At 71.0% G+C, this 57,671-nt stretch carries 46 protein-coding genes and 3 rRNA genes (2 of these 49 only partly in view); 41 read left to right on the plus strand and 8 right to left on the minus strand.

What is annotated here, in order from left to right; genetic code table 11:
- The 4 genes from FHU40_RS21070 to FHU40_RS21085 all read left to right on the plus strand — a co-directional run.
- Positions 1-1,178 carry the 3' portion of an MFS transporter gene (locus FHU40_RS21070; protein ID WP_183594311.1) on the plus strand. The gene continues 67 nt to the left of window position 1, outside the view, so only the last 1,178 of its 1,245 coding nucleotides appear in the window; the start codon falls outside the window, past its left edge; it ends in the stop codon at positions 1,176-1,178.
- 4 nt (positions 1,179-1,182) lie between these two features.
- Positions 1,183-1,710, plus strand: coding sequence for an RNA polymerase sigma factor (locus tag FHU40_RS21075; RefSeq protein WP_183594312.1), 528 nt, complete (start codon positions 1,183-1,185; stop codon positions 1,708-1,710).
- On the plus strand, positions 1,707-2,609 hold the full coding sequence (locus FHU40_RS21080; protein ID WP_183594313.1) for a hypothetical protein: 903 nt from the start codon (positions 1,707-1,709) through the stop codon (positions 2,607-2,609). The genes FHU40_RS21075 and FHU40_RS21080 overlap by 4 nt, the downstream gene beginning before the upstream one ends.
- A 70-nt stretch (positions 2,610-2,679) precedes the next feature.
- Positions 2,680-3,720 (plus strand): sensor histidine kinase, encoded by a 1,041-nt coding sequence (locus FHU40_RS21085; RefSeq protein WP_343057969.1) that lies wholly within the window; start codon positions 2,680-2,682, stop codon positions 3,718-3,720.
- Here the strand turns inward: FHU40_RS21085 and FHU40_RS21090 are convergent.
- Positions 3,717-4,970 (minus strand): MFS transporter, encoded by a 1,254-nt coding sequence (locus FHU40_RS21090; RefSeq protein ID WP_221200090.1) that lies wholly within the window; start codon positions 4,968-4,970, stop codon positions 3,717-3,719. The genes FHU40_RS21085 and FHU40_RS21090 overlap by 4 nt on opposite strands.
- A 12-nt stretch (positions 4,971-4,982) precedes the next feature.
- Complete coding sequence (locus FHU40_RS21095) at positions 4,983-6,443, minus strand: NAD(P)-binding domain-containing protein (RefSeq protein ID WP_183594315.1); 1,461 nt, start codon at positions 6,441-6,443, stop codon at positions 4,983-4,985.
- 137 nt (positions 6,444-6,580) lie between these two features.
- Here FHU40_RS21095 and FHU40_RS21100 point away from each other — a divergent pair, with 137 nt between their 5' ends.
- The 9 genes from FHU40_RS21100 to FHU40_RS21140 all read left to right on the plus strand — a co-directional run bounded on the left by FHU40_RS21100 (position 6,581) and on the right by FHU40_RS21140 (position 18,105).
- Positions 6,581-7,513, plus strand: a complete 933-nt coding sequence (locus FHU40_RS21100) for a helix-turn-helix domain-containing GNAT family N-acetyltransferase (protein WP_246391242.1) — start codon at positions 6,581-6,583, stop codon at positions 7,511-7,513.
- 169 nt (positions 7,514-7,682) lie between these two features.
- Positions 7,683-8,663, plus strand: a complete 981-nt coding sequence (locus FHU40_RS21105) for a DMT family transporter (protein WP_183594316.1) — start codon at positions 7,683-7,685, stop codon at positions 8,661-8,663.
- A gap of 79 nt (positions 8,664-8,742) precedes the next feature.
- The gene (locus FHU40_RS21110; protein WP_183594317.1) at positions 8,743-9,474 is read left to right on the plus strand and encodes an arsenate reductase/protein-tyrosine-phosphatase family protein; all 732 of its coding nucleotides are present in this window, start codon (positions 8,743-8,745) and stop codon (positions 9,472-9,474) included.
- The gene (locus FHU40_RS21115) at positions 9,471-10,244 is read left to right on the plus strand and encodes an aquaporin (protein ID WP_183594318.1); all 774 of its coding nucleotides are present in this window, start codon (positions 9,471-9,473) and stop codon (positions 10,242-10,244) included. The genes FHU40_RS21110 and FHU40_RS21115 overlap by 4 nt, the downstream gene beginning before the upstream one ends.
- The gene (locus tag FHU40_RS21120) at positions 10,241-10,720 is read left to right on the plus strand and encodes an arsenate-mycothiol transferase ArsC (protein WP_183594319.1); all 480 of its coding nucleotides are present in this window, start codon (positions 10,241-10,243) and stop codon (positions 10,718-10,720) included. Before FHU40_RS21115 ends, FHU40_RS21120 begins: the two co-directional genes overlap by 4 nt.
- 96 nt (positions 10,721-10,816) lie before the next feature.
- A complete protein-coding gene (gene pheS, locus FHU40_RS21125) occupies positions 10,817-11,923 on the plus strand; it encodes a phenylalanine--tRNA ligase subunit alpha (protein ID WP_183594320.1) in 1,107 nt (368 codons plus the stop codon).
- A complete protein-coding gene (gene pheT, locus FHU40_RS21130; RefSeq protein WP_183594321.1) occupies positions 11,923-14,418 on the plus strand; it encodes a phenylalanine--tRNA ligase subunit beta in 2,496 nt (831 codons plus the stop codon). Before pheS ends, pheT begins: the two co-directional genes overlap by 1 nt.
- A gap of 95 nt (positions 14,419-14,513) precedes the next feature.
- Positions 14,514-15,095 (plus strand): dihydrofolate reductase family protein, encoded by a 582-nt coding sequence (locus tag FHU40_RS21135; RefSeq protein WP_183594322.1) that lies wholly within the window; start codon positions 14,514-14,516, stop codon positions 15,093-15,095.
- Between the two features lie 40 nt (positions 15,096-15,135).
- On the plus strand, positions 15,136-18,105 hold the full coding sequence (locus FHU40_RS21140; protein ID WP_183594323.1) for an ATP-binding protein: 2,970 nt from the start codon (positions 15,136-15,138) through the stop codon (positions 18,103-18,105).
- A 526-nt stretch (positions 18,106-18,631) separates the two neighbouring features.
- Here FHU40_RS21140 and FHU40_RS21145 read toward each other — a convergent pair.
- From FHU40_RS21145 to FHU40_RS21155, 3 genes are all read right to left on the minus strand, one after another.
- Positions 18,632-19,462, minus strand: a complete 831-nt coding sequence (locus FHU40_RS21145) for an ABC transporter permease (protein WP_183594324.1) — start codon at positions 19,460-19,462, stop codon at positions 18,632-18,634.
- Positions 19,459-20,460 carry an ATP-binding cassette domain-containing protein gene (locus FHU40_RS21150; protein ID WP_183594325.1) on the minus strand — a complete coding sequence of 334 codons (1,002 nt, stop codon included), beginning with the start codon at positions 20,458-20,460 and terminating at the stop codon, positions 19,459-19,461. Before FHU40_RS21150 ends, FHU40_RS21145 begins: the two co-directional genes overlap by 4 nt.
- Positions 20,461-20,726: 266 nt before the next feature.
- Positions 20,727-21,521 (minus strand): maleylpyruvate isomerase family mycothiol-dependent enzyme, encoded by a 795-nt coding sequence (locus tag FHU40_RS21155; RefSeq protein ID WP_183594326.1) that lies wholly within the window; start codon positions 21,519-21,521, stop codon positions 20,727-20,729.
- Between the two features lie 77 nt (positions 21,522-21,598).
- On the opposite strand from FHU40_RS21155, the gene argC reads away from it, so the two are divergent.
- The 13 genes from argC (at position 21,599) to FHU40_RS21220 (ending at position 37,302) form a co-directional block, all read left to right on the plus strand.
- Complete coding sequence (gene argC / locus FHU40_RS21160; protein ID WP_183594327.1) at positions 21,599-22,627, plus strand: N-acetyl-gamma-glutamyl-phosphate reductase; 1,029 nt, start codon at positions 21,599-21,601, stop codon at positions 22,625-22,627.
- Positions 22,624-23,775 (plus strand): bifunctional glutamate N-acetyltransferase/amino-acid acetyltransferase ArgJ, encoded by a 1,152-nt coding sequence (gene argJ, locus FHU40_RS21165; protein WP_183594328.1) that lies wholly within the window; start codon positions 22,624-22,626, stop codon positions 23,773-23,775. Before argC ends, argJ begins: the two co-directional genes overlap by 4 nt.
- The gene (gene argB, locus FHU40_RS21170; RefSeq protein ID WP_183594329.1) at positions 23,772-24,728 is read left to right on the plus strand and encodes an acetylglutamate kinase; all 957 of its coding nucleotides are present in this window, start codon (positions 23,772-23,774) and stop codon (positions 24,726-24,728) included. Before argJ ends, argB begins: the two co-directional genes overlap by 4 nt.
- Entirely contained in the window at positions 24,725-25,936 is a 1,212-nt protein-coding gene (locus FHU40_RS21175; protein WP_343057970.1) for an acetylornithine transaminase, read from the plus strand. Before argB ends, FHU40_RS21175 begins: the two co-directional genes overlap by 4 nt.
- Positions 25,933-26,868: an ornithine carbamoyltransferase gene (gene argF, locus FHU40_RS21180; RefSeq protein ID WP_183594330.1), complete on the plus strand. Its 936-nt coding sequence runs from the start codon at positions 25,933-25,935 to the stop codon at positions 26,866-26,868. The genes FHU40_RS21175 and argF overlap by 4 nt, the downstream gene beginning before the upstream one ends.
- On the plus strand, positions 26,865-27,404 hold the full coding sequence (locus FHU40_RS21185) for an arginine repressor (protein WP_183594331.1): 540 nt from the start codon (positions 26,865-26,867) through the stop codon (positions 27,402-27,404). The genes argF and FHU40_RS21185 overlap by 4 nt, the downstream gene beginning before the upstream one ends.
- A complete protein-coding gene (argG, locus tag FHU40_RS21190) occupies positions 27,401-28,834 on the plus strand; it encodes an argininosuccinate synthase (protein WP_183594332.1) in 1,434 nt (477 codons plus the stop codon). The genes FHU40_RS21185 and argG overlap by 4 nt, the downstream gene beginning before the upstream one ends.
- Positions 28,834-30,282: an argininosuccinate lyase gene (gene argH / locus FHU40_RS21195; RefSeq protein WP_183594333.1), complete on the plus strand. Its 1,449-nt coding sequence runs from the start codon at positions 28,834-28,836 to the stop codon at positions 30,280-30,282. Before argG ends, argH begins: the two co-directional genes overlap by 1 nt.
- A 16-nt stretch (positions 30,283-30,298) precedes the next feature.
- Positions 30,299-30,904 (plus strand): DNA-3-methyladenine glycosylase, encoded by a 606-nt coding sequence (locus FHU40_RS21200; protein WP_183594334.1) that lies wholly within the window; start codon positions 30,299-30,301, stop codon positions 30,902-30,904.
- Between the two features lie 354 nt (positions 30,905-31,258).
- Positions 31,259-32,785, plus strand: a 16S ribosomal RNA gene (locus FHU40_RS21205).
- Positions 32,786-33,295: 510 nt separating this feature from the next.
- Positions 33,296-36,452 (plus strand): 23S ribosomal RNA (locus FHU40_RS21210).
- Positions 36,453-36,613: 161 nt separating this feature from the next.
- Positions 36,614-36,730: ribosomal RNA gene (gene rrf / locus FHU40_RS21215) — 5S ribosomal RNA — on the plus strand.
- Together the 16S, 23S and 5S rRNA genes form the textbook arrangement of a ribosomal RNA operon.
- A gap of 200 nt (positions 36,731-36,930) precedes the next feature.
- Complete coding sequence (locus FHU40_RS21220) at positions 36,931-37,302, plus strand: single-stranded DNA-binding protein (RefSeq protein ID WP_183594335.1); 372 nt, start codon at positions 36,931-36,933, stop codon at positions 37,300-37,302.
- Here FHU40_RS21220 and FHU40_RS21225 read toward each other — a convergent pair.
- Positions 37,277-38,398 carry a DUF1015 family protein gene (locus tag FHU40_RS21225; RefSeq protein WP_183594336.1) on the minus strand — a complete coding sequence of 374 codons (1,122 nt, stop codon included), beginning with the start codon at positions 38,396-38,398 and terminating at the stop codon, positions 37,277-37,279. The two genes, FHU40_RS21220 and FHU40_RS21225, sit on opposite strands and share 26 nt — an antisense overlap.
- 48 nt (positions 38,399-38,446) lie before the next feature.
- On the opposite strand from FHU40_RS21225, the gene FHU40_RS21230 reads away from it, so the two are divergent.
- From FHU40_RS21230 to FHU40_RS21260, 7 genes are all read left to right on the plus strand, one after another.
- Positions 38,447-39,454, plus strand: coding sequence for an HAD-IIA family hydrolase (locus FHU40_RS21230; RefSeq protein WP_252274531.1), 1,008 nt, complete (start codon positions 38,447-38,449; stop codon positions 39,452-39,454).
- Positions 39,455-39,463: 9 nt separating this feature from the next.
- Positions 39,464-39,685, plus strand: coding sequence for a hypothetical protein (locus FHU40_RS21235; protein ID WP_183594337.1), 222 nt, complete (start codon positions 39,464-39,466; stop codon positions 39,683-39,685).
- A 2-nt stretch (positions 39,686-39,687) separates the two neighbouring features.
- Positions 39,688-40,527 carry a TlyA family rRNA (cytidine-2'-O)-methyltransferase gene (locus FHU40_RS21240; RefSeq protein WP_183594338.1) on the plus strand — a complete coding sequence of 280 codons (840 nt, stop codon included), beginning with the start codon at positions 39,688-39,690 and terminating at the stop codon, positions 40,525-40,527.
- Entirely contained in the window at positions 40,524-41,519 is a 996-nt protein-coding gene (locus FHU40_RS21245; protein ID WP_343057971.1) for an NAD kinase, read from the plus strand. The genes FHU40_RS21240 and FHU40_RS21245 overlap by 4 nt, the downstream gene beginning before the upstream one ends.
- A complete protein-coding gene (gene recN, locus FHU40_RS21250) occupies positions 41,512-43,260 on the plus strand; it encodes a DNA repair protein RecN (protein WP_183594339.1) in 1,749 nt (582 codons plus the stop codon). Before FHU40_RS21245 ends, recN begins: the two co-directional genes overlap by 8 nt.
- Before the next feature lie 89 nt (positions 43,261-43,349).
- A complete protein-coding gene (gene steA / locus FHU40_RS21255; RefSeq protein WP_281374800.1) occupies positions 43,350-44,501 on the plus strand; it encodes a putative cytokinetic ring protein SteA in 1,152 nt (383 codons plus the stop codon).
- Positions 44,498-45,364, plus strand: a complete 867-nt coding sequence (locus tag FHU40_RS21260; protein ID WP_183594341.1) for a copper transporter — start codon at positions 44,498-44,500, stop codon at positions 45,362-45,364. Before steA ends, FHU40_RS21260 begins: the two co-directional genes overlap by 4 nt.
- 32 nt (positions 45,365-45,396) lie before the next feature.
- Here FHU40_RS21260 and FHU40_RS21265 read toward each other — a convergent pair whose 3' ends face one another.
- A complete protein-coding gene (locus FHU40_RS21265; protein WP_183594342.1) occupies positions 45,397-46,062 on the minus strand; it encodes a hypothetical protein in 666 nt (221 codons plus the stop codon).
- Between the two features lie 47 nt (positions 46,063-46,109).
- Complete coding sequence (locus FHU40_RS21270) at positions 46,110-46,760, minus strand: zinc metalloprotease (protein WP_183594343.1); 651 nt, start codon at positions 46,758-46,760, stop codon at positions 46,110-46,112.
- 334 nt (positions 46,761-47,094) lie between these two features.
- Between FHU40_RS21270 and pyrG the strand changes: the two genes are divergently transcribed.
- The 8 genes from pyrG to FHU40_RS21310 form a co-directional block, all read left to right on the plus strand.
- Positions 47,095-48,786 carry a CTP synthase gene (gene pyrG, locus FHU40_RS21275; protein WP_183594344.1) on the plus strand — a complete coding sequence of 564 codons (1,692 nt, stop codon included), beginning with the start codon at positions 47,095-47,097 and terminating at the stop codon, positions 48,784-48,786.
- Between the two features lie 7 nt (positions 48,787-48,793).
- Complete coding sequence (locus FHU40_RS21280) at positions 48,794-49,399, plus strand: NUDIX domain-containing protein (protein ID WP_183594345.1); 606 nt, start codon at positions 48,794-48,796, stop codon at positions 49,397-49,399.
- A gap of 28 nt (positions 49,400-49,427) precedes the next feature.
- Positions 49,428-50,543, plus strand: coding sequence for an alanine dehydrogenase (gene ald / locus FHU40_RS21285; protein WP_183594346.1), 1,116 nt, complete (start codon positions 49,428-49,430; stop codon positions 50,541-50,543).
- Between the two features lie 12 nt (positions 50,544-50,555).
- Positions 50,556-51,491: a site-specific tyrosine recombinase XerD gene (xerD, locus tag FHU40_RS21290; RefSeq protein WP_183594347.1), complete on the plus strand. Its 936-nt coding sequence runs from the start codon at positions 50,556-50,558 to the stop codon at positions 51,489-51,491.
- A gap of 4 nt (positions 51,492-51,495) precedes the next feature.
- Positions 51,496-54,006: a DUF3516 domain-containing protein gene (locus FHU40_RS21295; protein WP_183594348.1), complete on the plus strand. Its 2,511-nt coding sequence runs from the start codon at positions 51,496-51,498 to the stop codon at positions 54,004-54,006.
- Positions 54,007-54,221: 215 nt separating this feature from the next.
- Positions 54,222-54,986, plus strand: a complete 765-nt coding sequence (locus tag FHU40_RS21300; RefSeq protein ID WP_183594349.1) for a hypothetical protein — start codon at positions 54,222-54,224, stop codon at positions 54,984-54,986.
- 42 nt (positions 54,987-55,028) lie between these two features.
- Positions 55,029-56,450, plus strand: a complete 1,422-nt coding sequence (locus FHU40_RS21305; RefSeq protein WP_183594350.1) for a hypothetical protein — start codon at positions 55,029-55,031, stop codon at positions 56,448-56,450.
- 6 nt (positions 56,451-56,456) lie between these two features.
- Positions 56,457-57,671 carry the 5' portion of an SIR2 family protein gene (locus tag FHU40_RS21310; RefSeq protein WP_183594351.1) on the plus strand. The gene runs 906 nt beyond the window's last position, so only the first 1,215 of its 2,121 coding nucleotides appear in the window; the start codon lies at positions 56,457-56,459; its stop codon lies off the right edge, out of view.

Genomic DNA, 57,671 nt, shown 5'->3' on the forward strand with positions numbered 1-57,671 from the left:
TCTCGTTCTTCGTGCTCGGCTGGGTGGCCGCCGCCCACGGCCTCGGTGCGGCGTCGCTCGTGCTGACCGTGGAGAGCGTGCCGCTGTGCCTGCTGATCCTGTTCGGCGGTGCGCTCGCCGACCGGTTCGGCGTACGCCGGGTGATGGTCGGCTGCGACGCCGCGATGCTGCTCGTGATGGCTGCGCTCGCGGTCGGCGCCACCCGGAGCGTGCCGCTGTGGGCGCTGGTGGCCGTCGCCACGCTCTCCGGGACGGCCGCGGCGTTGCGCCGGCCCGCGGAGGGCGTCTTCCCGCGGCTGTTCTTCGACGGCGACCTGCTCGCGAAGCGGATGGCGCTGGTGGGCGGCTGCCTCCAGGTCGCGCGGGTGACCGGACCGCTGCTCGGCGGGATCCTGATGGCGACCGGTGGGCTCCCGGCGGCCGCCGGCATCGACGCGGCGACCTTCGCGGTCGTGCTGGTGGTCCTGATCGTGGTGCGGCCGCCCCGGGAGGCCGAGCACCTCGTCACCGCGCCGGGCCGCGGCTGGCGGGCGATCGCCGACGGCGTTCGCGCCGCGTCCGCGACGCCCGGTGTGCCGCGCACCGTGGTCGGCGTGATGGCGCTCGCCGGGGCGGTGCTGCCGCTCGTGATGCTCTGCGTGCCTGTCGCCGGCCGGGCGCGTGGCTGGTCGGCCGGCGAGGTCGGCGTCGTGGCGGCCGCGTGGGTCGCGGGCGGGCTCCTGGTGACCGTGGTCGTCGCCCGTCGTGGCGCGCCGAGCCGGCGCGCGGCGACCGCCGGTCCGCTGCTGGCCGCGCTCGCGGTGGGCGTCCTCGCGGTCGCCGGCGACTGGCGCCTCGCGGCGGGCTCGCTGCTGGTCGTCGGCGTGGGCTCGGTGCTCTTCACCGCACACATGCTGCCCGTGTTCGTGGCCCGGACGCCTCCGGACATGCTCGCGCGCTTCCAGTCGCTGCTGGGACTGGCCCAGACCGGGCCGGTGCTGGTCGCGACGCCGTTGCTCGGTGCCCTCGCGACCCAGCTGGGGCTCGGCTGGGCGCTCGCCGTGGTCGCCGTGCTGCTCGCCGGTGCGGCGCTGCCGATCGCGAGCGCGGCGAGCATGCCGTCGGGCGAAACCCCTCAGCGGCCCGCCGAGATCGTCGGCGTGGCGTGCGAACCTCAGGGCCGACCGACGGCGTACTAGTGGTGTGAGCGGTGGGCGGGAGCGGGAGTTCAGCGAGTTCTTCGTCGCGTGTGCCCCAGGCCTGAGGCGGACGGCGTACGTCGTCGTCGGGGACTGGCAGCACGCGGAGGATCTGACGCAGCAGGGGCTGGCCAAGCTGTACGTCGCGTGGCGGCGGGTGCGGCCGGAGACGCGGCTCGCCTACGCGCGGCGGATCGTCGTGAACGAGTGCCTCACCCACCTGCGCCGGAAGCGGCCGGAGCTGCTGTACGACGTCACCCCCGATCGCGTCGACCGTGCGACCGGGCCCGGAGATTCCGTGCTCGACCTGGAGGCCGCGCTCGCACTACTGCCGCCTCGGCAGCGCGCGATCGTGGCGCTCCGGTTCCTTGACGACCTGCCGGTGGCCGAGGTGGCGCGTCTGCTCGATGTCGCCGAAGGAACCGTGAAGAGCCAGACCTCGCGTGCGTTGGACACCTTTCGACAGCATCTGCCTCAGCTCATCTCGGCGTTGGCCGAGCCCGAGACCCCGAACGCGGAGGAGCACCGATGACCCAGCACGAGTTGAGCACGCTGCTCCGCGAGCACGTCGCGCGCGACGAGCCCCCCGCTCCGCTGCCCGGACCGACCCTGCAGGCCGGGCGTCGCAGGCTGCGAACCCGACGCGTGACCGAATGGGCGGCCGCGCTCGCGGTGCTCGCCGTCGCAGGCGCCTCGCTGGTGACGTGGACCCAGCTCGACGACGGCGGTCGGGCGGCCACCGCCATGGACCCCGCGTCGGCCCAGGCGCTCGAGGACTACGACGCCCTCCGTATGCCCGCGCTCATGGACGAGCAGGTGCGGGGCGTGCTCGAGCGGACCGCGCCCGAGCTCGGCGAGTCGCGGTTCGCGGCATACGACGACCAGCGGAGGGACCTCCCGGAGCGGTACTGGAGCAAGGCGAGCGCGCTGGAGGTCAGCTACGGTCCCGACGAGCATCGGTACTCGGTCTCGATCAGCCACGCGCGAAGCGAGGCCGAGGGCGACCCCGAGGCGTACTGCCGCGACGGGCTCGACGGCGGTTACTACCTCGAGTGCACCGTCTCCCGCACCGATGACGGCGACGTCGTGATCAGCATGCTCGAGGCCACCCGGCCCATGTGGGGCGGGCGGTCTCACATGGTCGTGCAGAGGAAGGACCTCGACACGGTCGATGTCGACCGGTTGTGGTTCTCCCGCACGGTCAAGGTGATCAAGTCCGAGACGCTGCTCACCTACGTCACCGAGCGCGTCAAGGCGACCGATCCCGACCCGGGCTCGGCCCCCTTCACCACGCCGTACGCCGACCTGGCGGCCATCGGCACGGACCCGTTGCTCGTGATGCCGGTGCCGCCGCCGGGCGACAACGGCTGCCCGGCCTGGTCGATGCCACGCCCGCGCCACAGCGTCAGCTGCGGCAGCACGGCGGACTGACCCGAGCGAGACGCGGGCCGAGGCGCGCGACGCGGAAGCGCACCGGCGGCGGGGCCGTAGGGTGAGCGGCGTGGATGTCGCGCTCGACCTGCTCGCGGACGGCGTGGTGCTCGCCGACGCAGAGGGGCTGGTCACCGCGGTGAACGTCGCGGCCGGACGGCGGCTGGGCGTCGACCCGGGGGCGGCCGTGGGCCGGCCGCTCGCCGAGGTGCTCGCGCTCCAGGACCACGAGGGCCGGGACTGGTGCTCGGTCAACAGCCCCTACGACGGGCTGTCGACCCGCACCGCGGTGCCGGAGCAGCCGTGGCTGCTGCCCGACGGCACCGAGGCGCTCGTGGTCGCCCGGATCCACCGCCCGGCGCTGACGGCACCGGTCAGCGCGGTGGCGGTCAGTCTCCGGTCCGGCCGCGGCCGGGCCCGGCTGGACCGGGAGCGGTCCGACCTGGTGGCGACCGTCGCCCACGAGCTGCGCTCGCCGCTGACGGGCGTGAAGGGCTTCGTCCAGGCGCTGCTGAACCGCTGGGACAAGCTCAACGACGAGCAGAAGAAGCTGATGCTCACCACGGTCGCCGCCGACTCCGACCGGCTCAGCCGCCTGATCGCCGAGCTGCTCGACGTGGCCCGCATCGACACCGGCCGGCTGCAGCTCTACCCGCGACCCTCCGACGCGGGCCTGCTCGCCCGCCGGGTCGTGGACTCGGTCGCCGCCGGCACCAGTCGCTCCGTGGGGATCGAGGTCGCCGAGGGGCTGCCGGAGGTCGACGTCGACCCGGACAAGTTCACCCAGGTCGTGACCAACCTGGTCGAGAACGCCGTGCGGCACGGCGAGGGCGACGTCCGGGTGGCGCTGGAGCACGCCGACCACGCCCCGGACGGTCCCGGCATCTCCCTCGCGGTCACGGACGAGGGCGACGGGATCTCGCCCGAGCTGCGCCGCCGGGTCTTCACGAAGTTCTGGACCAGCGGGCAGCGGGGCGGCTCCGGCCTCGGCCTCTACCTGGTCAACGGCCTGGTGCGGGCCCACGGCGGCACGGTGACGATCGGGGACGCCGCGGGCGGCGGCGCCCGGATCGTCGTGCTGCTGCCTGCGTCGGTCGCCGACGCGGTCTAGATGACCGGTCCCACTGCATCGATCCGGGTCGGGACCACCGCGAGGGAGGCGGCGGCGAGGAGCGCGAGGACGACCAGGGTGGCGGCGTGGCTGCCGAGACCGGCGGCGAGCGCGGTGGCGAGCCATGGGGCGAACGCCGCGGATGCCGTGAGGGGCAGCGCCAGGGTGGCATTGAGCCGCGCGTAGTCGGTCGTGCCCCATCGGTCGGTGACGGCGGTGGCCTGCAGGAGTGTGTAGATGCCGCGGGCCATGCCGGCCAGGAACGACAGCATGACCAATGCGGCGTACGGCCCGGGGGTGACGGCGAGTGCGAGGGTCGTGACGGCGACGCCGGCGAACACGAGCCGGGTGCGGGTCGCGGTGCTGGTGGCCGCGTCGAGGCGGCGGTAGCCGAGCCGGCCACAGACCTGGCCGATCCCACCGATGCCGAGTGCGGTCGCGGCTGCCTCGGTGCTGAACCCGCGGGCGGTCAGCAGGGGCACGAAGACGATGATCACCGACCACATGCACGTCGCGGCGAGGGTGAACGCCGTCGCGGTTCGGGCGAATCCCGGCATCCGCCAGGGCGAGCTGCCCGGATGGTCGGCGGCAGAGCCATCGACAGATGGGCCGGCGGCGACATCGGTGGTCGTGGGCCACGGCGCGCGGAGTCCCCAGGCGTGCAGGACGACGGTGATGACGAGCAGACCGGCGAGGACGGTGTAGGCGTCGCGCCACCCGAGACGCTCGTCGAGGACCGCGGTAAGTGGCGCGAACACGGTGCTGGCGAGGCCGGCGACCAGGGTGAGCGCGGTGAGGGCCTGGAGCCGGCGCGGACCGGCCCAGATGGTCAGCGCCGCGAACGCGGGCTGGTAGAGGGTGGCGGCCATGGCCGCTCCGGCGACGCACCAGGCGGCGACGAACCACCACCACGATCCGGCCTGGGCGACCAGCAGCACCGCGGCGACGGCGACGACCGAGCCGAGGGTCATCACGCCGTGGGGGCCTCGGTGGTGGATGCGCCTGCCCACGAGGAGCCCGATGCCGGCCGCGACCAGTTGGGCCACGGTGAACGCAGCGACCACGGCGGGCGAGGACCAGCCGGTGTCGTCGCTGATGGACGGCGCGAGCACCGGGAAGGCGTAGTACAGGATGCCCCAGGAGACGATCTCGGTCGCGCACAGCACGACGGTGACGCGCCTGAGGGCGGTACGCGGGAGCCCGCGGTCCAGGGTGACCGCGGGCTCCGCGCTGTCGGTCGTCGGCTCCACCGAGTCGGCAGGCTAGCCGCAGCCTCCGGCGGGTGCGGCCGACCGGGCCGGTGCCGGGCCACCGATGATGATCAGGTCCGGCTCCGCGGCGGTCTGGCCGCAGCAGCCGCCGCTCTCGGCGGTGGACTCGCCGTCGAAGAGTCCGGAGCCGCCGCAGACGCCGGTCTCGGGCAGGACGAGCTCGACCCGGGCCGCGGCCTCGTGGTCGCCCGCGATCTCGGCGACGATGCTGCGGACCTGCTCGAACCCGGTCATGGCCAGGAACGACGGTGCGCGGCCGTAGGACTTCATGCCGGCCAGGTAGAGGCCGGTCTCGGGCTGGCGGAGCCGGTCGGCACCGTGCGGGCTGACCGAGCCGCAGGAGTGCCAGGCCGGGTGGATCTCGCCGGCCAGCTGCGCGGGAGCGTCGAGCTCCGCGTCGAGGTCGAGCTGGACCTGTCGCAGCCAGGTGTGGTCCGGGGCGAAGCCGGTGACCACGATGATCTCGTCGACGCCGCCGACGACCTTCCCGCCGCCGCTCACCGTGTCCGGGAAGGAGGCCAGGCGCAGCTGGCCGGACGTGCCGTCGGGGTCGGGGCTGACGTCGCTGGTGCGGAAGGAGGTGACCACGGAGACCGGGCCGGTGGCGACGGCATCCTTGGCGCGTACGCCGAGTGCGCCGCGCTCGGCGAGCTGGTCGTTGTCGCCGCCGCCGAAGGCGTCGTCGGTGCCAGGGCGCCGCACCAGCCAGGTCACCCGGGTGCCGGGGTGCTGCTTCGCGAGCCCGCCGAGGCCGACCAGGACGTTCTGTGCGGATGCGCCGGCGCCGGCGACCGCGACGTGCTTGCCGGCGTAGCGGGCCGCGACCTCGAGGTCGGCGAAGTCGGGGATGCCGTAGTCGATGCGGTCGGCGTGCGCGACCTCGCCCGCGGCGGGGTAGCCGTCGCCACCGAGCGGGTTCGGGCCGGTCCAGGTGCCCGAGGCGTCGATGACCGCCGCCGCGGCGAGGCGGGTCCGGCTGCCGTCGGCGTGCTCGACGTGGACGGTGAACGGCAGCCGTTCCCGGTCGGCAGCGACCAGGCGGTCGCGGCCGAACCGGGCCACCCCGATCACGCGGCTCCCGAACCGGAGGTCGACCTCGTCGGTCGCGTTCACAGCGGCCGCGAGCGGGGCGAGGTAGCGCTCGACCCAGTCTCCGCCGGTCGGATAACCCTGCGGGTCAGGGGCCACCCATCCCGTCGGCGCGAGGAGCTTCGCCGCGGCCGGATCGACGAGCTCGCTCCAGGCGGAGAAGAGCCGGACGTGGGCCCACTCGAGGATCGAGGCGCCGGCGGAGTCGCCGGCCTCGAGGACCACGGTCGGCAGGCCTCGCGACCGGGCGTGCGCGGCGGCCGCGAGGCCGATCGGGCCGGCGCCGACGATCACCAGCGGAAGCTCCGCGGTCGGCGTCGGCACGGACGGGGGAGTAGCGGTGGTCGGACCGGTCGTGCTCATCGGTGTCTCCTCGTCGGATGCTGCAGCAGCGGCCAATCCATCGACAGCGATCGATGAAGGGGCTGGCGAGACTGTATCGACCAGCATCGATGTACGCAACCATCGATCTTCTTCGATGAAGTCGCTAGGCTGCTGGCATGACCGCGAGGACGACCGAGCTTCCGAGCGCCGCCACCCATGCGGTCGAGGCGTCCTGCCCGGATCCCGCTTGCGGTCCGGGCGTGTCCGCCGGGCCGATGGTCCTCGACCCGGGAGCCGCCGAGACGTACGCCGAGTGGTTCGCGACGCTCGCGGATGCCACCCGCGTGCGGCTGCTCCACGCGGTCTCGACTTCCCCGACCGGCAAGCTGCGCGTCGGCGACCTGGCAGCCGAGCTCGGCATCAGCCAGTCCACCGCCTCCCATCACGTGCGCAAGCTCGCCGAGGTCGGGTTCGTCGCGGTCGACAAGGTCGGCACCTCCTCCGTGGTGTCCGTGAACCCGGCCTGCTGCACCGGGTTGCCGCACGCCGCCGACGTGGTCATGGGCACGCTCGCCGCCGCACCGTGCTGCCCGGCGGACCTGCCGGCCGACGTGTCGACCCGCGCCATGACCGACGCCGATCTCGCGATCGTGCGCGAGATCTACGCCGAGGGCATCGCGACCCGCAACGCCACCTTCGAGACCGAGGTCCCCAGCCCGAACGACCTCGCCGCCCAGTGGCTGCCGGGACACCGGTGGGTCGCCGAACGCGGCGGTGCGGTGGTCGGGTGGACGGCCGTGAGCCCGGTCTCGGCGCGCGAGTGCTACGCCGGCGTGGGTGAGACCAGCGTCTACGTCACCGAGCGTGAACGCGGCACCGGAGTCGGGAAGGCGCTGCTGTTCCGCCAGGTCACCGAGGCCGACGTCGGCGGGCTGTGGACCCTGCAGACCTCGGTCTTCCCCGAGAACCGGTCCTCCATCGCACTCCACCACTCCGCTGGCTACCAGACGTTGGCGGTCCGCTCCCGGATCGGGCAGCTCGACGGGGTCTGGCGTGACACCGTCCTCCTCGAGCGCCGCCGCGCGGAGGACCAGGCGGGGGACCAGTAGGAGCACGACATGACGGGGCAGGTGCGTTCACGCCGACCGGTGCAGCCGTGCCGGGTGCCTGCCTACGACTGCTGCGACGGCGAGGACGTCGCGAACTGACCGCCCTGGCGCCCTCGGAGGCGCCGGCACTCAGTCGCGCCCGTCTCACTCTCACATCGGAGTCGCCGCCATGCCCGAACCCTCCTCGTCCCGCCCTGCTCCCGTCCCGCCGGCAGGCTCCGTCTCCGGCCGGGAAGCCGGGCCTCGTCGCCATGCGCGCGCCGCGATCGTCGCGCTGGTCGCGGCCGCCGCTTGCTGGGGTCTCGGCACGGTCGTGTCGAAGCAGGTCGTCGACGACGTCACGCCGCTGACCCTGCTGCCCGTCCAGCTGGCGGCCAGCTGCGCCCTGCTCGCCGGCGCCGCCGTCCTCCGGCGGGCACCCTTCGCGTGGACGGCACCGATGCGACGCCTGGCCCTGCTCGGCGTCCTCAATCCCGGTGCCGCGTACGCGCTCGGTCTGATCGGCCTGACGAGCATCACGGCGAGCATGTACGTGCTCCTGTGGGCGCTCGAACCGGTACTCATCCTGCTGCTGGCCGCGCTCGTGCTGCGCGAACGTATTCCACCTGGCCTCGCTGTGCTGGTCGCGGTCGCCGTGCTCGGCGTGCTGGTGGTCGTCTACCGTCCCGGCGCCGCGGGCGACCCGGTCGGAATCGCGCTGACCGTCGCCTCGGTCGGCTTCTGCGCCGCGTACGCGGTGCTCACCCGACGTCTTCTCCTCGACGACTCGGCGCTCGCCGTGGTGCTGGTCCAACAGGCTGCCGCCCTCGGGTTCGCCGCCGTCCTGGCCACCGTGGTCACCCTCGCCGGTGGTACGGGCTGGAGCCTGGCCGGCCCGGACGTCGTGACCTGGCTGGTCGCTGCGGCGTCCGGGGTCGTGTACTACGGCCTCGGCTTCTGGTTCTTCATCACGGCCCTGCGCCTGGTGCCCGCCTCGTATGCGGGAGCGTTCCTGCCGCTCATCCCCGTCTTCGGACTCGCGGCCGGGTACCTGGCCGGTGAGCGGCTCGCGCTTACGCAGTGGGTCGGAGCCGCGGGCATCGTCGCCGCGACGGTCGCTATCGCGCTCCGCGGCCGCGCAGCCGACCCCGTGGAGGCGAGTCGCGGCTGAGTCGGCGCGGCTCGGACTTGCCGTCCGGACTCTACTCAGCAAGTATTGAGTCAATATCAGTTGACAGATAGGTGGAATCATGGACCTGGAGGCCCGGGCGGGCGTGCTCGCCGCACTGGCCGATCCCGCGCGACTGCGCATCGTCGACCTGCTCGACGCCGGCGACGCCTCGCCGGGCGAGCTGCGCGACCGGCTCGGGATGCCGTCGAACCTGATGGCGCACCACCTCGGCGTCCTCGAGGCTCGCGGCGTCGTCAGCCGACATCGCTCGCACGCCGACCGGCGCCGCACCTACCTGCGCCTGCACCCGGAGGCGCTCGCCGGTCTCCTGCCGGGCATCGGCGGGCCCGCCGTCCGGACCGTCACGCGGGTGGTGTTCGTGTGCACCGCGAACTCCGCCCGCTCCCAGCTCGCGAGCGCTCTGTGGCGGCGGGCCAGTGCCATCCCATCCACCTCCGCCGGCACCCACCCGGGAGACGCCATCGCGTCCGGTGCGATCGCGGTCGCCCGACGACGGGGCCTGAGGCTGGTCCAGGACCGACCGCAGGCCCTGGACGACCTGCTGCGCGCCGGTGACCTCGTCGTCACGGTGTGCGACGGTGCCCACGAGCAGCTCGCCTCGGCGAGCACCGACGGCCTGGCCGGGGTCGTCCACTGGTCCGTCCCCGACCCCGCGCAGGCCGGCACCGCCGCCGCGTTCGACGACGCGTACGTCGACATCGCCGAGCGCGTGTCGCGGCTCGCACTCCGGCTCGCCGACGACCACCCGCCGGCCGACGGCCTCGGCGTCCGTGCGGGAGGCGGCGCGTGAGCGCACCGTCGGCACCACTGCCGAGGCGGCTCCTCGCCGAGCTCCTCGGCAGCGCCCTCCTGGTCACCGTCGTCGTCGGCTCCGGCATCGCCGCCGAGCGACTCTCGCCCGACGACGTCGGCCTGCAGCTGCTGCAGAACTCGACCGCGACGTTCCTGGGTCTGTCCGTGCTGATCCTGCTGTTCGGGCCGGTCTCCGGTGCGCACTTCAACCCGGTGGTCTCCGCCGCCGACTGGCTCCTCGGCCGGCGGATGGGCACGGGCCTGACGGGCGTCGAGGTCGGTGCCTACACGGTCGCCCAGGTCGCCGGCGCTGTCGTCGGCGCTCTCCTGGCCAACCTCATGTACGACGTCGACCTGACCGAGCTGTCCACGAAGGACCGCACCGGTGACGGCCTCTTCGCTGCCGAGGTCGTCGCCACCGCCGGCCTGGTCGCGCTCATCTTCGCGCTCGCGCGCAGCGGCCGCGGCGTGCTCGCCGCGCCGGCGGTCGGCGCCTACATCGGCGCGGCGTACTGGTTCACCTCGTCGACGTCGTTCGCCAACCCGGCCGTCACGGTCGGCCGGATGTTCTCGAACACCTTCGCGGGCATCGACCCGGCCTCGGTGCCGGCGTTCGTCGGGGCGCAGCTGGTGGGGGCGGCCGTCGGGGTGGTCGCCGTCCGCTGCCTCTACCCGGACGTCGCAACCGTGGCCGACGACGTCGTCGTGCCGCACGCCACGGCCCACCGCACCGCCTCTGCCCACGACAGCCACAGGAGCTCTCGATGACCCAGCCCGCCGCGAGCGACGACAGTGCCAGGGGTGGTCTCGGGCGGGTCCCGACGGTGGTCTTCGCCTGCCGCGCCAACGGCGGACGATCCGTCGCGGCGCGCCTGTTGACCGAGCACTACGCGCGAGGTCGCGTCACGGCCCTCTCGGCCGGTACCGAGCCCGGCGAGCACATCCACCCCGAGGTCGCCCAGGTGCTCGGGACCCTGGGGCTGGACACCTCGCAGGAGCAGCCGACGCTGCTGACCGCGGAGACGATCGCCGCCAGCGACCTGACGATCACGATGGGCTGCGGAGAGAGCTGCCCGTTCGTTCCGGGAGCCACCTACCGGGACTGGCCGCTGGACGACCCCCGGGACCAGGACGACGCCACCGTGCGACGCATCGTCGGCGACATCGACGCCCGCGTGCGCGACCTCGTCACCGAGCTGGTCCCCGACCTGGAGCTCCCGCCCGCGCTCGTCGGGCCGCGCTGATCGATGGCGTGACCCGGCGCTCCCGGGATGGCGCCGTCACGTCACGATCGTGAACCGGTTCGCGCGGGTCCGGCCCGTCTTCCTAGACTCGTCCCTGTGTCCGGACCCAACACCGACTACGACCCCGTGGAGGTCACTCCGTTGAAGGCCGAGGAGGTCGAGGCCGCGCGCGACGCTGCGCTCGCCGCGATCACAGCCGCCGCCGACCTCGCCGAGCTGAAGCAGGTCCGGATCGACCACACGGGCGACCGCTCGCCGCTCGCCCTGGCCAACCGCGAGATCGGTGCCCTGCCGCCGCAGGCCCGCAAGGAGGCCGGGCAGCGCATCGGCCAGGCCCGCGGCGCGGTCGCCAAGGAGCTGGGGGAGCGGCAGACCGTGCTCGAGGCCGAGCACGAGGAGCGGATGCTGGTCGAGGAGACCGTCGACGTCACGCTCCCGACCGACCGGGTCCCGGCCGGTGCCCGGCACCCGCTGACCACCGGTGCCGAGCTGATCGCCGACATCTTCGTCGCGATGGGCTGGGAGGTCGCCGAGGGCCCGGTGATCGAGGCGGAGTGGCTGAACTTCGACGCGCTCAACCTCGGGCCCGACCACCCGGCCCGCACCATGCAGGACACCTTCTGGACCGACCCCGGTACGGACCACCTGGTGCTGCGCACCCACACCTCCCCGGTGCAGGCGCGCACCATGCTGTCCCGCACGCCGCCGATCTACGTCGTCTGCCCGGGCCGTGTCTTCCGCACCGACGAGTACGACGCGACGCATAGCCCGGTCTTCCACCAGGTCGAGGGCCTGGCCATCGACGAGGGCATCACGATGGCCCACCTGAAGGGCACGCTCGACCACTTCGCCACCCAGATGTTCGGCGACGGCATCACCACGCGGTTCCGCCCGTCGTACTTCCCCTTCACCGAGCCCAGCGCCGAGGTCGACCTGGTCTGCTTCGTGTGCCGCGGTGTCGGCGAGCACGACGGCGCGCCGTGCCGCACGTGCCGCGGCGAGGGCTGGATCGAGTGGGGCGGCTGCGGCGTCGTCAACCCGCGGGTGCTGGCCGCCTGCGGTGTCGACGCGGAGCGCTACACCGGCTTCGCGTTCGGCATGGGCATCGACCGGACCCTGATGTTCCGGCACGGCATCGAGGACCTGCGGGAGCTCTTCGAGGGTGACGTCCGCTTCACGACCGCTTTCGGAACGGAACTCTGATGAAGGCCCCTGTCTCCTGGATCCGCGAGTACGTCGACCTGCCGGCCGGCGTCACCACCGACGAGCTCGCCGCGCGGCTGACCGCGCTCGGGCTCAAGCTCGAGGCCATCGAGCGGCCCGGCGACCAGATCACCGGCCCGCTCGTCGTCGGCAAGGTGCTCACGATGGAGCCCGAGCCGCAGAAGAACGGCAAGACCATCAACTGGTGCACCGTCGACGTGGGCGCCGCCAACGGCACCGGCGAGCCCCAGGGCATCGTCTGCGGTGCGCACAACTTCAAGCCCGGCGACCTCGTCGTCACGGTGCTGCCCGGCGGCGTGCTGCCCGGCAACTTCGAGATCTCCGCGCGCAAGACCTACGGCCACGTGTCGGCGGGCATGATCTGCTCGGCCCGCGAGCTCGGACTCGGCGAGGACCACGACGGCATCATCGTGCTGTCTGAGGGCGCCGGTGCGCCCGGCGACAGCGCCTTCCCGCTGCTCGGGCTCGACGACGAGGTCATCGAGTTCGAGATCAACCCCGACCGCGCCTACGCGCTCTCGCTGCGCGGCGTCGCCCGCGAGGCGGCGCTGGCCTACGGCGCGCCGTACCGCGACCCGGCCGAGCGTCGCCTGCCGGAGCCGAACGCCGGCGGCTACCCGGTCGAGATCGACGACCCGGCCGGCTGCCCGGTCTTCGTCGCGCGGCTGGTCACCGGCTTCGACCCGGCCGCGCCCTCGCCGGACTGGATGGTCCGCCGGATCACCCAGGCCGGGATGCGCCCGATCTCGCTGGCCGTCGACGTCACCAACTACGTGATGCTCGAGATCGGCCGGCCGATCCACGGCTACGACGCCGACCGGCTCCAGGGCCCGATCCGGGTCCGGCGGGCCCGCGAGGGCGAGCGGATGACCACGCTCGACGGCGCCGAGCGCACCCTCTCGGTCGAGGACCTCGTCGTCACCGACGACTCGGGGATCATCGGGCTCGGCGGCGTCATGGGCGGCGAGACCACCGAGATGTCCGACACGACCACGAACATCCTCGTCGAGGCCGCCCACTGGGACGCCACGTCGATGTTCCGCACCGGCAGGCGGCACAAGATCACCTCCGAGGCCGGCAAGCGCAACGAGCGGGGTGTCGACCCGGTCGTCACCCAGGCCGCCGCCGACCGGGTGGTCGAGCTGCTCACGACGTACGGCGGGGGCACGGCCGACCCGGGCGTCACCGTCGTCGGCCTCCCGCCCGAGCAGCCGACGATCACGATCTCCTACGACCTGCCCGCGCGGGTGACCGGCATGCCGATCGACGCGGCCACGACGGTGGCCAACCTCGAGGCGGTCGGCTGCGTGCTGGAGAAGGGCGACACCACGCTGACGGCGACGACGCCGCCGTGGCGTCCCGACCTGACCGACCCGTTCGACCTGGTCGAGGAGGTCGCGCGGATCGTCGGCTACGACCAGGTGCCCTCGGTGCTCCCGCGCGAGGCCACCGGCCGCGGCCTGACCCGTGAGCAGCGGCTGCGGCGCCGGGTCGGTCGCACGCTGGCGGGCGCCGGCTGCGTCGAGGTGATCAGCTTCCCGTTCGTCGGCGACGCCACCTTCGACGCGCTCGGGCTGCCGGCCGACGACGAGCTGCGGCACACCGTGCGCCTGGCCAACCCGCTCTCGAGCGAGGAGCCGGCGTACACGACCACCCTGCTGCCCGGACTGCTCAAGGCCGCCGCCCGCAACGTCGGCCGCGGCGCCCCGGGCGTGGCGCTCTTCGAGACCGGCACCGTGGCGTTCCCGGCCGACCGCGGCCCGGCGCCGATCTACGGCGTCGACTGGCGGCCGAGCGACGACGAGCTCGCCAAGCTCTTCGAGGCGATCCCCGACCAGCCGCTCCACCTCGCCGTCGTCCTCGCGGGCGAGCGCGAGCGCGGCGGCTGGTGGGGCGAGGGCCGCGACGCCGGCTGGGCCGACGCGGTCGGCCTGGTGCGCCGGCTGGCCGCCGAGCTCGGCGTGGAGACCGACGTGGCCGCCGCGCAGCGGATGCCGTGGCACCCGGGTCGCTGCGCCCAGGTGCGCCTGGCCGGCCCCGGGGACGGTCTGGCCATCGGGTACGCCGGCGAGCTGCACCCCAAGGTGTGCCAGGCGTTCGGCCTCCCGCCGCGCAGCGCCGCACTCGAGATCGACCTCGACGCCCTGATGCGACACGCACGCGACGTCACGCCGGGCCCCGACTTCTCGGCGTACCCGGTCGCGAAGGAGGACGTCGCGCTGGTCGTCGACACCGAGGTCACCTCGGCGGACGTCGAGTCCGCGCTCCGTGAGGGCGCCGGCGACCTGCTGGAGGCGGTGCGGCTCTTCGACGTCTACACCGGTGAGCAGCTCGGCGCGGGCAAGAAGTCGCTCGCGTTCGCGCTGCGGTTCCGGGCCGCCGACCGCACGCTGACCGAGGAGGAGACGGCAGCCGCACGCGACGCGGCGGTCGCCCTCGCCGCCCAGCGGACCGGTGCGGTGCAGCGAGCCTGATCCGCGGAGGTGATTCCGGCGCGACTGTCGTTTTCCGGTGATCCCGTTCGTGGACAGGGTGAGTACCCCTCCCGACCACGAAAGTGAGCACCGACATGCGCACGCTCATCTCCTCCGCCTTCGTCTCGCTCGACGGGGTCGTCGACTCGCCCGGCGGCGGCACCCCCTCCGAGAGCCACCGCAGCGGCGGCTGGACCTTCAAGGACATCGACTTCCTCCCCGAGGTCTACGAGCTCAAGGGCCGCGAGATGGAGGAGGCCGCGGCGATGTTGTTCGGGCGGGTCAGCTACGAGGCGTTCGCGCCCGTCTGGCCGGGCATGACCGAGTTCGCCGTGGTCAAGGACATCCCGAAGTACGTCGTCTCGTCGACGATGGCCGACGACGATCTCGTCGACGACTGGGGCCCGACGACCATCCTCCGGTCGACCGACGACGTCCGCGCACTCAAGGACTCCGACGGGGGCCCGATCCTGATGGCCGGCAGCGCCGAGCTGAACCGGTCGCTCTCGGACGCCGGTCTGATCGATCGCTACCACCTGCTCGTCTTCCCGGTGCTGCTCGGCGCCGGCAAGCGGCTGTTCAGCGACAGCGACCGCGAGAGGCAGCGGCTGCGGCTGGTCGAGCACGAGGTCTACGCCAACGGGGTCCAGAAGAACGTCTTCGACGTCGTGCGGTAGCCGAGCCCGGCGGTCGCGCCTCGGTCATGGTGGCGCTGGCATGATCGCGGACGTGATCCGGCTCCGCGTGCTCGACGAGGTCACCTGGGACGGTGCGCCGGTCCCGGGCGAACGGACCCACGCCCTCCTGCGCGGCCTCGTCGAGGCCGGGCGCCGCGGTCTCAGCGACGCCGCGCTCGTCGACGAGGTGTGGATGGACGAGCCGCCGGCCAACCCTGCCAAGGCGCTGCACGTCGTGGTCTCGCGTGCCCGCGCCGCCACGGCCGTCGACGCGATCGAGCGGACCGCGCGGGGCTACCGGCTCACCCTCGCCGTCGAGGAGGTCGACGCCTGGGCGGCGCGACCGGAGGGTCTGAGGCTCGCCGCCGCGGGGGAGTACGCCGCCGCGCTGCCGCTCCTCGAGCGTGCCCAGCCCGACGACGAGGTGGTCGCGGCGCTGCTGCGCTCGGTCGCGGGCGTGCACGGCGTCCCGGCGGCGCTGGACCGCTACGAGGCCTACCGCACGGAGCTCGCGGACCGGCTCGGCGTCGACCCCGCCCCCGAGCTCCGGGCCCTGCACGTCGAGCTGCTCGCACGCGATCGTCCGGTCCGCGCGGGCCTGCTCTACGAGGCGTCCCGGCTGATCGGACGCGAGGACGACGCCGCCGCACTCGAGGCGATGATCCGCTCCTCGCGGGTCACCTCGATCGTCGGCCCGGGCGGCCTCGGGAAGACCCGGCTGGCACACCTGATGGGCCGGCTGGCCGAGCAGCCCGTGGTGCACTTCGTCGAGCTCGCCGGCGTCACCTCGCCCGAGGGCGTGGCGGTCGAGGTCGGCGACGTGCTCGGCGTCCGTGAGTCGGTCGCGGGCCGGCTCATGTCGGCGGCGGCGCGGCGTACCGATCTGGTGAGCCGCATCGTCGACCAGATCGGCACTGCCCCGGCGCTGCTGATCCTCGACAACTGCGAGCACCTCGTCGAGGCGGTCGCCGACCTCGTCTCCGTGCTGGTGCAGCGCACCCCGTCGCTGCGCGTGCTGACCACCAGCCGGGCGCCGCTCGGCATCGCCGCCGAGCGCGTCTACCAGCTGCCCCAGCTCGGGCTCGACGACGCCGTGGAGCTCTTCGCCGAACGGGCCACGGCCGCCCGGCCCGGCGTACGCCTTGACGACGAGGAGGTGCGCTCGCTGGTCGCCCGCCTCGACGGCCTCCCGCTGGCCGTCGAGCTGGCGGCCGCCAAGGTGCGGGTCATGTCCGTCGCCGAGATCGAGCGGCGCATCGACGACCGGTTCGCACTGCTCCGCGGCGGGTCGCGCGACGCGCCGGCTCGCCATCAGACCCTGCTGGCGGTGATCGACTGGAGCTGGAACCTCCTCCACGACGAGGAGCGGGTCGCGCTGCGCCGGCTCTCGATCTTCCGCGACGGCTTCGCGCTCGACGGGGCCGACGCGGTCGTCGACGGCGACGCGCTCACCGCGCTGGCCAACCTCGTCGACCAGTCGCTGGTCACCGTCGTCGAGGGCGCGAGCGGACTGCGCTATCGGCTGCTCGAGACGGTCCGCGAGTTCGGCCAGATGCGACTGGCGGAGTCGGGGGACGAGCCCGCGACACGGGACCGCCTCCGCGGGTGGGCGGTCGGGTTCGCCCGCGACGTCGAGCGCCGGCTCTTCGGGCCGGAGCAGGTCGACATGATGACGGCAGCCCGTGCCGAGGAGGGCAACCTCGTCGACGTACTCCGTGCGGCGCTGCGCGACCAGGACGCTCCCGCCGTGGTCGCTCTGATGGCGTGCCTCTCCGACTTCTGGACGATCGAGGGCAGTCACCTCAAGGTGGTCAACCTCGCCGGCGACGTCGACGACGTCGTCTCCTCGGCCGAGGTCGAGGAAGAGCTGATGCCGCTGCTGCGCACGACCCTGGCCGCCATCACCTTCAACTCGATGATCTTCTCCGAGTCGCCGACCGAACGCGCTCAGGCTCGTCTCGACGAGCTCGGCCCGGGTGCGCCCGGTACCCGCGCCTCCGCCCAGATCAAGGTCCTCCAGCGGGCGCGGCTGATGGAGAACGACGGCGACGCCGATCGCTTCGAGGAGCTCGTCGAGGACCCCGACCCGCGGGTGCGCCAGCTCGCCCTCCAGTGGGCCAGCCAGTTCTACGAGAACCAGGGCGACCTCGCCCGGGCCCAGCTGGCCGCGCTGCAGTCGCTCGACATCCTCGACGACCGCGACGGTCCGTGGACTCGCGCGCTGGTGAGGTCCCAGCTCTCGGGGCTCCTCCAGCAGGGAGGTGACATCGACGGCGCGCTCGAGTACGCCGAGGGTGCCCTCCCGACCATGGAGGCGCTGGGCGCCCTCGAGGACGTGGCCCAGCTCAAGGCGGTGCTGGCCGTGGCCGCGATGGAGGACGGGCGGGTCGAGGACGCCGGCCGGATCTTTGACGAGATCGCGGCCGCCGACTCCGGGGTCGGCGTCTTCGGCGCCTCGATCATCGTCCTCTGCGGACGCCCCGAGCTCGACCTGGTAGCCGGTCGGATCGAGGACGGGCTGCGCGGCTACCGGCACGCGGTCTCGACGCTGGAGCAACGCTCCTTCCCCGCCTTCGGCGACGGGATCACCGTCGCGCCCTGGGTGCTCTTCCCGACCGCCGCAGCCGTCTCTGCCCATCTCCGCCACGGTGCCGCCGACGAGGTTGCCGGCCTTCGTCGTGAGCTGCGCGCGCGGACTCCCCACATCCTGGAGAACCGGCATGGGTTCCTGGACTACCCGGTGGCCGGCTCGGTGCTGTTCGCCCTCGCCGAGTGGGAGCTGGTCCACGACCCGGACGACGAGACCGCCCGCCGCGCGATCCGGATGATCGCGATCGCCGACCGCTTCGGCTACAACCGCCAGCTGCCGAGCCTCTCCTGGGACTGGGCCCAGGAGCTCGCCGACACCCACCTGCCCGGCGCGCTCACCGCCGCCCGCGCCGAGCTCGACGGCCGCAACGGCCCCGAGCTCCGCCAGGAGGCTCACGGCCTCGTGACGGAGCTCGAATAGCGTGCTGGTGGTCTCGGCGGTTGAGGTGTGAGGAGCGCCAGCGACGAGCCTTGAAACCACGCCCGTCTCGGTGGTTGAGGAAGGCGCCCTGGCGCCTGTCTCGAAACCACGTCGGTGGTCACGGTGGTTGAGGAAGGTGCTCTGGCGCCTGTCTCGAAACCACGCCCTGCCGGACACGGTGGTTGAGGTGTGAGGAGCGCCAGCGACGAGCCTTGAAACCACGCCCGTCTCGGTGGTTGAGGAAGGCGCCCTGGCGCCTGTCTCGAAACCACCGCTGCTTCTCGGCTCACCGGGTTTCGACGCGCTCGTGCGACTTCGTTCCTCAGTCGCGTCGCTTGCTCAACCTGGCCGGCCCCACGCCGGGCGCTCGTTCCTCGCGCCCGGCTGGCCGTCTCATCGAAACCACCGCTGCTTCTCGGCTCACCGGGTTTCGACGCGCTGCCGCGGCTTCGTTCCTCAGCCGCGCCGCTTGCTCAACCTGATCGAGCAACGCCGGGCGCGAGCGAGCTCGCGCCCGGCTGCTCAATCACATCTTCCGGGAGTAGGAGCGGACCGAGAGCGGGAGGAAGATCGCGACGACGATCGCGCAGCCGAGCAGGGCCCAGCCGACGTTGGCGGTGAGCGCGCCGTTGTTCATCAGGTCGCGGACCGCACTGATCACCAGCGAGACCGGGTTGACCTTCACGAAGGCCTCGAGCCAGCCCGGCAGGGTGTCGGCGGGCACGAACGCGTTCGACAGGAAGGTCAACGGGAACATCACCATCATCGAGATGCCCTGCACGGCCTGGGCGCTGCGCGCGCGGGTGCCGAAGTAGGTGAAGATCCAGGCCAGTGACCAGCCCGCGACGATGGTCAGCAGCCAGCCGGCGATTACGCCGGGGACGCCGCCGGCCGGCCGGTAGCCCATCAGCAGACCGGTCAGGATGGTCAGGGTCGCCGCGGTGGCGTAGCGGAGCAGGTCGGCCATCGCCGGGCCGACCAGGGGAGCGATCCGGGCGATCGGCAGCGACTTGAACCGGTCGAAGACGCCCTTGTCCATGTCCTCGCGGAGTTGGATGCCGGTCGCCATGCAGGCGGTCAGCGCGGTCTGGGCGAGGATGCCGGTGATCACGATCGGCAGGTAGTCCTGGACGCTCCCGGAGATCGCGCCACCGAAGATGTAGGCGAACATCGCGGTGAACAGCAGCGGCTGCAGGGTGACGTCGAACCACTGCTCGGGGTTGCGCCGCATCTTCTTCACGGCGCGCCAGGCCATCGCCAGGCTCTGGTCGATCGTGTCGCGCAGCGACGGGCGGGTCACGATGGTGCGGTCGAGCACCTCGGTCGTCTCGTGCTCGGCGAGCAGGGTGGTGCTCATCGTGCGGCCTCCATCTCGGGCTCGGTGCGGTCGGTGGTCTCGTCCTCGGCGCCGTGGCCGGTGATCGCCATGAACACCTCGTCGAGGGTGGGCTTCTGGACGGTCGCGCTCGCGATCGAGAGGCCGGACTGGCGCAGCGCGATCAGTACGTCGGCGGCCTGGTTGGCGTCGGCGAGCGCCACGTTCATGCCGCCCGACTCCGGGGTGAGCACCGGCTCCTCGTCGAGCACCCGGCGCACGACGGCGGCGGCGTCGGGGGCGTCCGCCACCTCGGACATCCGCAGCTGGAGGGTCGAGCTGCCGACCGAGGTCTTCAGCTCGTCCGGGGTGCCCTCGGCGACCTTGATGCCGCGGTCGATGACCGCGATCCGGTCCGCGAGCTGGTCGGCCTCGTCGAGGTACTGCGTCGTCAGCAGCACGGTGCTGCCTTCGCGGATCAGGTCCCGGATCGTGTCCCACATCTGACCGCGGGTCCGCGGGTCGAGGCCGGTGGTCGGCTCGTCGAGGAAGATCAGCGGGGGCTGGGAGATCAGGCTCGCGGCGAGATCGAGCCGCCGACGCATACCGCCGGAGAAGGCGCTGATCTGCTTGTCCCGCGCCTCGTTCAGTCCGAAGCGCTCGAGCAGGTCGGCGGCCGTCGACTTCGCGCGGGCCGAGGACAGGCCCTGCAGCCGACCGAAGAGCCAGAGGTTCTCGTAGCCGGTGAGGTTCTCGTCGACCGAGGCGTACTGCCCGGTCACGCCGACGAGCTGGCGGATCATGTGCGGGTGTCGACCCACGTCGACGCCGAAGATGCTGGCTCGGCCGCCGTCCATCGGCAGCAGGGTGGCGAGCATCTTGAGGGTGGTGGTCTTGCCCGCGCCGTTGGGCCCGAGCACGCCGAAGACCTCGCCGCGGCGTACCTCGAGGTCGATCCCGTCGACCGCGCGGAAGTCGCCGAAGGTCTTGACCAGCCCGGAGGCCGCGACGGCCAGGTCGGTGTCAGGAACTCGTGTCATGCCGAGAACTCTCGCCCCGGCCGGTTTCAGCCCGCCTTCACTCCGATTTCACCGGTTTCAGGGCAGACGCGGGGAGCGCGCCCGAACACCGTGGTGGAGGAGGGAGGGCCTCGTCCGACGGTGGTTGAGGAGGGCGTTCTGCGCCCGCCTCGGAACCACCCTGCCGACCCGAACCCACGCTCGTCGAGCGCACCGGGACGACGGACCTCACGCCTGGACGACGAAACTCCCCGCCCGGAGGCACGACCGCCCCGCCGCCGCACCGCTCAGTCGATCGCCTGGTTCACGCACGCCCGGAACTGCTCCTGCACGGCCTCGTCCCCGCTGAGCGTGATCTCGGTGTCGTCACCGCGGCGCCACAGCCAGGCGTCGAGGGCACTGGCGGGCCCGCTCACCACGACGTCGGGGTCGACACCCGGGTCGGCGACCGCCGAGATGTCGTCGAGATCGTGCTCCTCGCCCGACTCCGGGTCCGTCCCCGTGAACCGCCCGGTCTCGACCCACACCACGTCGCCGGTGTCGGTGACGTCGACCCGCACGAACCGGCCGTACGGCGTGAAGCTGCCCCACGGGGGAGTGCCCCCGAACATCACGTCGAGCGCCTCGTCGACGCCGTCGGCGGCGAGAGCGGGGTCGAGCGGCGTGACCGCGCCCGCGGTCTGCTCGGCGTCGAGCCGGTGGATCAGCGCCTCGTGTGCCTGCCGGCGGAACGTGAACCCGACCGTCTGCTCGTCCGACCACGACCAGGCCGGCTCCGCGGGGTCGGCGGCGCCGAGCGCGGCGACCAGCCGCGCGGCCTGGGCCTCGTGGAAGGCCAGGAGCTCGTCGTACGCCGCGGGCTCCGTGGGCTCGTCGAGCTCGTCCGGCCCCACGGGGCGCTGGGTGATGATCGTGGCCCAGAAGTGCAACACGCGGGCGTGGTGCCCGAGCAGGTCCGTCGCCGTCCAGTCCGGGCAGCCCGGCACCCGTGCCTCGGGATCGCACGTCGCCAGCACCGACCTGAGCCGTGCCGCCTCGGCGTCGATGTGTCGCAGGTAGTCGTCGAAGGAGAGTCGCGCCATACTCGGAACCTAGGACCGACCACCGACACACCGCACCCGAGTTACATGACCATGCAGAACTGTGTATAGTCATGCATATGCCGATCAGGATCGCCGTCGCCGGAGCCAGCGGGTACGCCGGGGGTGAGTTGCTGAGGCTGCTCCTGGGGCACCCCGAGATCGAGATCGGCGCGCTCACCGGTGCCTCCAACGCGGGGCAGCCGCTCGGCGTCCTGCAGCCACACCTGGTGCCCCTCGCCGAGCGGGTGCTCGTCGAGACCAGCCTCGAGACCCTGCGCGGCCACGACGTGGTCTTCCTGGCCCTCCCGCACGGCCAGTCCGGTGAGCTCGCCGCCCAGCTGGGCGACGCGACGGTGGTCATCGACTGCGGCGCCGACTTCCGGCTCGCCGATCCCGCCGTATGGGAGAGGTTCTACGGCGGCAGCCACGCCGGCACCTGGCCCTACGGCCTGCCCGAGCTGCCCGGCCAGCGCGACGCCCTCCGGGGCGCGAACCGGGTCGCCGTACCGGGCTGCTACCCGACGATCGCCACGCTCACGCTCGCCCCGGCCGTCGCCGCCGGCGTCGTCGAGCCCGACGTCACCGTCGTCGCCGCCTCCGGCACCTCCGGTGCCGGCAAGGCCGCCAAGCCGCACCTGCTCGGCAGCGAGGTGATGGGCAACGCCAGCGCGTACGGCGTGGGCGGCGTGCACCGGCACACCCCCGAGATCACCCAGAGCCTGTCGCGGCTCACCGAGGATGCCGTCCGGGTGAGCTTCACCCCGCTCCTGGTGCCGATGCCGCGCGGCATCCTCGCCACCTGCTCCGCGCGGCTCACCGCCGACCTGAGCGCCGACGAGGCCTACGACATCTACGCCAAGGCGTACGCCGACGAGCCCTTCGTCCACCTGCTCCCGCAGGGGCAGTGGCCGCAGACCAAGTCGGTCACCGGCTCCAACTCCGTCCACCTCCAGGTGACGGTCGACGAGGACGCACGACGAATGGTCGCCGTCGGTGCCGTGGACAACCTGTCCAAGGGCACCGCCGGCGCTGCCGTCCAGTGCATGAACCTCGCGCTCGGCCTCGACGAAGGACTGGGCCTCTCGACCGTAGGAGTAGCTCCGTGAGCATCACCAACCCTCAGGGCTTCCGGGCCGCCGGCGTCGCCGCCGGGCTGAAGTCCACCGGCGCGAAGGACATCGCGCTCGTCGTCAACGACGGCCCGCAGTTCGACTCGGCCAGCGTCTTCACCGCCAACCGCTGCAAGGCCAACCCGGTCCTGTGGAGCCAGGAGGCCGTCAAGGACGGCATCGTCAAGGCGGTCTTCCTCAACTCCGGCGGCGCCAACTGCTACACCGGTGCCGACGGCTTCCAGACCACCCACGCGGTCGCCGAGACCGTCGGTGCCGCACTCGGCATCGGCGCGATCGACGTGGTCGTGTGCTCGACCGGACTGATCGGCCTCACCAACGACCGCGCTCAGCTGCTCGCCGGTGCGCAGGCGGCGTACGACGCGCTGGCCGCCGACGGGGGAGCCGAGGCCGCCCAGGCGATCATGACCACCGACTCGGTCAGCAAGCAGGTCGTCGTCGAGGGCGCCGGCTGGTCGATCGGCGGCATGGCCAAGGGTGCCGGCATGCTCGCCCCCCAGCTGGCCACGATGCTCGTCGTGCTGACCACCGACGCCGTCGTACCCGCCGCCGACCTCGACACCGCGCTGCGCGCCGCGACCCGGATCAGCTTCGACCGGCTCGACTCCGACGGCTGCATGTCGACCAACGACACGGTGACGCTGCTGGCGAGCGGTGCCAGCGGCATCACCCCGAGCCCCGCCGACTTCACCGCCGCGCTGACCCAGGCCTGCACCGACCTCGCGATGCAGCTGCTCGCCGACGCCGAAGGCGCCGACCACGAGATCGCGATCACCGTGCTCAACGCGGCCACCGAGGACGACGCGGTCGAGGTCGGCCGCAGCGTCGCCCGGTCCAACCTCTTCAAGGCCGCGGTCTTCGGCAAGGACCCCAACTGGGGCCGGGTCCTGGCCAGCATCGGCACCACCAGCGCTCAGTTCGACCCCGCCGACCTCGACGTCGCCATGAACGGCGTCTGGGTCTGCAAGCAGTCGACCCCGCACGCCGACCCGGCGACCGTCGACCTCGACCCGCGCGAGGTCAGCGTCACGATCGACCTGAAGGCCGGGCCCGAGCGCGCGACCGTCTGGACCAACGACCTGACCCACGCCTACGTCCACGAGAACAGCGCCTACTCCTCATGAGCGACCAGAGCGACAGCCCCGTGATCGAGCACGTCCACCACGACCCCAGCAAGCCCGACCCGGCGAAGGCCCGCACCCTGGCGGCCGCGCTGCCCTGGCTGAAGCGCTATCACGGCAAGATCGTCGTGGTGAAGTACGGCGGCAACGCCATGACCGACGAGACCCTCAAGCGCGCCTTCGCCGAGGACATCGCCTTCCTCCGGTTCGCCGGCTTCAAGCCGGTCGTCGTCCACGGCGGCGGCCCGCAGATCTCCACGATGCTCGACAAGCTGGGCATCGAGTCGGAGTTCCGCGGCGGACTGCGGGTCACCACCCCCGAGGCCATGGACGTCGTCCGGATGGTCCTCGTCGGCCAGGTCCAGCGTGAGCTGGTCGGCCTGATCAACGAGCACGGCCCGCTCGCCGTGGGCTGCTCCGGCGAGGACGCCGGCCTGTTCACCGCCGAGCCGACCAACACGGTCGTCGACGGCGAGGAGGTCGACCTCGGCCTCGTCGGCGAGGTGGCGCACGTCCGGCCCGAGTCGGTCCTCGACCTGATCGAGGCCGGCCGGATCCCGGTCGTCTCGAGCGTCGCGCCCGACGTGAACGGCGTGGTCCACAACGTGAACGCCGACTCCGCGGCCGCCTCGCTCGCCGTCGCGCTCGGGGCGGAGAAGCTGCTCGTCCTCACCGACGTCGAGGGGCTCTACCTCGACTGGCCCGACTCCGACGACGTCATCGGCGAGATCAGCCCGGAGGCGCTCGCGGAGATCCTGCCGACGCTCGCCGCCGGCATGATCCCCAAGATGGGCGCCTGCCTCCAGGCGGTGCAGGACGGCGTTCCGCGCGCCACCGTCGTCGACGGCCGCGAGCCGCACGCCGTGCTGCTCGAGCTGTTCACCAACGAGGGCGTCGGCACCCAGGTGCTGCCCGGCGTCGAGACCAAGACCCGGAAGGCGAGGGACGCCGAGTGAACACCACCACCACCACCACCACCACGGGCGGCTACCAGGAGCGGTACGCCGCGAGCCTGATGAACACCTTCGGCGCACCCAAGCTGCTGCTGACCAGGGGCGCGGGCGCACACGTCTGGGACGCCGACGGCAAGGAGTACGTCGACTTCCTCGGCGGCATCGCCGTCAACGCCCTCGGCCACGCCCACCCGGCGCTGATCGAGGCGGTGACCACCCAGCTGCAGACCCTCGGGCACGTCTCGAACTTCTTCACCACCGCGCCCCAGGTCGAGCTCGCCGAGAAGCTGCTCGACCTCCTCGGCGTCGGTGTCGGCGGCGGCCGGGTGTTCTTCACCAACTCCGGCACCGAGGCCAACGAAGCGGCGTTCAAGCTGACCCGGCGCACCGGCCGCACCCACGTCGTGGTCGCGGAGGGAGCGTTCCACGGCCGCACCATGGGCGCGCTGGCGCTGACGTCGAAGGAGGCTTACCGGGCGCCGTTCGAGCCGCTGCCCGGTGACGTCATCTTCGTCCCGTTCGGCGACACCGACGCGCTCGCCGCCGCGGTCACCGACCGGACCGCGGCGATCCTGCTGGAGCCGATCCAGGGCGAGGCCGGCGTCAACATCGCGCCCGAGGGCTACCTCGCGGCCGCGCGCCGCATCGCCGACGACCACGGCGCGCTGCTGTGGCTCGACGAGGTGCAGTCCGGCATGGGGCGCACCGGCGCGTGGTTCGCCCACGGCGGGATCACTCCGGACGTCATCACGCTCGCCAAGGGGCTCGGCGGCGGCTTCCCGATCGGCGCCTGCATCGGCATCGGCGCCGCGGGCGAGCTGCTCCAACCGGGCAACCACGGCACGACGTTCGGCGGCAACCCCGTCGCCTGCGCGGCCGCCCTCGCCGTGATCGCCACGATCGAGGACGAGGACCTCCTCGAGCACGTCACCGTGCTGGGCCACAAGCTCCGCGACGGCCTCGCCGCCGACCCGCGGGTCACCGAGGTCCGGGGCGCGGGCCTGTTCATCGGCCTCGACCTCGCCGCGGACGTGTCCGCGGCCGTGGTCGCAGCCGCCCAGGAGGCCGGCTTCATCCTCAACAACCCGACGCCGGGGCGGATCCGGATCGTGCCGCCCCTGGTGATCACCGCGGACGACGTGAACGCGCTCCTGACCGCGTGGCCGGGCATTCTCGACACCGCCTTCGCAGGCGAGGGGGAGCAGCCGTGAGCCACGCCGTGCGTCACTTCCTGGCCGACGACGACCTGACGCCCGCGGAGCAGGCCCGGGTGCTCGCCCTCGCGGCGGAGCTCAAGCACGCGCCGTACGACGCCAAGCCCCTGGCCGGTCCGAAGACCGTCGCGATGATCTTCGACAAGCAGACGCTGCGCACCCAGGCGTCGTTCGCGGCCGGCATCGCCGAGCTCGGCGGGTTCCCGATGCTCGTCGACGGAGCCCTGGCCGGGATCGGCGTGCGCGAGTCGGTCCACGACGTCGCCCGCGTGCTCGGCCGGCAGGCGTCGGTCATCGTGTGGCGCACCTACGAGCAGCGGCGCCTCGAGGAGATGGCGGAGCATGCGGGGGTGCCCGTCGTCAACGCGCTCACCGACGAGTACCACCCGTGCCAGCTGCTCGCCGACCTGCTCACCATCCAGGAGCACAAGCAGCAGCTCGCCGGCCTGACCGTAGCCTTCGTCGGTGACGGCGCCTGCAACATGGGCAACTCCTGGCTGCTGGCCGGTGCCACCGCGGGGATGCACGTCCGCATCAGCTCGCCCGAGGGCTACGCGCCGGAGGCCGCGATGTTCGAGCGGGCCGCGGCGATCGGCGCCACCACCGGCGGCTCCGCGGTTCTCCAACCCGACCCGGTCGCTGCCGTCACCGGGGCTGATGTCGTCGTGACCGACACCTGGATCTCGATGGGCAAGGAGGACGAGGCCGCGGCCCGGGCCGAGGTGTTCGCGCCGTACTCGCTCACCACCGGGCTCTTCGAGCAGGCCAAGCCCGACGCGATCGCCATGCACTGCCTGCCCGCCTACCGCGGCAAGGAGATCGACGCCGAGGTGCTCGACGGCCCGCAGAGCGTGGTCTGGGACGAGGCGGAGAACCGCCGGCACGCGCAGAAGGCGATCCTCGCCTTCCTGACCGGGGACCCGGGATGAGCACTGCGCTCCGTCCGACGACCAAGAGCGCCCGCCACCAGCGCATCGTCGAGATCGTCACCCAGCACGAGGTGCGCTCGCAGGGCGAGCTCGCCGACCTGCTGGCCGAGAGCGGCCTCCGGGTCACCCAGGCCACCCTCTCGCGCGACCTCGTGGAGCTCGACGCCGTCAAGGTACGCACCGCCGACGGCGCACTCGTCTACGCCGTGCCCGCCGAGGGCGGCGACCGACGACCCGCGGCGCCGGGGGAGACCGTCGCGGCGGCGTCCCGGCTGGCCCGGCTCTGCGGCGAGCTGCTCGTCAGCGCCGAGGCCAGCGCCAACCTGGTCGTGCTGCGCACCCCTCCCGGCGCCGCCCAGTTCCTCGCTTCGGCGTTCGACAAGGCAGAGTTTCCCGAGGTGCTCGGCACGATCGCCGGAGACGACACCGTCCTGGTGATCGGGCGCGAGCCGACGGGCGGCGACGACCTGGCCCGCCGGTTCCTCGCCCTCGCCGACGCCCACTCCCACGCAGAACAGAAAGTAGACAACCCGTGAGCAAGGTCCTGACGTCCCTCCCCGCCGGCCAGCGTGTCGGCATCGCGTTCTCCGGAGGGCTGGACACCTCGGTGGCCGTGGCCTGGATGCGCTCCAAGGGCGCGATCCCCTGCACCTACACCGCCGACATCGGTCAGTACGACGAGCCCGACATCAGCGGCGTGCCCGGGCGCGCGCTCCAGTACGGCGCCGAGATCGCCCGCGCCGTCGACTGCCGCCCCCAGCTGGTCGAGGAGGGCCTGGCCGCGATCGCCTGCGGCGCCTTCCACATCCGCTCGGCGGGCCGCGCGTACTTCAACACCACGCCGCTCGGCCGCGCGGTCACCGGCACGATGCTGGTCCGCGCCATGCACGAGGACGGCGTCGACATCTGGGGCGACGGCTCGACGTTCAAGGGCAACGACATCGAGCGGTTCTACCGCTACGGCCTGCTCGCCAACCCCGACCTGCGCATCTACAAGCCCTGGCTGGACGCCGACTTCGTCGCCGAGCTCGGCGGCCGCGCCGAGATGAGCCAGTGGCTCACCGAGCACGACCTGCCCTACCGCGACTCCAAGGAGAAGGCGTACTCCACCGACGCCAACATCTGGGGCGCCACCCACGAGGCCAAGACGCTCGAGCACCTCGACGTCTCGCTCGAGGTCGTCGAGCCGATCATGGGCGTGAAGTTCTGGGACCCGTCCGTCGAGATCGCGCCCGAGGACGTCACCATCGGCTTCGCGGAGGGCCGGCCGGTCTCGGTCAACGGCAAGCGGTACGACGACCCGGTCGCGCTCGTCCACGAGGCCAACGCGATCGGCGGCCGGCACGGCCTGGGCATGTCCGACCAGATCGAGAACCGCATCATCGAGGCCAAGTCGCGCGGCATCTACGAGGCGCCCGGCATGGCGCTGCTCTGGATCGCCTACGAGCGGCTGCTCAACGCCATCCACAACGAGGACACGATCGCCAACTACCACCTCGAGGGCCGCCGTCTCGGACGGCTGCTCTACGAGGGCCGTTGGCTCGACCCCCAGGCGCTGATGCTGCGCGAGTCGATCCAGCGCTGGATCGCGTCGCTGGTGACCGGCGAGGTCACGCTGCGGCTGCGCCGCGGCGAGGACTACACGATCCTGCGCAGCGACGGCCCGACGTTCTCCTACCACCCGGACAAGCTCTCGATGGAGCGCACCGAGAACGCCGCCTTCGGCCCGCTCGACCGGATCGGCCAGCTCACCATGCGCAACCTCGACATCGCCGACTCCCGTGCCAAGCTCGAGCAGTACGCCGCGCAGCCCCTCGACCAGGGCCAGGTGCTCGTCGAGCACGGCACCCTCTTCGGCGAGCTGCCGGCGGGCGGCGCGGAGCGCATCGAGGCGAACCCGGCGGCCGAGGAGGAGCCCGACGAGGTGGCGCTCGACGCCGCCGCGATGGAGTTCGGCAGCGACTGATGGGCACCGACGACACCTCCACCGGCACCAACACCGGCAAGCTCTGGGGCGGCCGCTTCGCGGGCGGGCCGTCGCCCGAGCTCGATGCGCTGTCGCGCTCGACCCACTTCGACTGGCGGCTCACGCCGTACGACCTGGCCGGTTCGCGGGCCCATGCCAACGCGCTGCACCGCGCCGCGCTGCTCACCGACGCCGACCACGCGGAGCTGCTGCGCGGGCTCGCGGCGCTGGGGGAGCGGTACGCCGCGGGCAGCCTGGTGCCCGACCCCGTCGACGAGGACGTGCACGGCGCCCTCGAGCGGCTGCTCGTCGAGGAGGTCGGCGCCGACGTCGGCGGCCGGCTGCGCGCCGGCCGCAGCCGCAACGACCAGATCGCCACGCTGTTCAAGGTCTTCCTGCGCGACCACGCGGCCGTCGTGGCGGGTCACGTGCTCGATCTGGTCGACGCGCTGACGACCCAGGCCCGCGCTCACCTGGAGCCGGGTCGGGAGAGCGTGATGCCCGGTCGCACCCACCTCCAGCACGCCCAGCCGGTGCTGCTCGCACACCACCTGATGGCACACGCCTGGGCGCTGCTGCGCGACGTCGACCGCCTCCGCGACTGGGACGCCCGCGTGGCCGCCGACTCGCCGTACGGCTCCGGCGCGCTCGCCGGCTCCAGCCTCGGCCTCGACCCGGAGGGCGTCGCCGCCGAGCTCGGCTTCACCGGCTCCACCGCCAACTCCATCGACGGCACCGCCTCCCGCGACTTCGTCGCCGAGTTCGCCTTCGTGGCCGCCCAGATCGGCGTCGACGTGAGCCGGATCGCGGAGGAGGTCATCCTCTGGTCGACCAAGGAGTTCGGCTTCGTGACGCTCCACGACTCCTGGTCGACGGGGTCGAGCATCATGCCGCAGAAGAAGAACCCCGACATCGCCGAGCTGGCCCGCGGCAAGGCGGGGCGCCTGATCGGCAACCTGTCGGGACTCCTCGCCACCCTGAAGGCGCTCCCGCTCGCCTACAACCGGGACCTCCAGGAGGACAAGGAGCCGGTCTTCGACTCCGTCGACACCCTCGAGGTGCTGCTTCCGGCGTTCACCGGCATGGTCGCGACCCTGACCTTCGATCGTGCCCGGCTGGCCGAGCTCGCGCCGCAGGGCTTCTCGCTGGCCACCGACGTCGCCGAGTGGCTGGTCCGCGAGGGCGTCCCGTTCCGCGTCGCCCACGAGGTCGCCGGTGCGTGCGTGCGCCGCTGCGAGGAGCTCGGCGTCGAGCTCGACGAGCTCACGGACGCACAGTTCGCCGAGATCTCGCCTGCGCTCACCCCCGGGGTGCGCGAGGTGCTCACCGTCGAGGGCTCGGTCGGCTCCCGCGAGGGCCGCGGCGGCACGGCCCCGGTCCGGGTCCGCGAGCAGCTGACCGAGCTCGCCGCGGCCGTCGACGCACACCGCGCCCGGCTCGGCGCCTGAGCGACGAGCGACGCCCGTGCCGCGAAGGGAGCTCGACCTGTCGGGGCCCGTCCTCGAGCAGGCGCCCCGGCTGCTCAACGCCGTGCTCCGGCACGGCGAGGTCGCGGTGCGCCTGACCGAGGTCGAGGCGTACGACGGCGCGAACGATCCCGGCTCCCATGCCTACCGCGGCATGACCCGCCGCAACGCGGTGATGTTCGGCGCCTCCGGCCACCTCTACTGCTACTTCACCTACGGCATGCACGTGTGCTGCAACGTCGTGTGCGGCCCCGAGGGCCGGGCCAGCGCGGTGCTCCTGCGGGCGGGCGAGGTGATCGACGGTCTCGACGTCGCTCGCCAGCGACGGAACGGGTCCTCCGACCGCGATCTGGCCCGAGGCCCGGCGCGCCTGTGCAAGGCACTGGGCATCGGCCTCGACCACGACGGCACCGACCTGGCCCGGGGGCCGATCACGCTCACCCTCGACTCGCCGCCGGCCGAGGTCTCCACCGGTCCGCGCGTGGGCCTGCGGGCCGCGGCCGACCGGCCGTGGCGGTTCTGGATCACGGGGGAGCGGAGCGTCTCGGCGTACCGCCCCGCGGCGCCGCTGCGGCGCTCGGGGCGACCCGATTTGGGCTCCTGACCGGACCGCTGCTAACGTTCTACTCGTCGCGCTGAGCGGCGCCCTTCGGGCCGAGAGGCCGAACCAGGGCGTTGTCGCACGCCCGGCACCAGTGCTGGTTCGCCCCGAGTTGACGGGGCAGATCGGAACCGGTAAGTTTTTGCAGGTTGCCCCGGCGGCCGGCCCCGATGAGGGTCTGCCTCGGTGTGTGTCTGATGTTTGAGAACTCAACAGTGTGTCATATGTCGACGAATTAGTTTGTTTATGCCCCGTTGGCTGGGTCTGGTCTTTTGGCTGGGTTTGGTCGCGGATTTCTTTGACAATGATTCTGGCAATTGATTGTCAGTGTCTCCTGTCGGGGTTTACTTTTTGTTTTCTACGGAGAGTTTGATCCTGGCTCAGGACGAACGCTGGCGGCGTGCTTAACACATGCAAGTCGAGCGGAAAGGCCCTTTCGGGGGTACTCGAGCGGCGAACGGGTGAGTAACACGTGAGTAATCTGCCCTTGGCTTTGGGATAACTATCGGAAACGGTGGCTAATACCGGATACGACCAATCACTGCATGGTGTGTTGGTGGAAAGTTTTTTCGGCTGGGGATGTGCTCGCGGCCTATCAGCTTGTTGGTGGGGTAATGGCCTACCAAGGCTTCGACGGGTAGCCGGCCTGAGAGGGTGACCGGCCACACTGGGACTGAGACACGGCCCAGACTCCTACGGGAGGCAGCAGTGGGGAATATTGGACAATGGGCGGAAGCCTGATCCAGCAACGCCGCGTGAGGGATGACGGCCTTCGGGTTGTAAACCTCTTTCAGTACCGACGAAGCGCCGATGATGGTGGTGACGGTAGGTACAGAAGAAGCACCGGCCAACTACGTGCCAGCAGCCGCGGTAATACGTAGGGTGCGAGCGTTGTCCGGAATTATTGGGCGTAAAGGGCTCGTAGGCGGTTTGTCGCGTCGGGAGTGAAAACCCAGGGCTTAACTCTGGGCTTGCTTTCGATACGGGCAGACTAGAGGCATGCAGGGGAGAACGGAATTCCTGGTGTAGCGGTGAAATGCGCAGATATCAGGAGGAACACCGGTGGCGAAGGCGGTTCTCTGGGCATGTCCTGACGCTGAGGAGCGAAAGTGTGGGGAGCGAACAGGATTAGATACCCTGGTAGTCCACACCGTAAACGTTGGGCGCTAGGTGTGGGATCCATTCCACGGGTTCCGTGCCGCAGCTAACGCATTAAGCGCCCCGCCTGGGGAGTACGGCCGCAAGGCTAAAACTCAAAGGAATTGACGGGGGCCCGCACAAGCGGCGGAGCATGCGGATTAATTCGATGCAACGCGAAGAACCTTACCTGGGTTTGACATACACCGGAAAGCTGCAGAGATGTGGCCCCTTTTTGCTGGTGTACAGGTGGTGCATGGCTGTCGTCAGCTCGTGTCGTGAGATGTTGGGTTAAGTCCCGCAACGAGCGCAACCCTCGTCCTATGTTGCCAGCGGGTTATGCCGGGGACTCATAGGAGACTGCCGGGGTCAACTCGGAGGAAGGTGGGGATGACGTCAAGTCATCATGCCCCTTATGTCCAGGGCTTCACGCATGCTACAATGGCCGGTACAAAGGGCTGCGATGCTGTAAGGCGGAGCGAATCCCAAAAAGCCGGTCTCAGTTCGGATTGGGGTCTGCAACTCGACCCCATGAAGTCGGAGTCGCTAGTAATCGCAGATCAGCAACGCTGCGGTGAATACGTTCCCGGGCCTTGTACACACCGCCCGTCACGTCACGAAAGTCGGCAACACCCGAAGCCAGTGGCCTAACCCTTGTGGGGGGAGCTGTCGAAGGTGGGGCTGGCGATTGGGACGAAGTCGTAACAAGGTAGCCGTACCGGAAGGTGCGGCTGGATCACCTCCTTTCTAAGGAGCACACGCCCCGACCATCGCCTGACCGTCTGGTCTCTCCGTACTTGTGCGGAGTGTGTGGTGGCGCATGGTGGTGTTCACTAGTGGAATCGTCGATGAACGACCGTCCCGGGTTCGGGTCGGCCTCAGTACTACCTGTCGCAGGTCTGCTCTTCGGAGTGGTTCTGGGGTGGGTGTGGAACGTGGCCGGCGTGGGTGTGGGGTGGTTGGTTGGCACACTGTTGAGTCCTGAGGCATCAGCCGTCAGGCGGGTTTCTCTGCGGGGGGCGTGTGTCCCCCGGTGCCTCCTTGGGGGGTGCCTCCTTGGGGTCTGGGGTCTTCGGGTCGTGGTCTCCTTGGTGGGTTGGAAGTTTGTGAATTGGATAGTGGACGCGAGCATCTTGCGACATCACTTCACCAGGTGGTGTCGCGATATAGCGATTGGTCGTTCGTGCGCGTGTGTGTGCGGGCGATCGTTGTCTAGTCTTTGTAGTTTTGCTTTGTAGTTTTTGTTGAGTGTTTGTGCGACAAGCTATGAAGGGCACATGGTGGATGCCTTGGCATCAAGAGCCGATGAAGGACGTAGGAGCCTGCGATAAGCCCTGGGGAGTTGGCAACCGAGCTGTGATCCGGGGGTGTCCGAATGGGGGAACCCAGCACGAGTCATGTCGTGTTACCCGCGCCTGAATATATAGGGTGTGTGGAGGGAACGCCGGGAAGTGAAACATCTCAGTACCGGTAGGAAGAGAAAACAATAGTGATTCCGAGAGTAGTGGCGAGCGAAATCGGATCAGGCTAAACCGTCTGCGTGTGATACCCGGCAGGGGTTGCGTGGGCGGGGTTGTGGGACCACTTGGGAGGATCTGCCGGTCTTCCAGACAGTGAGAAAGCATCGTTGAAGTTGAAGTCCATTGGAAAGTGGCGCCGTAGAGGGTGATAGCCCCGTAAGTGTAAGGCGATGTCTGTCGAGTGGTATCCCAAGTAACACGGAACCCCTGAAATTCCGTGTGAATCTGGCGGGACCACCCGTTAAGCCTAAATACTCCTTGATGACCGATAGCGGACTAGTACCGTGAGGGAAAGGTGAAAAGTACCCCTGGCGGGGAGTGAAATAGTACCTGAAACCGTGTGCCTACAATCCGTCAGAGCCCGGCTGCCTCCTTTTGGGGGTGTTGGGGTGATGGCGTGCCTTTTGAAGAATGAGCCTGCGAGTTTGCGTTGTGTTGCGAGGTTAACCCGTGTGGGGTAGCCGTAGCGAAAGCGAGTCCGAATAGGGCGTATCCATGTATGTGGTGTAGTAGCGCGATCAAGACCCGAAGCGAAGTGATCTATCCATGGGCAGGTTGAAGCGCGGGTAAGACCGCGTGGAGGACCGAACCCACTTAGGTTGAAAACTGAGGGGATGACCTGTGGATAGGGGTGAAAGGCCAATCAAACTTCGTGATAGCTGGTTCTCCCCGAAATGCATTTAGGTGCAGCGTTGTGTGTTTCTTGCTCCAGGTAGAGCACTGGATAGCCGATGGGCCCGACCAGGTTACTGACGTTAGCCAAACTCCGAATGGGAGTAAGTGAGAGCGCAGCAGTGAGACTGCGGGGGATAAGCTCCGTAGTCGAGAGGGAAACAGCCCAGACCATCAGCTAAGGCCCCTAAGCGGTGACTAAGTGGAAAAGGATGTGGAGTCGCAGTGACAACCAGGAGGTTGGCTTGGAAGCAGCCACCCTTGAAAGAGTGCGTAATAGCTCACTGGTCAAGTGATTCCGCGCCGACAATGTAGCGGGGCTCAAGTCATCCGCCGAAGCTATGGCACTCACACGTGTACTCAGCCTCCTTGTGGGGTTCAGGTGTGTGGGTGGGTAGGGGAGCGTCGTGTCGCGAGTGAAGCTCCGGGGTGACCCAGGGGTGGATGCGACACGAGTGAGAATGCAGGCATGAGTAGCGAATCACGGGTGAGAAACCCGTGCGCCGAATGATCAAGGGTTCCAGGGTCAAGCTAATCTGCCCTGGGTAAGTCGGGACCTAAGGCGAGGCCGACAGGCGTAGTCGATGGACAACGGGTTGATATTCCCGTACCGGCAAAGTAGCGCCCATGACGAGGCCGGTGATGCTAACCACCCGAAGCCCGGGTGACCGATCCCTTCGGGGTGAGGCGTCTGGGTGGAGCGTGGGATCCGATCCGGTAGTAGTCAAGCGATGGGGTGACGCAGGAAGGTAGCCCAACCACGCCGATGGTTGTTGCGTGGGTAAGCAGGTAGGGGACGGTCTAGGTAAATCCGGGCCGTGGTGTCGTAAGGCACGACCCTGAGATGTGATGCCGAGCCCGTATGGGTGAAGTGGGTGATCCTATGCTGTCGAGAAAAACCTCTAGCGAGCTACGCGCCGCCCGTACCCCAAACCGACTCAGGTGATCAGGTAGAGAATACCAAGGCGATCGAGCGAACCATGGTTAAGGAACTCGGCAAAATGCCCCCGTAACTTCGGGAGAAGGGGGGCCGGATCCGTGATACCCCTTGCGGGTAGTAGCGGTGATGGCCGCAGAGACCAGGCCCAAGCGACTGTTTACTAAAAACACAGGTCCGTGCGAAGTTGTAAGACGATGTATACGGACTGACTCCTGCCCGGTGCTGGAAGGTTAAGGGGACGGGTCAGCCACGTGAGTGGTGAAGCTCAGAACTTAAGCCCCAGTAAACGGCGGTGGTAACTATAACCATCCTAAGGTAGCGAAATTCCTTGTCGGGTAAGTTCCGACCTGCACGAATGGAGTAACGACTTGGGCGCTGTCTCAACCGTGGACTCGGCGAAATTGCACTACGAGTAAAGATGCTCGTTACGCGCGGCAGGACGGAAAGACCCCGGGACCTTTACTATAGTTTGGTATTGGTGTTTGGTTCGGCTTGTGTAGGATAGGTGGGAGACTGTGAAGCATCGACGCCAGTTGGTGTGGAGTCATCGTTGAAATACCACTCTGGTCGTACTAGATGTCTAACCTAGGACCATGATCTGGTTCAGGGACAGTGCCTGATGGGTAGTTTAACTGGGGCGGTTGCCTCCTAAAATGTAACGGAGGCGCTCAAAGGTTCCCTCAGCCTGGTTGGCAATCAGGTGTTGAGTGTAAGTGCACAAGGGAGCTTGACTGTGAGACAGACATGTCGAGCAGGGACGAAAGTCGGAACTAGTGATCCGGCCACGGCATGTGGAAGCGTGGTCGCTCAACGGATAAAAGGTACCCCGGGGATAACAGGCTGATCTTCCCCAAGAGTCCATATCGACGGGATGGTTTGGCACCTCGATGTCGGCTCGTCGCATCCTGGGGCTGGAGTAGGTCCCAAGGGTTGGGCTGTTCGCCCATTAAAGCGGCACGCGAGCTGGGTTTAGAACGTCGTGAGACAGTTCGGTCCCTATCCGCCGCGCGCGTAGGAAACTTGAGAAAGGCTGTCCCTAGTACGAGAGGACCGGGATGGACGAACCTCTGGTGTGCCAGTTGTCCCGCCAGGGGCACGGCTGGTTGGCTACGTTCGGAAGTGATAACCGCTGAACGCATCTAAGCGGGAAGCACGTTTCAAGATGAGGTTTCCCACCGGGTTAACCGGGTAAGGCCCCCAGCAGAACACTGGGTTGATAGGCCAGAAGTGTACAACCGTGAGGTAGAGCTGACTGGTACTAATAGGCCGAGGGCTTGTCACACAAACCCTCAACAAAACCCACAACACATTCCTGCATCGACACTCGCGTCCACAATCCATACCAGACACGACAAGACCACGCCCTCGACCGGCCGTGATCTCTAACTGAACAGATGCTTGGCCACACACCGTGACAACACCGGTGCGTGACGCCACCAGAGTTACGGCGGCCATAGCGAAAGGGAAACACCCGGTCCCATCCCGAACCCGGAAGTTAAGCCTTTCAGCGCCGATGGTACTGCAACCGAGAGGCTGTGGGAGAGTAGGACGCCGCCGGACATACTTTTGAAACAGGGTCACCCCTTCGGGGGTGGCCCTGTTTCGCATTTCGGGGTGGTCGTGAACTACCGCTCGGCGCTGGGTGAGCGCCCACTTTCCGCGCACAGTCGGCGTTCGAACCCGCTTGTCCACAGGTAGGCCCGGGCTGCGGCCCGGGTGTCGGTCCGGGCGGGCATCGTCGGCGTCGGAGGTGGTGGCAGATGTCAGCACGACAGAAGGCGACGAAGCTCGCGAAGCCGGGGGAGCATCCGGTGGCCAACGAGGTGCGGCTGGTCGGGCGGGTCTCGCAGGCCCCGGCGGAGCGCGTGCTGCCCAGCGGTGACGTGCTGTGGACCGTCCGGGTGGTGGTGCCGAGGCCGAAGGGAGCGGCCCGCGGGACGGTGGACGCACTCGACTGCGCCGCGTGGACGAAGCGGGCGCAGCGCGCGGTCGCGTCCTGGGGGCCGGGCGACGTCGTGGAGGTCACGGGGGCGATGCGGCGGCGCTTCTTCCGGACCGCGCAGGGCGCCGTGTCGCGAGTGGAGGTGGAGGTGAGTCGAGGCAGGGTCATTCGTCGCGCAGGGAGCGGATGAGCACCCCGGCGCTCGGCTTGGGCTGGAAGGAGGTGACCTTCTCGGGCAGCAGTCGACCGAGGCCGGCGACCCGGAGCACGTCGACGAAGTCGGGCGCGGGCATGAGCAGCGCCAGTCCGCGGCGGCGCGCGACGGCGCGGAGTGCGTCGTCGAGCGAGTGAGCGTGCGCCACGGCGCTCGGGGCTCGTTCCAGGGCAGGAAGCAGGTCGTCCTGCAGGATCTCGGCGGTCAGCCGCTCCTCGTCGCGGGGCAGCTCGATGGCGGCCCACTCGCGTCCGTCGGTGGCGATGACGGTCTCCTGCGAGAGGGCGGCGACGGCCTCCTGGGGACCGAGGCCGCCCCGCACCCGCGGCCCGAGCCGGTCGAGGTCGGTGATCCGGACTCCGAAGAGCACCCGGTGGATCGCGCCGAGGAACAGCGGGGTGTCGTCCTGGTCGACCAGCATGGCGAGCCCGGCCCTGGTGGCCGGCGCCAGCTCGGGATGCTCGGTGCGGAGCAGGCCGTAGGCGGCGTACCGGTGGTGGCCGTCGGCGATCAGCGCTCGGGTGTCCCGGAGGCCGGCGTCGACAGCGGTCAGAACCTCCGGATCGCGGATCGCCCAGATCCGGTGGTACTGCCCGGACCGGTCGGTGAACTGGCGGTCGGTGGGTGCCGTTTGGACGGCGCGCAGCAGCTCGCACAGCGAGGTGGGGGCGCGGTGGGTGAGCAGGATGGGGGCGGGGTTCATCGCCATCTCGGCCATCCGCTCGGCCAGGTCCGCGGCCTGCGTGGGATGCACCCCCTCATGCGGGTAGACCGCGATCTCGTCGCGCGTGGTCGCCTGGTGGGTGAGCGCGAGCGCGCCGACGAGGCCGCGGACCGTGATGCCGGAGGTCGTGTACTCGTGCAGGTAGAGCGCGGGCTCGCGATCCTGGACCACCTGGCCGGTGCGCTGCCATTCGGCGAAGCGTTCGGCGACGTCACGGTGCGGTCGGGCGAAGGCGCGGGCGGACGCCTGCCCGCCGACGCGGTTCGGGGCGAGCATGAGCGCCCGGAAGGGCTCGAGTCGCAACGGCCGCGCCACCAGGGCGGGGGTGGCCACGACGTCGGAGTCCATCGGTGCATCGTAGGGTGCGGCCCAAGTCCGCGAACGGAGGAGGTGCGCGTGCTCGGCACGTCGGAGGTGCCCCTGAGCGAGGGCTACGACCTCGCCATGCTCGACCTGGACGGGGTGGTGTACATCGGTGGCGACGCCGTCCCGGGCGCGGCCGCCGAGCTGTCGCGGGCACGCGAGGCGGGGATGCGGCTGGCCTTCATCACCAACAACGCCTCCCGGACGCCGGACCAGGTGGCCGGCCAGCTCCGCGGGCTCGGCGTGGCCGCCGAGGCGTCGGACGTGGTGACCTCGGCGCAGGCGGCGGCCCGGCTGCTCGCGGACCGGTTCGGCCCGGGTGCCCGGGTGGTCTGCCTGGGCGCCGAGGGTCTGGAGCAGGCGCTGCGCGCCACGGGGCTCGCGCCCGTGGGGGTGACCGACGAGGCCGTCGCGATCGCCACCGGCTACGGGCCGGACGTGCCGTGGGCCGCGATCATGCGGGCCGCGGTGCGGATCCGGGACGGACTGCCGTGGGTCGCCAGCAACACCGACCACACGTTTCCGGCGGCGTTCGGAGTCGCGCCGGGCCACGGCGTGCAGGTGGCGATGCTGCGGGACTTCACCGGGGTGGAGCCGGTCGTGGCCGGCAAGCCGGCCCGCCCGCTGCTCGACGAGACCATCCGCCGGGTCGGCGGGATGCGACCGCTGATGGTGGGGGACCGGCTGGACACCGATATCGAGGGCGCGAACGCGGCCGGTCTCGACTCGCTGCTGGTGCTCACGGGCGTGACCGGGCTCGCCGAGCTGGCGGGGGCGCGGCGAGAGCTGCGACCGACCTACGTCGCACCGGACCTGGGCGGGCTGCTCGAGCCGCAGCCGGCACCGGTGCCCGGACCCGACCCGGGGGAGCAGCGGCTCGGCGGGTGGTCGGTGGTCGGCGATCACGGTCGGCTCCGGGTGACCGGCGGGGGATCGCCCGGCGACTGGTGGCGGGTCGTCGCAGCGGCGGCTTGGCAGCACCTGGACGCGACCGGGGAACCGGTCGACCTGACTGCGACGACGCCGCCCTCCGACGGGTAGCCTCGACCCATGAGCGAGGACCCCGATCTGCCCGTCCCGGAGGAGCCCGAGGCGACCCCGCCCGAGCCGGAGCGGGTGCGCACCGGGGTGCCGCATGTCGACGAGGTCATCGCCGCGGTGGAGCAGCTCGAGGAGCGGCCGCTGGAGGAGCACGTCGGAGTGTTCGAGACCGCGCACGCCCAGCTGCGCCGGGCCCTCGACGACACCGACCGGCCGACCGACCCCGCCTGACCGTGCCGCCGCGACGTCTCCGCCTGGACGCCGAGCTGGTCCGCCGCCGACTGGCACGCTCGCGCGAGCATGCGAGCGAGCTGATCGCGCAGGGTCGGGTGAAGGTGGCCGGCGCGCCGGCCACCAAGTCGGCGACCGGAGTGACCACCGACGTGGCGATCGTGGTCGCCGACGATCCGGATCGGCCCGACTACGTCTCGCGCGGGGGACACAAGCTGGCCGGGGCGCTGGCGGCGTTCGAGCCGCACGGGTTCGTGGTGGCGGGCCGGCGCTGCCTCGATGCGGGCGCGTCCACCGGTGGCTTCACCGACGTGCTGCTGCGCCACGGCGCCGGCCAGGTGGTGGCGGTCGACGTCGGTTACGGCCAGCTGGCCTGGCGGCTCCGCCAGGACGAGCGGGTCGTGGTGCACGACCGCACCAACATCCGGGAGCTGACGCCGGAGCTGATCGGCGGTCCGGTCGAGGTCGTCGTGGGCGACCTGTCCTTCATCTCGCTCCAGCTGGTCCTCGACGCCCTGCTGGGCGTCGTGGTGCCGGACGCCGACCTGGCGCTGATGGTCAAGCCGCAGTTCGAGGTCGGCAAGGACCGCGTGGGCAAGGGCGGCGTCGTGCGTGACCCCGCACTGCGCGCGGAGGCGGTGCTCGGCGTCGCCGCCGCGGCCGCCGGTCGCGGTTGGGGCGCCCGGCGGGTGGCCACCAGCCCGCTGCCGGGCCCGTCGGGCAACGTCGAGTTCTTCCTCTGGCTCAGGAAGGGCCCGCCCGAGCTCACCGACGAGGAGGTCCACAGCACCGTGCGGGCCGCCGACCAGCTGGGGGTGCCGGGTGAGAGGGTGGACCCGTGACGACCTCCACCGAGCCGACGCCCACGTCGGAGCGCCGGGTGCTGCTCGTCGCGCACACGGGGCGCGACGACGCGCGTGAGGTCGCGCGCTCGTTCGCGAAGGCGCTCAACACCCACGGCCTGGTGGTGCGGATGCTCGCCGAGGAGGCGACCGAGCTCGGGCTGGCCCCGGGGGGCGACGTCGAGGTGGTCCGCCACGGCGACCCGAGCGGCGGCTGCGAGCTGGTGGTGGTGATCGGCGGCGACGGCACCATCCTGCGGGCGGCCGAGCTGACCCACGAGTCCGGCACGCCCGTGCTCGGGGTGAATCTCGGCCACGTCGGCTTCCTGGCCGAGGCGGAGTACGACGACCTCGAGTCGACGATCGACGCGGTCGTCCACAAGCGCTACACCGCCGAGGAGCGGCTGACGCTCGACGTCACCGTGCACCGCGATGGCGAGGTCATCGAGCGCACGTTCGCGCTCAACGAGGCCAGCGTCGAGAAGGCCGCCCGCGAGCGGATGCTCGAGGTGGTCGTCGAGATCGACGGGCGCCCGCTGTCGCGCTGGGGATGCGACGGCGTCGTCTGCGCCACGCCGACCGGGTCGACGGCGTACAACTTCAGTGCCGGCGGTCCGGTCGTCTGGCCGGGCGTGGAGGCGCTGCTGCTGGTGCCGATCAGCGCACACGCACTGTTCGCGCGGCCGCTGGTCGTGGCTCCGACCTCGGTGCTGGCGGTCGAGGTGCTGGCGCGCACCGAGGGCGCCGGCGTGCTGTGGTGCGACGGCCGGCGCACGGTGGACCTGCCGCCGGGCGCTCGGATCGAGGTGCGCCGGGGGGAGATGCCGGTGCGGTTGGTGCGCCTCCACGAGGCGCCGTTCACCGACCGGCTGGTCGCGAAGTTCGACCTGCCGGTCGAGGGCTGGCGGGGTTCGACCGAGCGTCGCCGGCGGCTCGCCCAGGAGGCTGCTCGCACGACGGTCCCCGAGCAGGGCGAGGAGCGCGATGCTTGAGGAGATCCGGATCGCCTCGCTCGGCGTCATCGACTCCTCGACACTGGAGCTGGGCCCCGGCCTGACCGTGATCACCGGTGAGACCGGGGCCGGCAAGACGATGATCGTGACCGCCCTCGGGCTGCTGCTCGGAGGGCGCGCCGACACCGGCGCGGTGCGCACCGGCGCCCGGACCGCGCGCGTCGAGGGTGTCGTCCGGGTCGACGGGATGGCGGAGTTCGGCGCGGCGGTCGAGGAGGCCGGCGGCGAGGTCGAGGACGACCGGGTGGTGCTGGCCCGCAACGTCTCGGCGGAGGGGCGCTCGCGCGCGTTCGTCGGTGGCGCGTCGGTGCCGGTGACGACCCTGTCACAGGTCGCCGAGCCGCTGGTCGCGGTGCACGGCCAGTCCGACCAGCACCGACTGCTCCAGGCGCGCGCCCAGCGGGAGGCGCTGGACCGGTTCGGCGGGGCGCGGTTGGCGAAGCTGGCCTCGACGTACGCCGACCTGCATCGCCGCCTCGAGGCCACCGAGCGGGAGCTCGAGGAGGTCGTCGCGACGGCGCGCGAGCGGGCCCAGGAGGCCGACCTGCTGCGCTTCGGCCTCGGTGAGGTCGAGGCGGTGGCTCCCCGGGCGGGCGAGGACGCCGAGCTGGCGGCCGAGGAGGCGCGACTGGGCTTCTCCGACACGCTGCGCACCGCCGCCGAGCAGGCGCGCGAGGCGCTGTCGAGCGAGCACGGCGACCCGGATTCGTTGACCGCTGCGTCGGCGGCCCGCACGCTGCTCGACGGCGTCCGTGAGCACGACCCCGAGGCGGGCGAGCTCGCGGATCGGCTGGCCGAGCTCACCTACCTGCTCTCCGACCTGGCGGCGGACGTCGCGTCGTACGCCACCCGCATCGAGACCGACCCGGCCCGGCTGGCGGCGGTCTCGGAGCGGCGGGCGGCGCTGACGGCGCTGACGCGCAAGTACGGCGAGACCATCGACGAGGTGCTGGCCTGGGCGGAGCTGTCGTCGACCCGGCTGCTCGACCTCGACCACACCGACGAGCGGATCGAGCAGCTGCGCGGCGAGCAGGAGTCGCTGCGCGCGCGGCTGGGCGTGGCGGCGGCCGAGCTGTCGACGGCCCGGTCGAAGGCCGCGGCGCGCCTCGCCAAGGAGGTCACCGCCGAGCTGACGCTGCTCGCGATGCCGCACGCCCGACTGACGATCGAGGTCCGCCAGGCCGAGGTCGACCCGCCCGAGCGACTGCTGCACGGACCCCTGCTGGTCGGCGAGCGCTGGCTGCGCCACACGGCGTCCGGCGTCGACGAGGTCGAGCTGATGCTGGCTGCCAACACCGGCTCCGAGCCGCGACCCTTGTCGAAGGGCGCCTCGGGAGGTGAGCTCTCCCGTGTGATGCTCGCGCTCGAGGTCGCCCTGGCGGGGACCAGCCCGGTGCCGACGTTCGTCTTCGACGAGGTCGACGCGGGCGTCGGTGGCGCGGCCGCGGTCGAGGTCGGTCGCCGGCTCGCCCAGCTCGCCCGCAGCGCCCAGGTGCTGGTGGTGACCCACCTGCCGCAGGTCGCGGCGTACGCCGACCGGCACGTCGTCGTGGAGAAGTCCTCCGACGGCTCGGTGACCAGCTCCGGACTCATGGTCCTCGACGAGGAGCAGCGGGAGCGGGAGCTGTCGCGGATGCTCGCGGGACTGACCGACTCCGACACCGCGCTGGCGCACGCCCGCGAGCTGCTCGAGGTCGCCCAGCAGGCGCGCGGCGGCTGAGCCTGGATCGGTGGCTCCCGGCTGGGGGCGACGCGCCCGACCGCACGGTACCGAGATCGTCTAGACCGGTTTGGCACGATGGCCCGGTCATGACCACCCCACCTCTCGCTGACGCCACAACCAGGACGGTCGGCACTGCTCGGGTCGGTCGTCGGGCCCGTGATCTGGTGCCCCGGCTGCGACCCGGCGACATCGCCGTCCTCGACCACCTCGACATGGACCGGGCCAGCGCGCAGGCCCTCGTGGCCTCCGGAGCGATCGCGGTCGTCGACGCGGCCGCGATCATCTCGGGTCGCTACCCGAACCTCGGGCCCCGCACCCTCGCCGAGGCGGGCCTGGTCGTCGTCGACGGGATCGGCGCGGCCGGGTTGGCGGCGATCCGGGACGGCGCCGAGATCGCCCTTGACGGCGGCCGCGTGCTGGTGGACGCCGTCATGGTGGCCGACGGGCGACCGCTCGACCGCGACGCCGTCGAGGCGGAGATGGAGCGGGCGCGCAGCGGGCTTGCGAGTCAGCTCGCGGCGCTGGCGCACGGGAGCACCGAGCTGCTCCGGCACGAGGAGGACCTGCTGCTGCACGGCGTGGGCGTGCCCCGCCTGGCCACCCGCGTCGCCGGTCGGCCGGTGCTCGTGGTGGCCCGCGACCACGAGCACACCGACGAGTTCACCGGCGTGCGGACCTTCCTGCGCGAGCAGCACCCTGTCGTGGTCGGCGTGGGCGGTGCCGCCGACGCGCTGCGCGCCGACGGGGTGCGCTGCGAGGTGGTCGTGGTCGACGAGGCGGACGAGCTGCCGACCGCCCAGACCCTACGGGCCGCGGGCGACGTCGTGGTCCGCACCGCCGGCGACGCGCGGGGCGTGGTCGAGCAGCTCGAGCGACTCGGCGTCCGGTCCTCGGTGGTCCGGACCTCGACGGCGCCCGAGGACGTCGCCCTCGTGGTCGCCGACGCGGCGGAGCCGAGCGTGATCGTCGGCGTGGGGCTGCGGGCCACGCTCGAGGACCTGCTCGACGGCGGCCGCCCCGGCGCCGCCGGCGCCGTGCTGACCCGGCTCAAGGTCGGGCCCCGGCTCGTCGAGGCGACCGCCGTACCCCACCTCTACTCGGGCCGGGTGCGCCCGTGGCACCTGCTGCTGGTGATGCTCGCCGGCCTGGCCGCGCTCGCCGCGGCACTCTCCGTGACCCCGGTCGGCCAGGAGTGGGCCGACTCGATCTCCGACATCTTCCAGGGACTCTTCTCGTGATCTCCTACCGACACCACATCGTGTCGCTGGTCGCCGTCTTCCTCGCCCTCGCCGTCGGTGTGGTGCTCGGCGGCGGACCGCTGTCCGACCTCGGCCGCGACGACCGGCGGCCCGCGGCGGCGATGAGCGCGCAGCAGACCGGCGCGCGCACCGCCGAGTACGGCGACGCGTTCGCGACGTCTGCGGCGCCGACGCTGTACGCCGGGCGGCTCCAGGAGCACCCCGTCGCCGTCGTCACGATGCCGGGTGCCGACCCCGGCGTCGTGGGCGCCCTCACCGACCAGATCGCCGCCGCGGGCGGCACGGTCGCCGGGACCTACGCCGTACGCCGGGCGCTGGTGGACCCGTCCCAGAAGTCGCTCGTCGATACCCTCGGCACGCAGCTGGCCGCCCAGCTCGGCGACGGGGCGGTCGCGCCGGAGGCCTCGACGTACGACCGGATCGGGCAGCTGCTCGGCCTGGCGGTCGCCCCGGAGGGACTCGCCGCCGCGGACGTCCGTGCCGTGCGGGAGAGCCTGGCCGGCGCCGAGCTGCTGGACCCGCCCGTCGAGGTCGGGTCGGCCGAGCTGGTGCTCGTGCTGCTCGGCGACCGCACCGACCCGGCTGTGCTCGCCGGCGTCGTCTCGGGCCTCGCCGCGCACGCGCCGGGTGTCGTGGTGGCGGGGGAGACCGCGACGGCCGCGGCCGGAGGCGACCTGGTCACCCTGCGCGGCGAGGAGGCCGCCGCCATGGCCGCCACCGTCGACGGGGCGGAGACCGCGCTGGGTCAGGTCACGACGACCCTGGCGCTGATCCGGTCGCTGACCACGCAGGGTGGATCCTTCGGAGCGTCGGGTTCGGACGGAGCCGTCCCCCCGACGTGAGGTGGCGGCCCGAGCGCGTCTCCGCCGGCTGGCTAGGAGCCCTGCGCGACAGCCGCTCGAACGCGCTCGACCACGTCGGCGAACGATCCGCGCTCGAGCTCGGCGCTCCACGCTTGGTCGGCTTCCCCGAGAGGAAGCTCAGCGGCGCCATTGACCTCGTCGATCAGGCCCGCCGAGTTGACGACCCGATAGACCTCGCGCGCGAACTCGTCCTTCATGGGCTCGAGCCTTTCGATCGAGGGGATCGGCGCACCCTTGCGACGCAGGATGAACAGCGAGGTCTCGCCGACGACGGCCGTACGCTCCTCGACAGCACTCGGTGTATTCGGCCCGAACTCAAGTGTGATCTCACCTGAGGTGGGACCGACGGGCTTGCCGCCGAGAATCTCACCAAGTTCGACCGTATAGACGGTCATCTCGGAGGTCATGGTCTCGTCCCCCTCGGACTCGACCCAGGTGCGCCCCGGCCTCGCGTCGGTGACCGTCCCGACGGCAACAAGGTCCGCCGAGTCCGTCAGGCTCGGCAGCGAGTCGTACCACTCGACCTCCCAGCCGGTGATCTGATGGATTGCCCACGGGTTCCTCTCCTGTCCGGGATCGACCGTGTGGTCGGCCCTGCTGGAGGATCGCGCCGACGGATCTGTTGAACGATTCGTCTCGTCCGTGAGGCCGCCGCATGCCGAGACCAACAGGAGCATCGTTGCCGCCGTAGCCAGGCGAGTTGGGATACGCATGGTGTGGGCTCCTAGTAGTTGGCGAGGACTTGGTTGACGTCCTCCGCGGAGTACGTATTGGCCAGGGAGTTGTTCGGGGTCGTATTGGTCTTCATGCATGAGCTAGATGGATCGGAGGCGTCCTCGTGCCGAAGCCCGACGGTGTGGCCCAGTTCATGGCAGGCGAGTGCGCGGCGTCCCCAGGTCGTGTCCCAAGCCGCAGCCAACGCGTAGTTGATCCGCAGAACCTGTCCGTAGCACCAGCGGTTTGGATGCGTCCCGCCCAAGGTCGCGGACGACGGACAATCGGTCCAGCCGTATGCCGGCGTATCCCCGTACTCGCCGTCCATGATGCGGACGTCGTAGTCCGATCCATCGACATACGTCCACGTGAAGTCGAATCGTGGGAATTGGTTGTTGAGCGCCCATTGGGTCATGTTGCCCGTCTTGGTCAACGTGTCGTAGTAGTCAACTCGGTGGCTCTTGTTGTTCGCTAGCCAGGGACCGCCCACAGCGGAACCGAAGTTCGCGTGGGCGGGACTCATCACGAGTAGCGGGAGGGCGAGCGCCACGAGGCCGCCGACGAGGATCATGCGTCCCAGTTGGGTAAGTCCGCCCACCGGATTGAACATCCAGCGGCGAAATCCGCGCCCAGTAGTTCGTGAGACGTTCGAGACTTCCATCAGCCCGCACCTCCGTCTTCGGCAGGTGGACATCGTCAAGGTCGTCGGCAGGTCCCGTCGTCCACCTCGAAAATTCACCGTAGGCCGCACTGGAGTCATGCGGGCAGCAGGCACGACGATGAGCAACGGCAGAAGCCTGGCTCTTGTCAGGCAGGTGACAAGTTCGGACTCATCTAGGCCACGCTGCGACCCGCGACGCGTCGGCAAGTGCGATCGTCGACACCCGTCGGAGACGACGCTTGCCATCAGAGCGCCGGTCGCTGACCACGCAGGGCGGATCCTTCGGAGCGTCGGGTTCGGACGGAGCCGTCCCCCTGACGTAGCATGGAGTTCCGTGATCAACGGGACGCCCACCAAGCACGTGTTCGTGACCGGAGGCGTCGCCTCCTCGCTCGGGAAGGGCCTGACGGCGTCCAGCCTCGGCAGCCTTCTCAAGGCTCGCGGCCTGCGTGTGACGATGCAGAAGCTCGACCCCTACCTCAACGTCGACCCGGGCACGATGAACCCCTTCCAGCACGGTGAGGTGTTCGTCACCAACGACGGCGCCGAGACCGACCTCGACATCGGGCACTACGAGCGCTTCCTCGACACCGACCTGAGCCAGATCGCCAACGTCACCACGGGGCAGGTCTACTCGAGCGTGATCGCCAAGGAGCGGCGCGGCGACTACCTCGGCGACACCGTGCAGGTGATCCCGCACATCACCAACGAGATCAAGGAGCGGGTCCTCGCCATGGGGGGCGACGACGTCGACGTGGTGATCACCGAGGTCGGCGGCACCGTGGGCGACATCGAGTCGCTGCCGTTCCTCGAGGCCGCGCGCCAGGTGCGGCACGACATCGGCCGCGGCAACTGCTTCTTCCTGCATGTCTCGCTGGTGCCCTACATCGGCCCGTCCGGTGAGCTCAAGACCAAGCCCACCCAGCACTCCGTGGCCGCACTGCGCCAGGTCGGCATCCAGCCCGACGCCGTGGTGTGCCGGGCCGACCGGGAGCTCCCGGAGTCGATCAAGCGCAAGATCTCGCTGATGTGCGACGTCGACCAGGAGGCGGTCGTCACCGCCGCGGATGCGCCGTCGATCTACGACATCCCGAAGGTGCTGCACCGCGAGGGCCTCGACGCCTACGTCGTACGCCGCCTGGACCTGCCGTTCCGCGACGTCGACTGGACCGTGTGGGACGACCTGCTGCGCCGGGTGCACCACCCCCAGGAGGAGGTCACCGTGGCGCTGGTCGGCAAGTACATCGACCTCCCGGACGCCTACCTGTCGGTCGGCGAGGCACTGCGCGCCGGCGGCTTCGCCCACGAGGCCAAGGTCAACATCCGCTGGATCGCCTCCGACGAGTGCGCCACCCAGGCGGGCGCGGCCAAGCATCTCCAGGACGTCGACGCGATCTGCGTGCCGGGCGGCTTCGGCGTGCGCGGCATCGAGGGCAAGCTCGGCGCCCTGACCTACGCCCGCACCCACGGCATCCCGACGCTCGGCTTGTGCCTGGGCCTGCAGTGCATGGTGATCGAGTACTCCCGGAGCGTGCTCGGCCTGGAGAAGGCCGGCTCGACCGAGTTCGACCCGGACACCCCGGAGCCGGTGATCGCGACCATGGAGGAGCAGCTCGAGTACGTCGAGGGCGCCGGCGACCTGGGCGGCACGATGCGGCTGGGGCTCTACCCGGCGGCGCTCAAGGAGGGCTCGATCGTGCGCGCGGCGTACGGTGCCGCCCAGATCGACGAGCGGCACCGGCACCGCTACGAGGTCAACAACTCCTACCGCGAGCAGCTCGAGGCCGCGGGGATGGTCTTCTCCGGCACGTCGCCCGACGACAGCCTGGTCGAGTTCGTCGAGCTGCCGCGCGAGGTGCACCCCTACTACGTGGCCACCCAGGCGCACCCCGAGCTGCGCTCCCGGCCGACCCGCCCGCACCCGCTGTTCAAGGGGCTGGTCGGTGCGGCGATCGAGCGGCAGAAGGAGCTGCGCTTCCCGATCGACGAGAGCGGGCTGCGTCGCGAGCCGGTCGACGAGGACTGAGCGACGGATGGGAGCTGGAGGGGTGCATCCGGAGCTGGCCGACCGGGAGGAGAGCTGGCCGGTCGTCCGTTCGGAGGACCGGCACCGCGACGGCTGGGTGGTGGCGCTGCGCGAGGACTGGCTGCAGCGCCCCGGCCACCCCGGCGACGAGCCGTTCGGTCGGCTGGTGCTGGAGCACCCCGGCGCCGTGGTGGTCGTGGCCGTCGACGACCGCGAGCGGGTCTTCTGCCTGTGGCAGTACCGGCACCCGGCGCGGCGCCGGTTCGTCGAGCTGCCGGCCGGGATCCTCGACGTCGACGGCGAGGACCCGCTCACGACCGCCCGGCGCGAGCTGGTCGAGGAGGCCGGGCTCGAGGCGACGGAGTGGACGCCGATCGGCACGTCGTACTCCTCGCCGGGCATCTCCGCGGAGCGGCACCACTACTTCCTGGCCCGCGGCATCTCCGAGGTCGACCGCGGCGGCTTCGTGGCCGAGCACGAGGAGGCCGACATGGAGACCGGCTGGGTGCCGGCCGCCGACCTGATCGCCGCCGTGGTGGATGGCAGGATCACCGACGGCCACAGCATGATCGCGCTGCTGATGGCGCAGGCCCGGGGGCTTCTGCGAGTCTGACGTCGGTAGACGACGACAGGAGACCCCGATGAAGATCGGCGTGCCCAGGGAAGTCAAGAACCACGAGTACCGCGTGGCGATCACCCCGATCGGGGTGCACGAGCTGGTCGCGCGCGGGCACGAGGTGTTCGTCGAGCAGGGCGCCGGGGTGGGGTCCCAGATCGACGACGAGGAGTACGCCGGCGCCGGTGCGAGGATCGTCGCGGACGCCGACGAGGCGTGGGGCGTCGCGGAGATGGTGCTGAAGGTCAAGGAGCCGGTCGAGGAGGAGTTCCACCGGCTGCGTGACGACCTGACGCTGTTCACCTACCTCCACCTCGCGGCCGACAAGCCGCTGGCCGAGCGGCTGTTGAGCTCCCGGGTGACCGGCATCGCCTACGAGACCGTGCAACTGCCCTCGGGCGCACTGCCGCTGCTCTACCCGATGTCGGAGGTGGCCGGCTGCCTGGCGCCCCAGGTCGGCGCCTACTCCCTGATGAAGGCCCGCGGCGGCCGCGGCGTGCTGATGGGTGGCGTGGGCGGTGTGGCCAACGCGAAGGTCGTCATCATCGGCGCCGGCGTCTCCGGCCAGAACGCCGCCAACATCGCGCTCGGCATGGGCGCCGACGTGACGCTGCTGGACACCGACCTGGACAAGCTGCGGATGTCGTTCTGGCGGTACAACAACCGGGTCCACGGCTTGGCGTCGTCGCGCCTCGCGATCGAGCAGCAGGTCATCGAGGCCGACCTGGTGATCGGGGCGGTGCTGATCCCGGGTGCGGCCGCCCCGAAGCTGGTCTCCAACGATCTGGTCTCGCGGATGAAGCCGGGCTCGGTGCTCGTCGACATCGCCGTCGACCAGGGCGGGTGCTTCGAGGACACCCGGCCGACCACGCATGCGGACCCGACCTACCAGGTGCACGAGTCGACGTTCTACTGCGTGGCGAACATGCCGGGCGCGGTGCCGAACACCTCGACGTACGCGCTGACCAACGCGACCATGCCGTACGTCGTGGCGCTGGCCGACAAGGGCTGGCTGCGGGCCTGCCGCGACGACCGCAGCCTCGCGCTCGGCCTGAACACCCACGCCGGCCGGCTCACCAACGCCCCCGTCGCCGAGTCGGTCGGTATCGCGGCCGTCGGACTGGACGAGGTGCTCGCCTAGGATCGACCCGCCATGGGTGATCCACAGCGGGCCGTCCGCACCTACCTCGACCACCTCTCGGTCGAGCGCGGGCTGGCGGCGAACACGCTCGCGTCGTACCGCCGCGACCTGCGCCGCTATCTCGGCTACCTGGACCAGGCCGGCATCGACGATCTCGACCGGGTGAGCGAGGCGACGGTGACCGGCTTCCTGGTGCGGCTGCGCGAGGGCGACGCCGAGCACCCGGCGCTGAGCTCGACCTCGGCGGCCCGGACCGTGGTGGCGGTGCGTGGCTTCCACAAGTTCGCGGTCGCCGACGGCCTCGCGACGACCGACCCGGCGAGCGGGGTGAAGCCGCCGGCGCCCGCGAAGCGGCTGCCCAAAGCGCTGCCGCTCGCCGACGTCGAGGCGATCCTCGACGCCGCCGGCGCGCCGGGCACGACGCTCGCGCTGCGCGACCGGGCCCTGCTCGAGCTCCTCTACGGCACCGGCGCCCGCATCTCGGAGGCGGTCGGCCTGGACGTCGACGACCTCGACCCCGGCGCCTCGGGCATCGACGGGACCGTGCTGCTGCGCGGCAAGGGCGGCAAGGAGCGGATCGTGCCGGTCGGGTCCTACGCCCGCGAGGCGGTCGACGCCTACCTGGTCCGCGGCCGACCCGAGCTGGTCGCGGCCGGGAGGGGGACGGCGGCGCTCTTCCTCAACGCCCGCGGCGGTCGGCTGTCCCGGCAGTCCGCATGGGCGGTGCTGGTGAAGGCCGCCGACCGGGCCGGCGTCACCAAGGACGTCTCACCGCACACGCTGCGGCACTCGTTCGCCACGCACCTGCTCGACGGCGGCGCCGACGTCCGCGTCGTGCAGGAGCTGCTCGGGCACGCGTCGGTCACGACCACCCAGGTGTACACACTGGTGACCGTGGACAACCTGCGCGAGGTCTTCGCGACCGCACACCCCCGGGCGCGGGACTGATCGCGTGACCGACCTCCTCGACGACATCACCGCGGCCGTCGCCGGCCGCGGCCTGACGCTCTACCCGCACCAGGAGGAGGCGATCCTCGCCCTGCTGGCCGGCGACAACGTGGTGCTGGCCACCCCCACCGGGTCCGGCAAGTCGCTGGTCGCCGAGGCCGCGCACCGGGCGGCGCTCGCCGAGGACCGGGTGTCCTTCTACACCGCGCCGATCAAGGCGCTGGTGAGCGAGAAGTTCTTCGCGCTCGTCGAGACCTTCGGGGCCGAGGACGTCGGGATGCTGACCGGCGACGCCTCGGTCAACCCGGACGCCCCGATCATCTGCTGCACGGCCGAGGTGCTGGCCAACATCGCGCTGCGCGAGGGCGCCCGGGCCGACGTCGGGCTGGTCGTCATGGACGAGTTCCACTTCTACGCCGAGCCCGACCGTGGCTGGGCATGGCAGGTGCCGCTGCTGGAGCTGCCGCAGGCGCAGTTCCTGCTGATGTCGGCGACGCTCGGCGACGTCACCGACCTGGCCGCCGACCTGAGCCGGCGCAACGGCCGCGAGACCACCGTCGTGGCCGACGCCGAGCGGCCGGTGCCGCTGTCGTTCTCGTGGTCGGTGACCCCGCTCGCCGACACCCTGGAGGAGCTGGTCACGACGGGGCAGGGCCCGGCGTACGTCGTGCACTTCACGCAGGCCGCCGCCGTCGAGCACGCGACGTCGCTGCTGAACGCGAAGTGGGTGCCGAAGCCCGATCTCGGCGCTCGCCTCGACCATGTGCGGTTCGGAGCGGGTTTCGGCAAGACCCTCTCGAAGCTGCTGCGCAGGGGGATCGGGGTCCATCACGCCGGGATGCTGCCGCGCTACCGGCGCCTGGTGGAGCAGCTGGCGCAGGCCGGGCTGCTCTCGGTGATCTGCGGCACTGACACCCTCGGCGTCGGCATCAACGTGCCGATCCGCACGGTGCTCTTCACCGGCCTGGCGAAGTTCGACGGCAGCCGGCAGCGGATCCTGCGCACGCGGGAGTTCCTGCAGATCGCGGGCCGGGCCGGGCGGGCCGGCTTCGACACCGCCGGGTACGTCGTCGTGCAGGCGCCCGAGCACGTCATCGAGAACGAGCGGCTCAAGGCGAAGGCCGAGGAGCGGCGGGCCGCCGGCCGGAAGAACGCCAAGGCGCAGCTGAAGAAGCCGCCCGAGGGCACCGTGGTGTGGACCGAGCAGACCTACGAGAAGCTGGTCGCGGGGGTGCCCGAGCAGCTGGTCTCGCGGATGAAGGTCGACAACGCGATGCTGATCAACGTCCTCGCCCGCGAGGAGGACGCCGTGCCGGTGCTGCGTCGGCTGCTCACCGACAACCACGAGGACCGGCGGCGGCAGCTGCGGCTCGCACGCCGGGCGCTGCGCCTGGCGCGGTCGCTGGTGCGCTCGGGCGTGGTCACCCGGCTGGAGTCGCCCGACGACTGCGGGCGCCGGTACGTGCTGACCGTCGACCTGCCAGCGGACTTCGCGCTCAACCAGCCGCTGGCGCACTTCGCGCTCGCGGCCCTCGACGTACTGGATCCCGAAGCGGTCGAGCACACCCTCGACATCGTCTCGGTGGTCGAGGCGGTGCTGGAGGGGCCGCGGCAGGTGCTGATGCAGCAGCAGTACGTCGCCCGGGGCGAGGCGGTCGCGGAGATGAAGGCCGACGGCATCGAGTACGAGGAGCGGATGACGCTGCTCGAGGAGGTCACCTGGCCGCAGCCGCTGGCCGAGCTGCTGGGGGCGACGTACGAGATCTACCGGCAGAGCCATCCGTGGCTCCCCGAGGACGCGCTGCAGCCGAAGGCGATCGTGCGCGAGATGTTCGAGCAGGGGATGAGCTTCACCGACTTCGTGTCGCGCTACCAGCTGGCGCGGTCGGAGGGGCTGGTGCTGCGCTACCTGACCGACGCCTACCGCACGCTGCGGCAGACCGTGCCCGAGCAGCACCGCACGCCCGAGCTCGACGACCTGGTCGAGTGGCTGGGGGAGACCGTGCGCCAGACGGACTCCTCGCTGCTCGACGAGTGGGAGGCGCTGGCCGACCCCTCGCACGTACGACGCGATGTGGCCGACCACGAGCCGCCCCCGCCGCCGCGGCCGATCTCGCAGCAGTCGCGCCCGTTCGCGGTGATGATCCGCAACGCGATGTGGCGCCGGGTCGAGCTGGTCGCCCGCGACGACCTCGACGGCCTGGTCGAGATCGAGCGGGCCGCGGTCGAGCGCACGGAGCCGCCCGGGGAGGTCGTGATGACCCGGTTGGCGTGGGACGAGGCGATCGAGGCGTACTACGCCGAGCACGACCGGGTGCTGCTCGACGCCGACGCCCGCGGTCCCGCGCTGCTGGTGGTCGAGCGCGACGGCCGGCGCTGGCCCGTGCGGCAGACCGTCCACGACCCGGAGGGCCACCACGACTGGGTGATCGAGGCGGTCGCCGACCTCGATGCGTCCGACGCGGCCGGTGAGCTGGTGCTCTCCGCGGTGGCGATGCGGCGACTCGGCGGCTGACCGCGCTGCGCGGATCGCCCGCGCGGTTCCCGCATGTCGGTGATGACATCGGTCGCCGACCGGTCTTGGCTGGTCGTGAACCCTGCCCGGGGATGCCGCAGCCCAGGAGGCCGGCGCTGCCCGACGACCTCCCCCTCTGCGTACGGCGCCCCGCCGCAGCCTGATCCACGCGGACCGCCTCGGGACGCTCGACCGTGTATCCAGGGAGGCATCAGATGCCAGTCTCGTTCGACAGCCAGATCAGCTTCATCGCCGGTCAGGAGATCGACGTCCCGGAGGGCGACGTGTCGTTCGCGGCGGGGGAGGAGAGCCCGGACCTGCAGGACCTGAAGAAGCAGGGCGCCGTGGTCGACTCCAACCTGGTGGTCTTTCCCGAGGACACGCCGGCCAGCGTGCGCAACGCGGTCTGCAACTGGACCCTCTTCGCCCAGCGCGCGGCGACCAAGAAGGTCGATCCGCAGCAGGCCAAGGAGTGGGTCGACGTCTACCTCGACGTCCTGCTGCACACCGGATGGGCGCTGCGCGAGGAGGCCTCCTCCTGGTCCGAGGAGCACGTGGTCGGGTCGGTGGTCCACCAGAAGATCCTCGACCTCGTGGCCGTCGCGCTCGGGCCCGTGCCGGGCGCCCTGGCCCTGGTGACCGCGGCGCTGACGTCCCTCCAGGGGATGAACGAGCGGAGCAAGTGGATCACGCTGTTCGACCGCCGGGCGAAGAGCGCCGTGAGCACCGGATTCTCGGTCGCCAACGTCGACCCGCACGCCGACGGTTCGGCACAGCTGCGTTCGATCGACTTCCGGGTGGAGGCCAGGAAGACCCTGACCCAGTTCCTCTTCTTCCGCTTCACCAGTGAGGAGGCCCTGATGTTCAAGCGAGGCGTCGTCCTCTTCATCTCGGCCGAGGCGTTGCAGGAGCTCGCCCCCGCGATCGAGCAGCGCGTGACGGCCTTCGCCAAGGACAACATCGCGGCCTTCGACCTCTAGCGATGCGTCATGGTGCCGGGTGATCGAGACCGAGTCGGGCCGATGTTCCAGGCCAACGGGCTCGACGGCGCCACCGGTGGCTACCTGCACCCGGCCCTGAGTGCGGACCAGCTGGCGGGGGTGGCGATCGGCGAGCCGATCGACACGCCCGAGGTCCGCGAGCTGCGATGGTGGCATCGGCTGCGCACCGAGCAGACCTACGGGGTGGCCCAGGGCATCGATCCCACTCGCTTCGAGGAGGCCGGGTGGGGCCTGATCGCCGCGGCCGATCTGGCGCCGGCGGTGCTCGACGCCCTCGAGCCGTTGCGGCGGCTGCGTTGCGAGCAGGTCACCTCCGGAGGACACCCGGACTTCTACCGGGAGTTCGTGGGCGAGCACGCCTACCGCCGCGGTGAGTCCAAGCAGCAGTTCCTGGGCAGGTTCGGCGTGGGGCCGGGACCGGCCAATCCGGCGAACGGCGTGCCCTACTACCTGCTGATCGTCGGGCAACCCGACACCGTCCCCTTCTCCTTCCAGTACCAGCTCGACGTCGCCTACGCGGTCGGGAGGATCTGCTTCGACACACCGGGGGAGTACGCCGCCTACGCGCGGGCCGTCGTGGCCGCCGAGGCCGCCGGCGAGCCGGCCGCGCCGCCACGGATCACGCTGTGGAGCCCGACCAACCCCGATGACGCGGCCACGCGACTGAGCACCGAGGAGCTGGTCGTACCGCTCGCTGCCGCGCTCGCGGCCCAGTCCTCCGAGCTGACGGTGGAGGCCCACGTCGGAGCGGCCGCCTCGAAGGCGGGCCTGATCGACGTGCTCACGGCGGGGTCGGCGCCCGACGTCGTGTTCACGGCCAGCCACGGCGTCGCGTTCCCGCTCGGCGACGACCGCCAGGAGTCCGACAACGGCGCGCTCGTCTGCCAGGAGTGGCCAGGTCCGCGCGCCGCCGACGGCGCGCTCACCGACGACGTCTACCTCAGCGGCGCCGACATCGTCGACGGCACCGCCGTCCATGGCTCCGTCGTCCTGAGCTTCGCCTGCTTCGGGGCCGGCACGCCGCTCATGGACGACTTCACGCGCCGGGCGTTCACGGACCCGGTCGCGATCGCCGAGCGGCCGTTCGTCGCCCGGCTGCCCCAGCGGCTGCTGGCCCATGAGAGCGGCGGGGTGCTCGCCTTCGTCGGGCACGTCGACCTGGCGTGGGGGTGCTCGTTCCAGTGGCGGGGCCAGCGGCAGCTGGAGGTGTTTCGGAGCGCGCTGATGGACCTGCTCGACGGCTACCCCGTCGGCGCGGCCATGGAGTACTTCAACCAGAGGTACGCCGAGCTGTCGGCGGACCTGACCTCCGAGATCGACGACATCCGCAACTTCGGCAGGATCCCCGACGACTTCGAGCTGGCGAGCCTGTGGACCGCCAACAACGACGCCCGCAACTACACGATCGTCGGCGATCCCGCCGTCCGCGCCCGGAGACGGTGAGCCGGCATGAAGCACGCAGCGGAGTTCCAGATCGGACTGTCGTGGAGTGCCGAACAGGCCGCGTTCGACGTGACGCTCCATGCCTCGACCTCCGACGAGGTCCGCTTCTTCGAGCTGCCGCACAAGCCGTTCCGGCTCGACCTCGTCACCCTGCAGGCGTTGGTCCCCGAGCTCGACGCCTACGCCGTATCGCTCAGCCAGCAGCTGTTCGCGATCCCCAAGCTGCGCGACATCTTCATCGAGATGGCGACCTTCGCAGCGGACGCGGGGATCCTGCTGCACGTGCGGCTGATGCTCGACCGGCTCGCCCCGGCCGAATACCACACCGTGCGCTGGGAGCTGCTGCTCGACCCGCGGGACGGCAAGCCGATCGCGCTGCAGCCCCGGATGACGTTCACGCGGTTCGTCAACCCGAGCGCGCACCGCACCGTCTCACTGCGGACCAAGGGCGACCTGCGGGCCCTCGTCGTGGCCGCCGACCCGGAGCCGTCCGAGCTGGCACGGTACGGCGAGTTCGGCGGCGGGGGCCGTCCCCTGCAGCCGATCAACTCCCAGGAGGAGGCGAGCCGGGCGGAGCGGTGCCTGCAGCCCATCGCGACCACGGTGCTGTGTCAGCGCGGCAAGGCGACCCTCGACGGCATCACCGCGCTGCTCAGGGACGCCGACCGCCAGGGCCACGGCTACGACATCGTCTACCTGATCGCCCACGGCGCGCTGCACGAGCAGGGCCCGGTGCTCTACCTCGACTCGGAGTCGGGGGGAGTCGCGCCGGTGGCGGGCGGGCTGTTCGCCGAGGCGATGACGGCACTCGACCGCCCGCCGACGCTCGTCGTGCTGTCGTCGTGCGAGACCGCCGCCTCGGCGGCCGACCCGGAGGCGACGAGCATGGGCGAGTCGGCCGTCGCGCTCGGCCCGATGCTGAGCGGCGCGGGCATCTCCACCGTGATCGGGATGCACGGCCGGGCGACGGTGCCGACCGTCGAGGCCTTCATGCCGATGTTCTTCACGACGCTGCAGCAGACCGGGTCGATCTACCAGGCGATGCTCGACGCGAGGACGGCCGTCAGGGAGCGCTGGGACTGGTGGGCCCCGGTCCTGCTCACGAGGCTGCGGGCCGGGATGATCTGGTACTCGCCCGGGTACCTCACCCCCGGGAGCGCGCCGAGCATGCAGGTGTTCGTCGACGCCATGCACGACAGCATGTGCACGCCGATCATCGGT

The organism is Nocardioides soli, assembly GCF_014191495.1.
In the GTDB taxonomy this organism is placed as follows: Bacteria; Actinomycetota; Actinomycetes; order Propionibacteriales; family Nocardioidaceae; genus Nocardioides; species Nocardioides soli.

What these genes read in the sequence shown, in the direction of transcription:
- FHU40_RS21135 (WP_183594322.1), top strand. Translation starts at nt 14,514, where the DNA reads ATGCGCACGCTCATCTCCTCCGCCTTCGTCTCGCTCGACGGGGTCGTC.
- argH (WP_183594333.1), top strand. Translation starts at nt 28,834, where the DNA reads ATGGGCACCGACGACACCTCCACCGGCACCAACACCGGCAAGCTCTGG.
- argB (WP_183594329.1), top strand. Translation starts at nt 23,772, where the DNA reads ATGAGCGACCAGAGCGACAGCCCCGTGATCGAGCACGTCCACCACGAC.
- steA (WP_281374800.1), top strand. Translation starts at nt 43,350, where the DNA reads ATGACCACCCCACCTCTCGCTGACGCCACAACCAGGACGGTCGGCACT.
- FHU40_RS21235 (WP_183594337.1), top strand. Translation starts at nt 39,464, where the DNA reads ATGAGCGAGGACCCCGATCTGCCCGTCCCGGAGGAGCCCGAGGCGACC.
- pheT (WP_183594321.1), top strand. Translation starts at nt 11,923, where the DNA reads ATGAAGGCCCCTGTCTCCTGGATCCGCGAGTACGTCGACCTGCCGGCC.
- FHU40_RS21150 (WP_183594325.1), bottom strand. Translation starts at nt 20,460, where the DNA reads ATGACACGAGTTCCTGACACCGACCTGGCCGTCGCGGCCTCCGGGCTG.
- recN (WP_183594339.1), top strand. Translation starts at nt 41,512, where the DNA reads ATGCTTGAGGAGATCCGGATCGCCTCGCTCGGCGTCATCGACTCCTCG.
- FHU40_RS21220 (WP_183594335.1), top strand. Translation starts at nt 36,931, where the DNA reads ATGTCAGCACGACAGAAGGCGACGAAGCTCGCGAAGCCGGGGGAGCAT.
- FHU40_RS21225 (WP_183594336.1), bottom strand. Translation starts at nt 38,398, where the DNA reads ATGGACTCCGACGTCGTGGCCACCCCCGCCCTGGTGGCGCGGCCGTTG.
- FHU40_RS21300 (WP_183594349.1), top strand. Translation starts at nt 54,222, where the DNA reads ATGCCAGTCTCGTTCGACAGCCAGATCAGCTTCATCGCCGGTCAGGAG.
- FHU40_RS21145 (WP_183594324.1), bottom strand. Translation starts at nt 19,462, where the DNA reads ATGAGCACCACCCTGCTCGCCGAGCACGAGACGACCGAGGTGCTCGAC.
- FHU40_RS21100 (WP_246391242.1), top strand. Translation starts at nt 6,581, where the DNA reads ATGACCGCGAGGACGACCGAGCTTCCGAGCGCCGCCACCCATGCGGTC.
- FHU40_RS21305 (WP_183594350.1), top strand. Translation starts at nt 55,029, where the DNA reads ATGTTCCAGGCCAACGGGCTCGACGGCGCCACCGGTGGCTACCTGCAC.
- FHU40_RS21140 (WP_183594323.1), top strand. Translation starts at nt 15,136, where the DNA reads ATGATCGCGGACGTGATCCGGCTCCGCGTGCTCGACGAGGTCACCTGG.
- argC (WP_183594327.1), top strand. Translation starts at nt 21,599, where the DNA reads ATGCCGATCAGGATCGCCGTCGCCGGAGCCAGCGGGTACGCCGGGGGT.
- FHU40_RS21265 (WP_183594342.1), bottom strand. Translation starts at nt 46,062, where the DNA reads ATGCTCCTGTTGGTCTCGGCATGCGGCGGCCTCACGGACGAGACGAAT.
- FHU40_RS21105 (WP_183594316.1), top strand. Translation starts at nt 7,683, where the DNA reads ATGCCCGAACCCTCCTCGTCCCGCCCTGCTCCCGTCCCGCCGGCAGGC.
- FHU40_RS21095 (WP_183594315.1), bottom strand. Translation starts at nt 6,443, where the DNA reads ATGAGCACGACCGGTCCGACCACCGCTACTCCCCCGTCCGTGCCGACG.
- FHU40_RS21155 (WP_183594326.1), bottom strand. Translation starts at nt 21,521, where the DNA reads ATGGCGCGACTCTCCTTCGACGACTACCTGCGACACATCGACGCCGAG.
- FHU40_RS21120 (WP_183594319.1), top strand. Translation starts at nt 10,241, where the DNA reads ATGACCCAGCCCGCCGCGAGCGACGACAGTGCCAGGGGTGGTCTCGGG.
- FHU40_RS21185 (WP_183594331.1), top strand. Translation starts at nt 26,865, where the DNA reads ATGAGCACTGCGCTCCGTCCGACGACCAAGAGCGCCCGCCACCAGCGC.
- FHU40_RS21080 (WP_183594313.1), top strand. Translation starts at nt 1,707, where the DNA reads ATGACCCAGCACGAGTTGAGCACGCTGCTCCGCGAGCACGTCGCGCGC.
- FHU40_RS21270 (WP_183594343.1), bottom strand. Translation starts at nt 46,760, where the DNA reads ATGGAAGTCTCGAACGTCTCACGAACTACTGGGCGCGGATTTCGCCGC.
- FHU40_RS21110 (WP_183594317.1), top strand. Translation starts at nt 8,743, where the DNA reads ATGGACCTGGAGGCCCGGGCGGGCGTGCTCGCCGCACTGGCCGATCCC.
- xerD (WP_183594347.1), top strand. Translation starts at nt 50,556, where the DNA reads ATGGGTGATCCACAGCGGGCCGTCCGCACCTACCTCGACCACCTCTCG.
- ald (WP_183594346.1), top strand. Translation starts at nt 49,428, where the DNA reads ATGAAGATCGGCGTGCCCAGGGAAGTCAAGAACCACGAGTACCGCGTG.
- FHU40_RS21280 (WP_183594345.1), top strand. Translation starts at nt 48,794, where the DNA reads ATGGGAGCTGGAGGGGTGCATCCGGAGCTGGCCGACCGGGAGGAGAGC.